The sequence below is a fragment of the Ewingella americana ATCC 33852 genome (assembly GCF_000735345.1).
Lineage (GTDB): Bacteria > Pseudomonadota > Gammaproteobacteria > Enterobacterales > Enterobacteriaceae > Ewingella > Ewingella americana.
The window spans coordinates 1-48,714 of record NZ_JMPJ01000057.1; the positions used below are offsets into that span (position 1 = coordinate 1).

General features: G+C 55.1%; 42 protein-coding genes. 8 read left to right on the forward strand and 34 right to left on the reverse strand.

The features are described from left to right. Nucleotides 1-331 precede the first annotated feature (331 nt). Together GEAM_RS11875 and GEAM_RS11880 are read right to left on the reverse strand one after the other, a co-directional pair. Complete coding sequence (locus GEAM_RS11875) at nucleotides 332-1,537, reverse strand: nicotinamide mononucleotide deamidase-related protein YfaY (RefSeq protein WP_034791727.1); 1,206 nt, start codon at nucleotides 1,535-1,537, stop codon at nucleotides 332-334. 244 nt (nucleotides 1,538-1,781) lie between these two features. Continuing rightward, nucleotides 1,782-2,327, reverse strand: a complete 546-nt coding sequence (locus tag GEAM_RS11880; protein WP_034791729.1) for a YfaZ family outer membrane protein — start codon at nucleotides 2,325-2,327, stop codon at nucleotides 1,782-1,784. Nucleotides 2,328-2,672: 345 nt separating this feature from the next. On the opposite strand from GEAM_RS11880, the gene GEAM_RS11885 reads away from it, so the two are divergent. Further along, nucleotides 2,673-4,106, forward strand: a complete 1,434-nt coding sequence (locus GEAM_RS11885; protein ID WP_034791731.1) for a catalase — start codon at nucleotides 2,673-2,675, stop codon at nucleotides 4,104-4,106. An 84-nt stretch (nucleotides 4,107-4,190) separates the two neighbouring features. Here GEAM_RS11885 and menE read toward each other — a convergent pair whose 3' ends face one another. The 22 genes from menE to lrhA all read right to left on the reverse strand — a co-directional run bounded on the left by menE (nucleotide 4,191) and on the right by lrhA (nucleotide 29,377). Then, nucleotides 4,191-5,561, reverse strand: coding sequence for an o-succinylbenzoate--CoA ligase (gene menE / locus GEAM_RS11890; protein ID WP_034791734.1), 1,371 nt, complete (start codon nucleotides 5,559-5,561; stop codon nucleotides 4,191-4,193). After that, the gene (gene menC / locus GEAM_RS11895; protein ID WP_034791736.1) at nucleotides 5,549-6,526 is read right to left on the reverse strand and encodes an o-succinylbenzoate synthase; all 978 of its coding nucleotides are present in this window, start codon (nucleotides 6,524-6,526) and stop codon (nucleotides 5,549-5,551) included. Before menC ends, menE begins: the two co-directional genes overlap by 13 nt. Continuing rightward, nucleotides 6,526-7,383 carry a 1,4-dihydroxy-2-naphthoyl-CoA synthase gene (gene menB, locus GEAM_RS11900; RefSeq protein WP_034791738.1) on the reverse strand — a complete coding sequence of 286 codons (858 nt, stop codon included), beginning with the start codon at nucleotides 7,381-7,383 and terminating at the stop codon, nucleotides 6,526-6,528. The genes menC and menB overlap by 1 nt, the downstream gene beginning before the upstream one ends. After that, nucleotides 7,370-8,164: a 2-succinyl-6-hydroxy-2,4-cyclohexadiene-1-carboxylate synthase gene (gene menH, locus GEAM_RS11905; RefSeq protein ID WP_150385433.1), complete on the reverse strand. Its 795-nt coding sequence runs from the start codon at nucleotides 8,162-8,164 to the stop codon at nucleotides 7,370-7,372. Before menH ends, menB begins: the two co-directional genes overlap by 14 nt. Continuing rightward, nucleotides 8,164-9,849 carry a 2-succinyl-5-enolpyruvyl-6-hydroxy-3-cyclohexene-1-carboxylic-acid synthase gene (menD, locus tag GEAM_RS11910; protein ID WP_034791742.1) on the reverse strand — a complete coding sequence of 562 codons (1,686 nt, stop codon included), beginning with the start codon at nucleotides 9,847-9,849 and terminating at the stop codon, nucleotides 8,164-8,166. The genes menH and menD overlap by 1 nt, the downstream gene beginning before the upstream one ends. Before the next feature lie 23 nt (nucleotides 9,850-9,872). Continuing rightward, entirely contained in the window at nucleotides 9,873-11,246 is a 1,374-nt protein-coding gene (gene menF / locus GEAM_RS11915) for an isochorismate synthase MenF (protein ID WP_051899495.1), read from the reverse strand. Nucleotides 11,247-11,487: 241 nt separating this feature from the next. Continuing rightward, on the reverse strand, nucleotides 11,488-11,796 hold the full coding sequence (gene elaB, locus GEAM_RS11920) for a stress response protein ElaB (protein WP_034791744.1): 309 nt from the start codon (nucleotides 11,794-11,796) through the stop codon (nucleotides 11,488-11,490). A 103-nt stretch (nucleotides 11,797-11,899) separates the two neighbouring features. Further along, nucleotides 11,900-12,427: a DUF1097 domain-containing protein gene (locus tag GEAM_RS11925; protein WP_051899493.1), complete on the reverse strand. Its 528-nt coding sequence runs from the start codon at nucleotides 12,425-12,427 to the stop codon at nucleotides 11,900-11,902. A gap of 217 nt (nucleotides 12,428-12,644) precedes the next feature. Beyond that, entirely contained in the window at nucleotides 12,645-14,105 is a 1,461-nt protein-coding gene (gene nuoN / locus GEAM_RS11930) for an NADH-quinone oxidoreductase subunit NuoN (protein ID WP_034791746.1), read from the reverse strand. A 6-nt stretch (nucleotides 14,106-14,111) separates the two neighbouring features. After that, nucleotides 14,112-15,641 carry an NADH-quinone oxidoreductase subunit M gene (gene nuoM, locus GEAM_RS11935; protein ID WP_034791748.1) on the reverse strand — a complete coding sequence of 510 codons (1,530 nt, stop codon included), beginning with the start codon at nucleotides 15,639-15,641 and terminating at the stop codon, nucleotides 14,112-14,114. A gap of 37 nt (nucleotides 15,642-15,678) precedes the next feature. Next, nucleotides 15,679-17,526, reverse strand: a complete 1,848-nt coding sequence (gene nuoL / locus GEAM_RS11940) for an NADH-quinone oxidoreductase subunit L (protein WP_034791750.1) — start codon at nucleotides 17,524-17,526, stop codon at nucleotides 15,679-15,681. Next, the gene (nuoK, locus tag GEAM_RS11945) at nucleotides 17,523-17,825 is read right to left on the reverse strand and encodes an NADH-quinone oxidoreductase subunit NuoK (protein ID WP_004936014.1); all 303 of its coding nucleotides are present in this window, start codon (nucleotides 17,823-17,825) and stop codon (nucleotides 17,523-17,525) included. Before nuoK ends, nuoL begins: the two co-directional genes overlap by 4 nt. Further along, the gene (nuoJ, locus tag GEAM_RS11950) at nucleotides 17,822-18,379 is read right to left on the reverse strand and encodes an NADH-quinone oxidoreductase subunit J (RefSeq protein ID WP_034791752.1); all 558 of its coding nucleotides are present in this window, start codon (nucleotides 18,377-18,379) and stop codon (nucleotides 17,822-17,824) included. The genes nuoK and nuoJ overlap by 4 nt, the downstream gene beginning before the upstream one ends. 12 nt (nucleotides 18,380-18,391) lie before the next feature. Next, nucleotides 18,392-18,934 (reverse strand): NADH-quinone oxidoreductase subunit NuoI, encoded by a 543-nt coding sequence (gene nuoI / locus GEAM_RS11955; protein WP_034791754.1) that lies wholly within the window; start codon nucleotides 18,932-18,934, stop codon nucleotides 18,392-18,394. Nucleotides 18,935-18,948: 14 nt separating this feature from the next. After that, complete coding sequence (gene nuoH, locus GEAM_RS11960; RefSeq protein WP_034791755.1) at nucleotides 18,949-19,926, reverse strand: NADH-quinone oxidoreductase subunit NuoH; 978 nt, start codon at nucleotides 19,924-19,926, stop codon at nucleotides 18,949-18,951. Then, a complete protein-coding gene (gene nuoG, locus GEAM_RS11965) occupies nucleotides 19,923-22,649 on the reverse strand; it encodes an NADH-quinone oxidoreductase subunit NuoG (RefSeq protein WP_034791794.1) in 2,727 nt (908 codons plus the stop codon). Before nuoG ends, nuoH begins: the two co-directional genes overlap by 4 nt. 143 nt (nucleotides 22,650-22,792) lie before the next feature. After that, the gene (gene nuoF, locus GEAM_RS11970; RefSeq protein WP_034791757.1) at nucleotides 22,793-24,163 is read right to left on the reverse strand and encodes an NADH-quinone oxidoreductase subunit NuoF; all 1,371 of its coding nucleotides are present in this window, start codon (nucleotides 24,161-24,163) and stop codon (nucleotides 22,793-22,795) included. Next, the gene (gene nuoE, locus GEAM_RS11975; RefSeq protein WP_051899494.1) at nucleotides 24,160-24,699 is read right to left on the reverse strand and encodes an NADH-quinone oxidoreductase subunit NuoE; all 540 of its coding nucleotides are present in this window, start codon (nucleotides 24,697-24,699) and stop codon (nucleotides 24,160-24,162) included. The genes nuoF and nuoE overlap by 4 nt, the downstream gene beginning before the upstream one ends. Nucleotides 24,700-24,701: 2 nt before the next feature. Beyond that, a complete protein-coding gene (nuoC, locus tag GEAM_RS11980) occupies nucleotides 24,702-26,501 on the reverse strand; it encodes an NADH-quinone oxidoreductase subunit C/D (protein ID WP_034791759.1) in 1,800 nt (599 codons plus the stop codon). 90 nt (nucleotides 26,502-26,591) lie between these two features. Further along, entirely contained in the window at nucleotides 26,592-27,266 is a 675-nt protein-coding gene (locus GEAM_RS11985) for a NuoB/complex I 20 kDa subunit family protein (RefSeq protein WP_034791761.1), read from the reverse strand. A 19-nt stretch (nucleotides 27,267-27,285) separates the two neighbouring features. Continuing rightward, nucleotides 27,286-27,723 carry an NADH-quinone oxidoreductase subunit A gene (locus tag GEAM_RS11990; RefSeq protein WP_034791762.1) on the reverse strand — a complete coding sequence of 146 codons (438 nt, stop codon included), beginning with the start codon at nucleotides 27,721-27,723 and terminating at the stop codon, nucleotides 27,286-27,288. A 709-nt stretch (nucleotides 27,724-28,432) separates the two neighbouring features. Next, on the reverse strand, nucleotides 28,433-29,377 hold the full coding sequence (lrhA, locus tag GEAM_RS11995; RefSeq protein ID WP_034791764.1) for a transcriptional regulator LrhA: 945 nt from the start codon (nucleotides 29,375-29,377) through the stop codon (nucleotides 28,433-28,435). A gap of 981 nt (nucleotides 29,378-30,358) precedes the next feature. Here lrhA and GEAM_RS12000 point away from each other — a divergent pair. Next, nucleotides 30,359-31,573, forward strand: a complete 1,215-nt coding sequence (locus tag GEAM_RS12000; RefSeq protein ID WP_034791766.1) for a pyridoxal phosphate-dependent aminotransferase — start codon at nucleotides 30,359-30,361, stop codon at nucleotides 31,571-31,573. A gap of 130 nt (nucleotides 31,574-31,703) precedes the next feature. Beyond that, entirely contained in the window at nucleotides 31,704-32,303 is a 600-nt protein-coding gene (yfbR, locus tag GEAM_RS12005; RefSeq protein ID WP_034791768.1) for a 5'-deoxynucleotidase, read from the forward strand. Nucleotides 32,304-32,308: 5 nt separating this feature from the next. On the opposite strand, the gene GEAM_RS12010 is transcribed toward yfbR, so the two are convergent. From GEAM_RS12010 to yfbV, 4 genes are all read right to left on the reverse strand, one after another. Next, the gene (locus GEAM_RS12010; RefSeq protein ID WP_034791770.1) at nucleotides 32,309-34,141 is read right to left on the reverse strand and encodes an SLC13 family permease; all 1,833 of its coding nucleotides are present in this window, start codon (nucleotides 34,139-34,141) and stop codon (nucleotides 32,309-32,311) included. 133 nt (nucleotides 34,142-34,274) lie between these two features. Next, on the reverse strand, nucleotides 34,275-34,928 hold the full coding sequence (locus GEAM_RS12015; RefSeq protein ID WP_034791772.1) for a sugar phosphatase: 654 nt from the start codon (nucleotides 34,926-34,928) through the stop codon (nucleotides 34,275-34,277). A 73-nt stretch (nucleotides 34,929-35,001) separates the two neighbouring features. Then, nucleotides 35,002-35,496, reverse strand: coding sequence for a YfbU family protein (locus GEAM_RS12020; protein ID WP_034791774.1), 495 nt, complete (start codon nucleotides 35,494-35,496; stop codon nucleotides 35,002-35,004). A 182-nt stretch (nucleotides 35,497-35,678) separates the two neighbouring features. Then, on the reverse strand, nucleotides 35,679-36,134 hold the full coding sequence (gene yfbV / locus GEAM_RS12025) for a terminus macrodomain insulation protein YfbV (protein WP_034791776.1): 456 nt from the start codon (nucleotides 36,132-36,134) through the stop codon (nucleotides 35,679-35,681). Nucleotides 36,135-36,605: 471 nt separating this feature from the next. Between yfbV and ackA the strand changes: the two genes are divergently transcribed. Together ackA and pta are read left to right on the forward strand one after the other, a co-directional pair. Then, nucleotides 36,606-37,808 carry an acetate kinase gene (gene ackA / locus GEAM_RS12030; RefSeq protein ID WP_034791778.1) on the forward strand — a complete coding sequence of 401 codons (1,203 nt, stop codon included), beginning with the start codon at nucleotides 36,606-36,608 and terminating at the stop codon, nucleotides 37,806-37,808. 157 nt (nucleotides 37,809-37,965) lie between these two features. Further along, nucleotides 37,966-40,107, forward strand: a complete 2,142-nt coding sequence (gene pta, locus GEAM_RS12035) for a phosphate acetyltransferase (RefSeq protein ID WP_154145630.1) — start codon at nucleotides 37,966-37,968, stop codon at nucleotides 40,105-40,107. Between the two features lie 66 nt (nucleotides 40,108-40,173). Here the strand turns inward: pta and GEAM_RS12040 are convergent, their stop codons facing one another. The 5 genes from GEAM_RS12040 to GEAM_RS12060 all read right to left on the reverse strand — a co-directional run bounded on the left by GEAM_RS12040 (nucleotide 40,174) and on the right by GEAM_RS12060 (nucleotide 44,295). Then, entirely contained in the window at nucleotides 40,174-41,127 is a 954-nt protein-coding gene (locus GEAM_RS12040; RefSeq protein WP_034791782.1) for a transketolase family protein, read from the reverse strand. After that, on the reverse strand, nucleotides 41,120-41,953 hold the full coding sequence (locus tag GEAM_RS12045; RefSeq protein WP_034791783.1) for a transketolase: 834 nt from the start codon (nucleotides 41,951-41,953) through the stop codon (nucleotides 41,120-41,122). The genes GEAM_RS12040 and GEAM_RS12045 overlap by 8 nt, the downstream gene beginning before the upstream one ends. A 101-nt stretch (nucleotides 41,954-42,054) precedes the next feature. Next, the gene (locus GEAM_RS12050; protein WP_034791785.1) at nucleotides 42,055-43,431 is read right to left on the reverse strand and encodes a PTS ascorbate transporter subunit IIC; all 1,377 of its coding nucleotides are present in this window, start codon (nucleotides 43,429-43,431) and stop codon (nucleotides 42,055-42,057) included. A gap of 33 nt (nucleotides 43,432-43,464) precedes the next feature. After that, nucleotides 43,465-43,743, reverse strand: coding sequence for a PTS sugar transporter subunit IIB (locus tag GEAM_RS12055; protein WP_034791787.1), 279 nt, complete (start codon nucleotides 43,741-43,743; stop codon nucleotides 43,465-43,467). A 108-nt stretch (nucleotides 43,744-43,851) separates the two neighbouring features. Next, entirely contained in the window at nucleotides 43,852-44,295 is a 444-nt protein-coding gene (locus tag GEAM_RS12060; RefSeq protein ID WP_034791788.1) for a PTS sugar transporter subunit IIA, read from the reverse strand. A gap of 395 nt (nucleotides 44,296-44,690) precedes the next feature. Here GEAM_RS12060 and GEAM_RS12065 point away from each other — a divergent pair, with 395 nt between their 5' ends. Then, on the forward strand, nucleotides 44,691-45,707 hold the full coding sequence (locus GEAM_RS12065) for a LacI family DNA-binding transcriptional regulator (protein WP_034791789.1): 1,017 nt from the start codon (nucleotides 44,691-44,693) through the stop codon (nucleotides 45,705-45,707). Between the two features lie 69 nt (nucleotides 45,708-45,776). Here GEAM_RS12065 and yfcD read toward each other — a convergent pair whose 3' ends face one another. Then, the gene (gene yfcD, locus GEAM_RS12070) at nucleotides 45,777-46,418 is read right to left on the reverse strand and encodes an NUDIX hydrolase YfcD (protein ID WP_084674117.1); all 642 of its coding nucleotides are present in this window, start codon (nucleotides 46,416-46,418) and stop codon (nucleotides 45,777-45,779) included. A 292-nt stretch (nucleotides 46,419-46,710) separates the two neighbouring features. Here yfcD and yfcG point away from each other — a divergent pair, with 292 nt between their 5' ends. Beyond that, nucleotides 46,711-47,340 (forward strand): GSH-dependent disulfide bond oxidoreductase, encoded by a 630-nt coding sequence (gene yfcG, locus GEAM_RS12075; protein WP_034791790.1) that lies wholly within the window; start codon nucleotides 46,711-46,713, stop codon nucleotides 47,338-47,340. Between the two features lie 185 nt (nucleotides 47,341-47,525). Beyond that, the gene (locus GEAM_RS12080) at nucleotides 47,526-48,425 is read left to right on the forward strand and encodes a TIGR01777 family oxidoreductase (RefSeq protein WP_034791791.1); all 900 of its coding nucleotides are present in this window, start codon (nucleotides 47,526-47,528) and stop codon (nucleotides 48,423-48,425) included. Nucleotides 48,426-48,714 lie beyond the last annotated feature (289 nt).

The following is a 48,714-nucleotide window of genomic DNA, read 5'->3' on the forward strand; positions in this document are numbered from 1 at the left end:
GGGGGAGGAGCAAAGCAAACCATTCCACTGAAACGGCTCGGTGTAAATGCCAGTAGGCCGCATTCAGAAGTGACGCCGAGGGAGTGGTTCGAGACCAAAGGCTCGAGACCCGAACTGAGGGGACCGCCTAAGCGGCGGCACTTCGCGGCGATCACCAAGGCTGCTGAAACACGTCCATTCCAACCCTGCGCAGCCTCGATCTTCCAGCGGCAAAAAGCCCGGGGGTCAAGGGGGCGGCGGCGACTGGCCGTCCCCTTGCCGGTGTGGGCCGGTGCCCACGGTTTTGAATTTAAAGATTTAAAAGCGGGCATTGGGCAGCCCGCCCAAAAAACTACGCCTTAGCAACGCGCTCCAACCACGGGTAGTCCGCCACCGGATCCCAGCCATTCAGGTAGCGCCGCAGCATATCCATCGCGACCATCGCGATAGTCTCTTGGCGTAGCGCCAGAGCATGGCGGCTGGCGGTATAGCGAATGGTTAGGCCACTGGTGCCCGCTGGCGTATGCAGGGCCAGACTGAGCTCTTCGCCGGACATCGCGCCGACGGCGAGAGCGAGCTGGACCTGATTCTTCTCGGCAAGCTGCTGGGCGCGGGCCAAAATGCTCTCCAGCGATTTCTCCGGGGATGGTTCGGCGTCGTCAGGGAGTAACTCCCCTGCCGCCAGTGGCACGTCGGCGCTTTGCAGACGCCAGTTGAGCAGGCCGCCGGTGAAGCTCTCGCTGACCGAAAGACGCAGGCCCTGCTCAAGCAGATGCTCGGCAAGGCGCGCTGGCAGGCAGCCGAAACCTTCGAAAATGGTACTTTCACCCGCCACTTCGCGCACGCGCTCGAAAGCCTTGTGCATCGCCACTTCTTGCGAACGCGGGCCGGTGACTTTCAACTCGATGATTGGTGAAGAAGAGCGATAACCCAAGGTGACGCCTGCTGGAAGTACCATCTGGTCTAGCTCATTGGCGAGGTCGCTCTCGCCACGGCCGAAAGTGGTCAAACGCAGGCACAGCGGAGCTTCCAGCGAGGGGTGCTTCTTGTGCAAACGCGGAACAATCTGCTGCTCGACCATCACTTTGAATTCTGACGGCACGCCGGGGGTGAAGAAAATCTGGCAGCGGTTGAGCGTCAGGCTGAACCCACAGGCGGTACCCACGGGGTTATCCAATACTTCGGCGTTGGCGGGAATTTGTGCCTGTTTGCGGTTGGACACCGCCATTGGGCGGCCGCGCTGCGCGAAGAAGGCTTCCATGGTCGCAATCCAGTCAGCGTCTTCCACCAGCTCGACGCCGCAGGCAATGGCTGCCGCCTGCGCGCTTAAATCGTCGCTGGTCGGCCCGAGGCCGCCGTTGACGATCAGCACGTCGGCGATGTGGCTGCGCTCTTTCAACACGCTCACCAGCTCGTCAAGGCTGTCACCCACGGTTTCACGGCTGGTCATCGGCAAACCCTGCTCGAACAGATAGTTCGCCAGCCACGCCGCGTTGGTATCCACTATTTGCCCATGCAGCACTTCTTCGCCCGTACTGAGCATCTCGACCCTAAGCATTCTTTTCTCCTCTTATTTGTCCTTCCACTGTAGAAAGCCTGAAGCCGAAAAACAATTGCCGGGGCACAAAGTGATATTCCAGACGAAAAAAAGCCTGCATAAGCAGGCTCTGAGCATATATATCCGGTAGATTTCGAGTATTAGCAAGGCGGCAACTGAGCAAATCCCCAGGAGCTTACTTTAGTAAGTGACTGGGGTGCGCGAAGGCGGCCAACGCAGTTACAGCGCGGAAGGTGACGGGATATTAGAAGTTAACAGCACCGCCGAGGTATGCCCCATCCGCAAGGATGTTATCACGCTTGCCGTCTTTATTATCCAGCGCCAGATAGCGGTAACCCACGCTGACTGTGACCAGAGGGATGGCGGTCAAACGAATACCGGCGTCGCCTTCTTTGTAGTTAGAAATGCCGCTAGACAGTGAATCTGGAGAGTAGTAGTAGCTGCCGTACAGGCTGAACAGGCCGCCTACTGGGAGCTGCAAGCCACCGCCGACTGCTGCTGCGTAACCTTCGTCGCCTGCTTTAGGATTGGTGTACAAACCTTTACCGCCAACGGTCGCCATGAACGGACCCAGTGGGATGTTGTAACCCAGACCCAGACCGGCTACGTCGCCGTCATCGTCGTTGTGGGTCCAGTCGCCGCTCAACGCGATGCCCGGAGTGGTGGTGCCGAAGCCTACACCCAAATTGGTGTAATGTTCGCCAATTTCACCGTTGACACTGATGGCGCTGGCAGAGGCCGCGACCATCATCAGACTGGCAGCGGCGCCAGCGAGTAAAAGTTTTTTCATTTTCATTCCTGAATTTTAATTAAACGGCAGATAAACCATCCCGCGAAGTCTAAAGCAATTCAGCGCCCTGCAACAACATTGATTGTTTTAAACCTCAGTTTTAACGCAAAAAAATGTAAGCAATATCCACAGAATCTATGTGACCAACTATCCTGATTGGATTAATAACCCCTGCCTATTTGCCCAGTATCAACATCAGGGCTAAAAGATGGGGGTAGAGTTTACTGACCTAAGGAAAGGCAAACTCGCGAAGGGAAGCCGTACCGCAATACCTTTTTGAGGGATGGGCGCAGCCCTTTTTAGCTTCAAACACCCAACGATTAATTGACTGGAAGGATCTAACCAATGAGTAAAAGAGGATTAACAACCGCCGCCGGAGCCCCGGTTGTTGATAATAACAACGTGATCACCGCAGGCCGCCGTGGACCATTATTACTGCAAGACGTATGGTTCCTCGAAAAATTGGCACATTTTGACCGCGAAGTTATCCCAGAACGCCGCATGCACGCCAAGGGTTCAGGCGCATACGGCACCTTTACTGTCACCCACGACATCACCAAATACACCCGCGCTAATATCTTTGCCGAAATCGGTAAGCAAACTCCGATGTTTATCCGTTTCTCCACTGTAGCGGGCGAGCGCGGCGCGGCAGACGCCGAACGCGATATTCGTGGCTTCTCAATGAAATTCTACACCGAGCAGGGCAACTGGGACTTAGTGGGCAACAACACCCCGGTCTTCTACCTGCGCGACCCGTTGAAATTCCCCGATTTGAATCACGTGGTAAAACGTGACCCGCGCACTAACCTGCGCAACCCGGCTTACAAATGGGACTTCTTCTCCCACCTGCCTGAAGCCCTTCACCAGTTAACCATTGATGCCAGCGACCGCGGCCTGCCGACCTCTTATCGCCACGTTCACGGTTTTGGTAGCCACACCTTCAGCTTTATCAATGACCAAAACGAGCGTTTCTGGGTGAAATTCCACTTCCGCTGCCAGCAGGGTATTGAAAACCTGATGGACGACGAAGCCGAAAAACTGGTGGGAACTGACCGCGAAAGCTCGCAGCGCGACCTGTTTGACGCCATCGAGCGCGGCGACTTCCCTCGTTGGAAACTCTTCGTGCAGGTGATGCCGGAGAAAGAGGCTTCCGAGCTGCCTTACAACCCGTTCGACCTGACCAAAGTTTGGTTGCACGGCGACTATCCGCTGATTGAAGTCGGCGAGTTTGAGCTGAACCGCAACCCAGAAAACTACTTTGCCGAAGTTGAACAAGTGGCGATGAGCCCGGCGAACGTGGTTCCGGGTATCGGCTTCTCCCCTGACCGCATGCTGCAAGGCCGCCTGTTCTCTTATGGCGACGCACACCGCTACCGTCTGGGCGTTAACCATCATCAAATCCCGGTTAACGCACCAAAATGCCCGTTCCACAACTACCATCGCGATGGCGCGATGCGCGTTGACGGCAACAGCGGCAACGGCGTGACCTATGAGCCAAACAGCGCGGGCCTGTTCCAAGAGCAGCCGGACTTCAGCGAACCGCCATTGACTGTCGAAGGCGCGGCCGATCACTGGAATCACCGCGAAGATGACGATTACTTCACTCAGCCACGCCTGTTGTTCAACCTGCTGTCTGCAGATGAGCATGAGCGTATGTTTGGCCGTATCGCCGGTGAGCTGAAACACGCTTCGCCAGACACGCAAAAACGCCAGCTCGACCTGTTCTACAAGGTTGATCCAGCCTATGGCGCGGGTGTGGAAAAAGCGCTGAAAGCGTAATTTTTGCCACGTCGCCGTAAGTAAAAAGCGCATAAAAAAGGGCCGCCATGTGATGCATGGCGGCCCTTATTCTTTGTGGCGAGTTTAGACAGTTTGCTCTTGAAGCCACTGCTTGAGGCGCTGGCGCGAAACCTTGATCCCGCCCTGCGCAATATCAGCAGGCAAATCGAAGTAGCGCACCGGCTGCTGGAAACGCGCCAGCTTGTCTTCCAGCCATTGCGAGAGCGTCTCGAACGGCATCTCTGCCGAACGGTCAATCAGCGCCACCGGCCGCTGGCCAAATTCGGCATCATCCATCGGCAACACGAAAGCGCGTTCGACACACGGATGCGCCGCCAACACGCGCTCAATGTCCTCGGGCTGGATCCCCTCCCCGCCGCTGAAAAATAGATTATCCAGCCGCCCGGCGACCTGCAACTCACCGCCACGCCACGCGCCACGGTCGCGGGTGTGCAACCAGCCGTCGGCGTCAGTAAATTCGGTCAGCTTGCCCTGCCGCCAGTAACCTGCCGCCAGACTTTCGCTGCGGATCAGGATTTCATCCTCGACGATCATTACCTCGCGCCCGGCCAGTGGCTCGCCGACACCCGCCGAGCCGTCGGCGCGTTTGGCCGTCACGGTCGAGGCGGTTTCCGTCATGCCGTAGCCACACCAGCAGCGGACTCCGGCGTTTTCGGCGCGCTGGGTGAGTTCAAGAGGAATTTCCGCCCCGCCGAGCAGAACGTCGGTTAACGAGGCGGGCAACTGCTGCTGATTGAGCAGTCGCCAAAGCTGAGTCGGCACCAGCGAGGCGTGGCTACAGCCCTGTAACGCCTGTTCGAGAGACTGGTTTTCAGCCACTACCAACTGTGCGCCGGCGGTCAGCCAGCGCCAGACAATACCCTGCCCCGAGACGTGAAACAGCGGCAGGGAGAGCAGCCAGCCGTTATTGGCGTTGAAAGGAATGAGGCCCAGCACCCCACGCGCGCTGGCGAGATGCGCCGCGACGCTGTGCGCGGCGGCTTTGGGTAGCCCGCTCGACCCCGAGGTTAACGTCAGGGTGGCAATGCGCTGCGGCTGATAGTCCGGCGTCTTAATGCTGTGGCCATAAGACAGGCTCAGCGCGGGGATCGCGGTGCCCAGCGGCTCATCGCTGAGGTCGAGAATAAAGTCGATATCCAACTGGGGCAGCAATGAGTCACACAAAGCGGCAGGCAACTGCGGGTTCAGCGGCAGAAGCCTTGCTCCAGCTTGAATCAGCGCCAGATAGCACAACAGCGCGTTAAGGCTGTTTTTACCTCGCAGCGCCACGCCATGGCCTTCGACCACGCCCTGCTGGCTGAAACCGGCACACAGCGAGTCAACGCGCTGCTGTAAGTCTCTCCAGCACCAGGCTTTTCCGGCTGACTTGATGGCAATGGCAAAAGGCGTTTCGCTGGCCCACGCCTGCCATGGCCACGTTGTTAACGCTGCCATACCACCTCCAGCGCGGAGACATCCAGCAAGGGGCGAGCAGCCTCAGGCCAAGGGCGGACCAGCTGCGACTGGATGAGATCCAGCGTGTCGAGTCCCGGCTGGGTGTCGGGCGTCAGCCACGCTGCCATGCGCGCCAGTTGGGTTAAGCCGAGGCTGGATTCAATACTAGAGCTGATCACCGCCTCCAGCCCGGCACGGTGCGCTTTAGCAATCAGTTCGCGGCAGCGCGTCAGGCTGCCAGTCAGGGTCGGCTTGATAATAATCGCCGCCAGCCCCTCTTCGGCACGGATTTCAAAACCCGCCTCGCGCACGCTTTCATCCCAAGCAATGGCTATTCCGCTGGCGCGGGCAAACTCGCGCGACTGTTCGCGGGTCTGGCAAGGCTCTTCAATAAAGGCGATGCGCGAACGCAGCGCGGGAGCCACGTAGCGCGCAAAAGCCTCGGCCTTGGCTGGTGTCCAACTGCGGTTGGCGTCCAGTCGCAAACGCAGGTGCGGCAAGGCTTCCAGCAGCATGCTGACATTCAAACCATCGCCCACCGCCTCGTACAATCCGACTTTTACCTTGGCAACGGGCTGGTTGGCAAGGCGCTGATAGAGCGCGTCCGGGTCGCCGTGACACAGCGGCGCACAGGCGTAATTCCCCGTCTGCGGCAGCGCGTCGCGCAGCTCGGCGTCGGCAATGCTCAGACCAAAAGCCACCGACGGCATGGCATTGAAGGCCGACGCCAGCGCGCTGAGCGAAGCCCCTTGCAGCCACTGCGCCAGCGCGTGCTGCACGCCCTGCTGCGCCTGCTCGACGCTTTCCAGACTAAAGCCCGGCAGTGGCGCAATTTCCCCCCAGCCACACTTTTCGTCCTGCCACAGCTGCACCAACAGCCCGTCGCGGGTTTTCAGGCGTTGATTTCTCAACACAATGCCCGCCTCCATCGGCAGGCTATAACGGTACAGCTTAGCGCGGCGCATTAAGGATTACGCTTGAATTTGCTGAAGTCCGGCTGGCGTTTTTCGTTAAACGCGTTGCGGCCTTCCTGACCTTCATCGGTCATGTAGAACAGCATGGTGGCGTTGCCCGCCAGCTCTTGCAAACCGGCCTGCCCGTCGCAGTCGGCATTAAGGGCGGCTTTCAGGCAGCGCAGCGCCATTGGGCTGTTTTGCAGGATTTCGCGACACCAGCGCACGGTCTCTTTTTCCAAATCGGCCAGTGGCACCACGGTGTTAACCAAGCCCATGTCCAGCGCGGCGGCGGCGTCATACTGACGGCAGAGGAACCAGATTTCGCGCGCCTTCTTTTGGCCGACAATGCGCGCCATATAAGAAGCGCCCCAGCCGCCGTCAAAGGAGCCGACCTTCGGCCCGGTCTGACCGAACACCGCGTTGTCGGCGGCAATGGTCAGGTCACACATCATGTGCAGCACGTGGCCGCCGCCGATGGAGAAACCGGCCACCATCGCCACGACGGGCTTCGGACAAGTGCGGATTTGGCGCTGGAAGTCGAGCACGTTCAGGTGGTGAACGCCGCTGGCGTCTTGATAGCCGCCGTAGTCACCGCGCACTTTCTGGTCGCCACCGGCGCAGAAGGCTTTGTCGCCTTCGCCAGTCAGCACAATCACGCCTATGTTGTCGTCATAGCGCGCATCTTCCATCGCGCGGATCATCTCTTTGACGGTCAGCGGGCGGAAGGCGTTGCGCACCTGCGGGCGGTTAATGGTGATTTTGGCGATGCCGTCCGCCGACTTGTGATAGCGAATATCTTCGAATTCGCCGCTGCAATCGAGCCACTCAATCGGGGCGTAGAGCTCTTTTTCATCAGGATAAATCATGTTCAACTTCCTTTAAGACAGGTGAAGTAATGAATGCCAGCGCCTGACGGGCAAACTCAGTCGGATTCGCGCGATGGGCGTTATGCCCGGCATTGGCGATGGTGCGCAGCGGGAAACCGGCCTGCTGCGCGAGAAGCGTAAATTTCTGGTCCTGTGCGCCGCACAGCCAAACCACCGGCAGCGCGAGGCGCGACAAGGGCTGGCGCAGGTCGGGCTGCACCGCCAGAGAGGTGGCCCCCAGCATGGTGGCAATCGCCGGAGCGTGGTTTCTAGCGCGTAAATCCACCAAGCGCTGGCGCTGGGCGTCGCTCAGGTCGCTAAAGACCGGCTGGCGATACCAGAGTTGCAGCACCTGCTCGATGGGCTGAAAGCGGAAACGGGTGATCCACAGCTGGTCGTGATGACGGCGCTGCTGGCGGTCACGCAGGGTTTTCAAGCCCGGATTGGCCCCTTCAACCAGCACGCCGTGCAGGCCTCGGGTATCGCCATAGCAGGCGTGGTAGAGGCTGATCCGCCCGCCGAGTGAATAACCGAGCAGCCAGTAATCGTCGATTCCCAGCTGCTGCAAGGTGGCGGTGAGTTGCTGGCTGACGTCGGCAAAACCGGCGGCGGTCATAGAGGCCGAGCGGCCGTGGCCGGGCAAATCCACCAGCAGACAGCGAAACTCGCCGAGATGCGGCAACAGGGATTGCCAATCCTCACCGCTGCCCAACAGGCCGTGAAGCAGCACCAACCAAGGACGTCCGCTGAGATGAGCATTAACTTGTTGGCAGTTGAGCATCAGAGCGCCCCCGCCTGAGCCACCAGCTCGCGCAGCATCGCCGCGCCGTCGCCGCTGGCCACTTTTAGCTCGACCAGCGTCGCGCCTTGGCGCTGCCAGCCACTTTGCACCGCGTCGGTTAGCTCATCCATGCTGGCCGGGCTGGCATAGTGCAGGCCGAACATCGCCGCCGCGTGGCTGAACTCCACGTCTTGCGGCATGCAGTAGAAACGCTGGCGCTGCTCTTCCGGCGTCGGCAACAGAGAGAAAATCTGCCCGCCGTTGTTGTTCACCACCACCATCACCGTCGGCGCGGAGCAGTGGCGCAGCAGGGCCAGCGCGTTTAGGTCATACAGCGCCGAGAGGTCACCAATCAGGATGAGCGTCGGTTTCTGCGTGGCGCGCTGTACCCCGGCTGCGGTGGAAATCAGCCCGTCGATGCCACTGGCTCCGCGATTGGCAAATACCGGATAACCTGCCGGAAGCTGGGCCAGCGAGTCCACCAGCCTGACCACCAGACTGTTGCCGACAAACAGCTGGCCGTCGGCAGGCAGCAAGTCCGGTAAATGACGCGCCAGAGAAGCTTCACCAAAATGGTTCGCCAGACGGCTGTCCGTTAGCGCCATCGCGCGTTGAGAAAGAGAATGTAACTCCGCCGCCCAAGGCTGCTGAGGCTCGGCGGGGTGCAGCTTCAGCCATTCGCTGACGGCAATTTGGATCCGCCTCCCCTGATGCTGGGCAGGGTCGAGGCGGCCGGGCATGGAGTCTATCAGCCAGTACTCCTGCGGCTGGCAGGCGGCCTGCCACTGCAGCAGGCGTTTGCCGGTAAGGCTGCCGCCAAACTGAATCAATAATTCCGCCTGCGCCAGCGTCTGTCGGGCCTGCGGATGCGCCAGCCAAAGGTCGGCGCAGGGCAGCGGGTTGCCGGTTTGCGACTGCACGTCGCTGATTAATGGCCAGCCGAGGGTGTTGGCCCACTGCGCCAGCCGTTGGCCCTCTTCGGCGGCGATGCGCCCGGCGATAATCACCCCGCGCTTTTGCCGCCACTGTGCCCAATCGGCCTCCACCGGCTGGCGCGGAGTCGGCGATGTGCGCAGCCAAGGCTGGCGGCCCTGCCACCACTCGCCCAGCGCCTGCGACCAGTCGAGATAGTCATCGCCCTCCTCACCGTACAGCGGCTCGGCAAACGGACAGTTGATGTGCATCGCCCCGTGCTCCAGTGCGCAGAGGCCATTGTCGATAGCCGACACCAGCCAGCGCGCACTGATGTCCGGCGTCGGTCGCGGCAAATTGAGACTTTGCTGTGGGTGGCTAGCGAAGAGTTCTGGCTGACGAATGGCCTGATTAGCGCCGCAGTCGATAAGCTCCGGCGGGCGGTCGGCGGTCAGCATGATCAGCCTTTCGCCAGTCAGCCCGGCTTCAATAATTGCCGGATAGAGGTTGGCCACCGCCGTGCCGGACGTGACAATCACCGCCACCGGCTGGCCGCTGGCTTTGGCTAAGCCGAGGGCGAGATGCCCCAAGCCGCGCTCATCAAAATGGGTGTGACAAATCAGCTTAGAGTTACTCGCCGCCGCCAGCGTCAATGGGGTTGAGCGCGAGCCGGGCGCGATGCAGACGTGCTGCACCTGATGGCGGGTTAAGGCTTCTAAAATCAGCGTGGCCCAGCGGCGATTAAACATGGCGGTAGCTTGCGTTGATGGCATGGATTGACTCCGGCGAACCCGATTTAGCCCGCCCGCACGGCAGGTAGCTCAGGATATTGCGGCTCGGCGGACTCGGCCGAGCTCGCCCCCTCGTCTAGCAGGGTGCGCAGCCCTGCGGCTTTATTTTCGATTTCCAGCCACTCTTGCGCGGCGTCTGAACCGGCAACAATTCCCGCCCCGGCGAACAGCTCCAACTGGCTGCCTTTTACCGCCGCCGAGCGCAGCGCCACGGTGAACTCGCTGCGCGTTAGGCTGAGATAGCCCGCCGAACCGGCGTACCACTGGCGGTCAAAGGGTTCGTGACGCGCAATGAATTCGCGCGCGGCCTGACGTGGCAAACCGGCCACGGCGGCGGTGGGTTGTAGGCGTTGCAGGCAGTCGGCATCGTCAGCTTTCGCCAGCACGGCCTGAATGCTGCGACGCAGATGCTGCACTTTGCGCAGGCGGAGGATCTCAGCGGGCATCACGTCCAAAGAGCGCGCCCCGCCCTGCAATCGCTGGCAGATGTCGTCGACCACCAGCATGTTTTCACGCTGGTTTTTAGGGTCGTTGAGCAGCCACTGGCCGAGGGCGCGGGCCTGCTGATGGTCATCGGCGGCGGCCACGGTTCCGGCCAGCGCTTCGGTAAAGAGTTGGCGTTTTTCGCGCAGGAATAGCCGCTCAGGGCTGGAGCCAAGGAATGCCTGCTGCGGCGCAAACGCCAGCATGAAGTGGTAACAGTGGTGATTCACCGCGCGGCTGGCGGCCAGAAATGAGGCAGGATTCAGCGGCTGGCTGAGGGCCAGCGTGGTTTTACGCGCCAGCACCACTTTGTCGAACTGGTGCTGTTTAATGCCGCTGAGCACGGCGTCTATCATCCGCGCCCACTGTGGCTGAGTCGGCAGATGCTGGTAGCGCACCACCTGAGATTTCAGCGCCGGTAAGGGGCGCGAGTTGACCAACGTGCGCAGAAAAGCGCGCATTTTGTCGGCTTCTTCACGCAGAGAAACCGGGCTGTAGAGCTGGCAACGCAAGTTGCACTGGCCGTCGCGGCGGGTGATTTCAATGCGTGGCAGAAACAGCACGTGGCTGGCCTGTGCACCGCCCATGCCGTCATTGAAGGCGTTCAGCCCCCAAACGCGCAGTTCCGGGAAGTCAGAGTATTGCTGCAAGAAGCGCTGGGCGGTAGGCATGTCGCTGAAGTTTGCCGCGTCGCCGCACAGCACCACTTCTTCGGCGTCATCGCGCTGCTGCCAATAGAATTTCGGGTAACAAGGCTGGGCGTCGAGCCATTCCAGCATGCCGCCGTGGGGTTGTTCAGGGAGTCGATAAGTGAACTGCCGTAGGCCCGCCGCGTCAGGGAAAGTGCCCAACAGCGCCGTGTCCAACTGGTCAAGAATTGCTGAAATCTGTTTCACCGCCACCTCAGCCGCATCCGAATGGTTTGATGTCGGGCAGAATGCCCTTCTGGATCAAAAAACGGGTTAGATCAAGTACGGGTGAATTATGCGGCGTTGCCGGGATTTAAAATATGCGGCAGATCAAGGCAGAGCCAGAGCCTGTAGATATGAAGGGGTAGTGAATCATTCAGAGGGGTTATAAGGCAGAAAACAGAGAGGCAGCCGAAGCTGCCTCTGGGACGATATTGCCGCGCTTAGCTTAGCGACGCAGCAGTAAACCAATCACCAAACCCACGGCGGCACCGGCACCTACGCCGTGCCATGGATTTTCACGCACGTAGCTGTCGGTCTGCTCAGCCACCTGACGCGCCTTGGCGCAGTAAGAGTTCGCGCCATTACTCAGGCGAGATTTCACCTCTTCCAGCGCCTGCTCTGCGCGGCTTTTAATTTCGATATATTTTTCATCTGCTTTGTCACCGGAGGATTTCAGTACCTCTTCCAGCGTTTCGGAAAGCATTCTTAAGTCATCATCCAGTGACGCTTGCTGCGGTTCAAATTGATTCGACATGGTTATCTCCTTATTTTGTGATTATCACGATACCCATTAACCCTAGCGCAGATTTGCCATAAACGCAGGGTCAAAAACGGAGAGAGCCGCTGTCGCCGGTCTTTTAAGAACCTTCTGACCGCGTAACGGGCGGGAATGGCGGTTTATCCATCGCCGATTGCTGGGCCGCCGCTCGCTGCTTTTCACGGCGCTCGGCCAGCCACAAGCCGCTATTTTTCATCGCGTAGCCAAACAGTAGGCCGACCAGCAGGGAGAGCACCACCTGACGCCAGTCGCCTTGGGCGGCGAACGTGGCACAGGCGCCGATGAAGGTGCCCGGCACGAAGGCCAGCCACTGCTGCCACGCTTGGATACACATCAGGAAGGCCACGATGCCGGTCAGCAGGTAGCCCAGAAGGGTCCACTCAGGGCGTAGCGAGCTGCCAGCGATAATCACTTCGGCCCAGAATACGCCACTCAGGCAGGTCAGCGTGCTGATAACCAATCCACGCAATCCGCCCTTCGGGCAGGCGAAATACGCCGTGCAGCCGAGGAAGCCAGCCCAGCTAATCAGCCCCAGACTAATAGCCACCCAGCCCCAGATGCCGGAGAGAATGCCGGTAGTAATGGCGATCATCACCAATACGTTCATGATGTGTAAACCCTGTACGATTCTGAACAAGCGCGCAGTTTACGCATCGGCAAAAATAATGGAATGGGTTAGATCACAATATCGATGTAATTTATTGTTGAACGTACATACAAACGTGATTTACATCACACTATTTCAACAAATTGTACAAATAGCGCCCATAAAAAAACCGCCCATCGAAATGAGCGGTTTTCAATTTCACTACTGTATCAGGCTATCAGAACAGCGGTTGTGCCATCTGAACCAGCGTGATCAGCGGCTGTGGATAGATACCCAAGATCAGCACCAGAATCGCGGAAATCAGCACGACAACACCACCCGCAGTCAACGCCCAGTTGTTCGGCGTATCGCGAACCAGCTTGTCAGGTGCGCTCAGGTACAAGCTCACGGTGACGCGCAGGTAGTAGTAAAGACCAATCGCAGAACCGACAACCACGGCACCGGTCAGCCACCACAGATGCGCGGTCACGCCGGTCGCAATCACGTAGAACTTACCGATAAAGCCTAAGGTCATTGGGATACCGGCCAGTGACAGCATCATCACGGTCATTACCGCAGACAGGATTGGCTTGTGCCAGAACAGACCACGGTAGGAGAACAGTGATTCTGCGTCCGGGCCTTTGTACGGGCTAGACATCAGGCTAACCACGCCGAAGGCACCCAAGCTGCTGAACAGGTAACCGGCCAGATAAACGCCGACGGTTTCCATCGACAGTTGGTGAGTCTGTACTGCAATCAGTGCCACCAGCAGGTAACCCAAGTGCGCGATTGAGGAGTAACCCAACAGGCGCTTGATGTTGCTCTGGCTGATAGCCATCAGGTTACCGACCAGAATCGAGCAGAAGGCGATGATGCCCAGCACGACGCGAATCGCTTCGCTGTCGGCCACCGGCGCGTACAGGAACAGACGCATGACTACGGCGAAGATAGCAATCTTGCTGGCAGTCGCCAGGAAGGTTGAAACCGGAGCCGGCGCGCCCTGATACACGTCTGGTGTCCACAGGTGGAAAGGAACCAGTGACAGTTTGAAGCCCAGACCCACAATCATCATGCCCAGACCTGCCAGCAGCAGCGGCTGGTGCAGCATCACGCCGTCGGCCAGGTTTTTACCCAGCGCGACGAAGCTCAGATCACCAGACTGTGCGTAGATAAGCGCCATGCCGAACAGCAGGAATGACGACGCAGCAGCGGAGAGCAGCATGTATTTGATGCTGGCTTCAAGCGAACGTTTTTGACGGTAGGCATAACCAATTAGGCCGAACAGTGGCAACGAAATCAGTTCGATTCCGAGGAACATTGACGCCAAGTGGTTAGAGCATGCCAGCAGAATGCCACCCAGTGCCGCAATCAGCACCAGCAGGTAGAACTCTTCCCGGTTGTCCGGGTAACCGGCCAGCCAAGGATAGGCAAAGGTGCTGGTAGCCAAGCTCGCCAGCAATACCAACCCAATGTAGAACATTGAGTAACCGTCAACACGAAGCAGTGGAGTGACGTCCTGCGGCCCGACCTGCCCTACATAGTAGAGGGAAAGCAGAGCCACGTTCAGACCGATAACTGTCAGTGTGGCATTAAGGAAATGGTCGCGTCGCCACGCAATGGACAGCATCACCACCACCACTGTCAATCCGACGATCATCAGCGGTAACAGTGCGATCAGATTTTGAAGTGTAAATGTCATGGCGAGTTACGGCCTTGTCGTTGAAATTGTTGAAACTGATGATCCGAACCAGTGCTGCACGTTAGCCATCGCCGCGCTAGAGGTATCGAGGATTGGCTGAGGATAAACACCCAGCGCCACCAGCAGTACCACCAACAGCAGAATGATAGACAGTTCACGTGCGGTCATGCCCTGCAACGGCTCTTCTGATTTTGCTTTGCCGTAGTAAGCGCGCTGCATCATCACCAAAGAGTAAACCGAAGCAAAGACCAGACCGAAGGTCGAGATGACAGTGATCACCGGAACAATCGGGAAGCTGCCAAACAGGATCATGAATTCACCGACGAAGTTACCGGTGCCCGGCATACCCAGTGTCGCCACTGCGAAGAACAGCGACAGCGCAGGCAGGTACTTAATCCGCCCCCACAGTCCGCCCATCTGACGCATGTCGCGGGTATGCAGACGCTCGTACAACTGGCCGCAGATGATGAACATACCTGCCGCAGACAGGCCGTGAGCAATCATCTGAATCACAGCGCCCTGGTAAGCCAGTTGGCTGCCGGTGAAGATAGCAATCAGTACAAAGCCCATGTGCGAAACGGAGGTGTAAGCAATCAGACGCTTGATATCGGTCTGAGAGAACGCCATCCACGCACCGTAGAAGATACCGATAACGCCCAGCCACATAGCGATTGGCGCGAACTCATGCGACGCATTCGGGAAGAATGGCAACATGAAGCGCAACATGCCGTAGGCTGCGGTTTTCAGCAAGATACCTGCCAAGTCAACAGAACCCGCCGTTGGTGCCTGACTGTGTGCATCTGGCAACCAGCCGTGCAATGGCACGACCGGCATTTTCACCGCGAAGGCGATGAAGAAGCCCAGCATCAGCAGGTATTCAACGTTGTGCGACATCGGAGTCTTCAGCAAGTCAGCGTAGTTGAAGGTCCAAGTGCCGGTCGCGTTGTAGTGCACGAAGACCAGACCGAGGATCGCAATCAACATCACCAGACCGCTGGACTGGGTATAGATAAAGAACTTGGTTGCTGCGCTGATACGTGTTTTACCGTCTGACGCTTTGTGTCCCCACAAGGCAATCAGGAAGTACATCGGCACCAACATCATTTCCCAGAAGAAGAAGAACAGGAACATGTCGATTGCCAAGAACACGCCGATCACGCCGCCGAGGATCCACAGCAAGTTCAGGTGGAAGAAACCCTGATACTTCTGGATTTCACGCCATGAACAGAGGATAGCCAAGACGCCGAGTAACCCGGTCAGCACCACCATCAGCAAGGACAGGCCGTCCAATGCCAAGTGGAAGCTGATACCAAAGCGCGGGATCCACGGCACAGAGAACTCTGACTGCCATTGTGGAATGCCGGTCGGGCTAGTTAATGAATAACCACCCTGCAACCACAGTTGCAGGGACAGTGCTAAGGTCAACCCCATCGAGATCAGCGCAATCCAGCGCGGTACTTTGCTGCCGAAACGCTCAGTCTGCCAACACAGCAGCCCGCCGATAAAGGGGATAAGAATTAGCCAAGGAAGTAGCATGGCGTTTTGTGTCCCTATTTGTTCGTACTATCTGTTCTTAAAGAATCAGCAACAGTGCCAAAACAACCACTGCTCCCAAACCCATGGACGCGACATACCAGCGTGTCTGACCGTTTTCACTTAGCGTCAAGCCACGGTTCCCCAAACGGGAGAACACAGCAGGCAGATTCATCAGTGAATTCAGTGGATCACGTTGCAGCAGCTTAGCGATGGCCAGATACGGCTTGACGAAAATCATGTCGTATAACCAGTCGAAGCCCCACGCGTGGAACCACCAGACCGTGAAGAAGCGGCCAATGGCGCTTTTCGCGATGCTGTTTACCAGTGAGCGTTTGCCAAGGTACAGCGCGGCTGCCAGCAAGATGCCAACAATCGCCACAACGCCCGAGGTGATTTCCAGGGTCAGTACACTGCCGTGCGCCAGCTCAGTCGTCTCAGGCAGTACGCCTTTCAACGGTGGCACGATCATCGCACCGATGAAGGTGGACAATACCAACAGCACCAGCAATGGCAGATGGTGAGTAATGCCTTTACCCGCATGCGCTTTGATCTTCTCTTCGCCGTGGAACACGATGAAGATCATGCGGAAGGTATATAGGGAAGTCATAAACGCCCCGACCAGACCTGCAATCATCAGATTGAGATGGCCGTTTGCCCATGCACCCGCCAGAATTTCATCCTTACTGAAGAAGCCCGCGGTGATAAGTGGCAAGGCAGACAAGGCTGCGCCACCGACCAGGAAGCAGACATATACCAGTGGAATCGATTTACGCAGGCCACCCATCTTGAAGATGTTCTGTTCGTGGTGGCAGGCCAAAATGACCGAACCAGACGAAAGGAACAGCAGCGCTTTGAAGAACGCGTGCGTCATCAGGTGGAAGATGGCGGCATCCCACGCCTGCACGCCCAGCGCCAAGAACATGTAGCCAATCTGGCTCATGGTGGAGTAAGCGAGAACGCGTTTGATGTCGGTCTGAACCAGTGCGGCAAAACCTGCCAGAACCAGCGTCACTGCGCCAACGATGCCAACCAAATGCAGCACTTCAGGCGCCATCAGGAACAGGCCGTGAGTACGTGCAATCAGGTAAACACCGGCGGTAACCATGGTCGCGGCGTGGATCAACGCAGATACCGGCGTTGGACCGGCCATGGCGTCAGCCAACCAAGTTTGCAGCGGAAGCTGTGCAGATTTACCCACTGCCCCACCGAGCAACATCAGCGTCGCCCAAGTGATAGCGGTGTCGCCAACGGCCAGTTTCTGCGGAGCCAGTACCATCAGTTCGCGGAAGTTCAGCGTACCCAGTTCGCGGTACAGGATGAACAGTGCGAAGGCCAAGAACACGTCACCAACGCGGGTCACGATGAAGGCTTTCATCGCAGCAGCGCCGTTGGCTGGGTGAGTGTAGTAGAAACCGATCAGCAAGTAGCTGCACAGGCCCACGCCTTCCCAACCGAGGTACATCAGCAACAGGTTGTCTGCCAGTACCAGAATCACCATGCTGGCGATAAACAGGTTGGTGTAAGCGAAGAAGCGCGAGTAGCCCTCTTCACCGCGCATGTACCAAGATGCGAACATGTGGATGAAGAAGCCCACGCCGGTAACCACGGACAACATGGTCATCGACAAGCCATCCAGCGTCAGGGTAGCGGCGATGTTGAAGTCGCCCACTTGCATCCAGTTCCACAGGTTCTGGTTGAAAACTTCATGGCCCGCAGCGCGCTGCGTCATGAAATCAATACCGACATACAGGGTCGTCAGCGCAGCCAGACCAATAGAGCCCACACCTACGGTGGCGGCAGTATTCTCAGACCAGCGACCGCGTGAGAAGGCCAGCAGAACGAAGCCAATCAGCGGGAACAAAATAGTTAAATATAATAGGTTCATCCGCGCATCTCACTGACAGTGTCGATATTCAGGGTGTGGCGACGGCGATAGAGTTGCAACAGCAACGCCAGACCGATACTGGCCTCAGCCGCTGCCAGACTGATTGCCAGGATGTACATCACCTGACCATCAGCTTGCCCCCAATAGCTCCCAGCCACGATGAACGCCAACGCCGCTGCGTTGATCATCACTTCCAGACTGATCAGCATAAACAGCAGGTTGCGACGGACAAGCAGCCCGGTCAGCCCCAAAACAAACAGAATTGCGGCCAAAATCAGGCCATGCTGTAGAGGGATCATGCTCTCTCCTCCGTTTTTCTTTTTGCCATCTCATTGGTCGCTGGCGCATCACCGAACACTTCGCCCGGCTTGCTTTCGCGGCCAATGTGGAAGGCAACAACCAAACCGGCGAGCAGCAACATAGATGCCAATTCAACCGCCAGAACGTAAGGACCAAACAGCGCGATACCGACTGCCTTCGCGTCTACCATGGTGCCTTCGATGCCGTGAGTGTGCAGACCAAGGATCGAGGTTACCATCACGCCCAGCAGGACCAGCGACAGGATGGAAGGCCCAATCCAGGTCGCCGGTTTCAGCCATGCGCGTTCTTGTTCTTCGACATTGCCCAAGTTCAGCATCATCACCACGAACACGAACAGCACCATAATGGCACCGGCATAAACGATGATTTCCAACGCACCGGCGAAGTACGCGCCCAGCGAGAAGAACACCGCGGCGATCGCCAGAAGCGAGACGATCAGATACAGCAATGCGTGAACCGGGTTGGTGTGCGTGATAACACGCAACGTTGCCAACACGGCCACCACGGCTGCAATGTAAAATGCAAATTCCATGCTTGCGGCTCCTTAAGGCAACAGACCTTTGACGTTGATCGGTTTGGCTTCGTTTTCAGCTTCGCCTTTCGACTTGCCGTCAACTGCCATACCGGCCATCCGGTAGAAGTTATATTCCGGATATTTACCCGGACCCGAGATCAACAGATCTTCTTTCTCATACACCAGATCCTGACGTTTGAACTCACCGAGCTCAAAGTCTGGCGTCAACTGAATGGCCGTAGTCGGGCAAGCTTCTTCACACAAACCGCAGAAAATGCAGCGCGAGAAGTTGATGCGGAAGAACTCCGGATACCAACGACCGTCTTTATGTTCAGCTTTTTGCAGCGAAATACAGCCTACTGGACAGGCTACCGCACACAGGTTACAAGCAACGCAACGCTCTTCGCCGTCCGGATCGCGCGTCAGCACGATACGTCCGCGATAGCGCGCCGGTACGTTAACTTTCTCTTCCGGGTACATCTGGGTTTCGCGCTTGGCGAAGGCGTGCATGCCTATCATCCACAAGCTGCGAACCTGGGTGCCGAACCCGACAACTATCTCTTTCAATGTCATGGCTAAATCACCCCTTATTGCGCGTTGTACAAGATGACCGCAGCGGTCGCCAACAGGTTAAGTAAGGTCAACGGCAGGCAAACTTTCCAGCCGAAAGACATCACCTGGTCGTAGCGGGGACGCGGCAAAGCAGCACGGATCAAAATGAACATCACCATGAAGAAAGCGGTTTTCAGCGCAAACCAGATAAACGGCGGCAGGAATGGACCCTGCCAGCCACCGAAGAACAGCGTCACAATCAGCGCTGACACGGTAACGATACCGATATATTCGCCCACGAAGAACAGACCGAATTTCATACCGGAATATTCAATGTGGTAACCGTCGGCCAGCTCTTGCTCAGCTTCCGGTTGGTCGAATGGGTGACGGTGACATACCGCAACGCCGGCAATCGCAAAGGTCACAAAGCCGAAGAACTGCGGAATGATGTTCCACATGTGGGCCTGTGAGTTAACGATGTCCTGCATATTGAAGGAACCCGCCTGTGCAACCACGCCCATCAGAGACAGGCCGAGGAACACTTCGTAGCTCAGGGTCTGAGCCGACGCACGCATTGCCCCCAACAGGGAGTATTTGTTGTTACTGGACCAGCCAGCGAACAGCACGGCGTAGACGGTCAAACCCGCCATCATCAGGAAGAACAGGATGCCGATGTTCAGGTCAGCGGCGAACCACGTTGAGCTCACTGGAACGATAGCGAAAGAGATCAGCATTGAGCTGAACGCAATCATTGGCGCCAAAGTGAAGATCGCGCGGTCGGTGAAACGCGGAACCCAGTCTTCTTTAAAGAACATTTTGATCATGTCAGCAACGAGCTGCAAAGAGCCGCCCCAGCCAACACGGTTCGGTCCGTAACGGTTCTGGAACAGACCGAGCAGACGACGTTCGCCGAAGCTCATGAATGCGCCACACACCACCACGACCAGCAAGATCACGACGGCTTTCAGAACCGCAATCAGCACCTCAATCACTTCAGGTGTAAACCAGCTCATCGTGTTGCCTCCCGCAGATTTTCAACCGTTGCGCCCACCAGAACCGGAGAAATACCCGGCAAGCCCAGTGGCAGACCAACCTGTCCCTGATGCAAGGTTTCGCTCAGTCGAACTGGCAGAGTCAGGGTCTGGCCGCCGCAGGTGAATTCCACCTGAGCACCGGCGTTAACGCCCAACTGCGCCGCATCGGCTGGGTTCACCATCACGTAAGGCTCTGGCATACGCTGCTGGATCACATGCGAACGCTGGCTCATCTCTTCGCTACCAAACAGGTGGTAGTAAGGAGCAACGCGCCATTGGTTGCTGTCCGCCGCGAAGGCCGCAGGAATGGTGGTGAAGTAGTCAAGGCTACCCTCGCCTGCTTCAATCATACGCACGCCCGGATCACCATGACGCAGACTACCACCGACTTCGCTCTGGAACTTGTTCCAAGCTTGAGGTGAGTTCCAGCCCGGCGCCCAAGCAAACGGCACCTGATTACGATCGGCTAACGGGTTGTTGTTCCCTTCCATAGAGAAGGCAAACATGGTGTCTTTGTCTTGCGGCTGACGTGGTTCATGCACGCTGATGTTGGCGCGCATCGCAGTACGGCCACTCGAACGGTGCGGAGAACGCGCCAGTTTCTGACCGCGAATGCGGAAGCTGGCGTTTGGTGCAGCTTCAACCATGCCTTTCAGCTGTGGCAGAGCGGCAACGCAGGCTTCGATCACGTGGTCTAACTGAGTCCAGTCAACGTGACGGCTGTTAACGGTTGAGTGCAGCGAGTGCATCCAACGCCAGCTTTCCAGCATCGCAACAGTAGTGTCGTAGTAAGCCGGGTCATAAACCTGGAAGAAGCGCTGGGCGCGGCCTTCTTGGTTAACCACGGTACCGTCACTTTCAGCGAAGCTGGCCGCAGGCAGGATAAGCGTCGCTTTGTCCATGATGCGGGTGCGCTGATGGTCAACAACCAGCAGGTTTTCAACTTTAGCTAATGCTGCATCAACTTTGGCTTCTGGCGCATGACGGTAAAGGTCATTTTCCATCACGATTGCGCTGTCTGCGCCACCGTTAGCCAGCAGTTCAAGTGCCGCGTCCAGAGTACCGCCGCCAATCATTGACAGGCCGATGCTGTTGGAAGAGGTCGCTACGAAGGTGATACCGACATCGCTGCCGCGCACTTTCAAGGCTTTAGCCACGTTGGCTGCCGCTTCGATGATGGCGTCGCTACCCGCATTGCTGCCGGTGATGATCAGCGGTTTACGTGCGCCAGCTAATGCTTGCACGATCACGTCGATCTTCTTGTCTAAACCTTCAGCCAAGTCGGTCACAGCCGGAGCAGACTCGTCCAACGCGTGGGCGATAGCGAAGCCGAAACGGGCTTGCTCATCTACCGGCGCGCGGTAGTTGTATGCCGCGATGTCATCGAGCTTGGTGTTATCAACGTTGGTGATGAACAGCGGGTGCTTAGAGTGCTGACCGATGTTCTGTACCGCCGCGATTTGCCAGTCGGCAACGCGCTGGGCCGCAGCCATTGCGCGAGCTTTGCCTTTTACTGCCTGACGAACAGACAGGGCAATGCGCGCGCCGGTTTGGGTCAAATCTTCACCCAGAACCAGAACGGCGTCGTACTCTTCGATTTCACGCAGGGCTGGCGTGTGAACGCCGCTGTTGCGCAGAACGTTGAGCATCAGCTCAAGGCGGCCTTGTTCGGCAGCGTTGATACCGGTGTAGAAGTTCTCAGCACCGACCAGCTCGCGCAGCGCGAAGTTGCTTTCGAGGCTTGCACGTGGAGAACCGATACCGATGGCTTTTTTCGACTGACGCAGAATATCTGCCGCGCCCTGCATCGCTTGTTCAGCGTTCAGTTCGATCCAGTCGTTGCCACGCAGCTGCTGTGGTTTCTTCGGACGGTCTTTGGCGTTGACATAGCCATAACCGAAACGACCACGGTCGCAGAGGAAGTAGTGGTTTACGGTACCGTTGTAACGGTTTTCGATACGACGCAGTTCGCCATAGCGCTCACCCGGGCTGGTGTTACAGCCGACAGAACATTGTTGGCAGATGCTTGGCGCAAACTGCATGTCCCATTTACGGTTATAACGCTCTGAGTGCGTTTTATCGGTGAACACGCCGGTCGGACAGACTTCTACCAGGTTACCGGAGAACTCGCTTTCCAGCGGGCCATCTTCCGGGCGACCGAAGTAGACGTTGTCGTGTGCGCCGTAAACGCCCAAGTCTTTACCATCCGCGTAGTCCTTGTAGTAACGGACACAACGGTAGCAAGCGATACAGCGGTTCATTTCGTGAGAGATGAACGGGCCGAGATCTTGGTTGTTATGAGTACGTTTGGTGAAGCGATAGCGACGCATGCTATGACCGGTCATGACCGTCATATCCTGCAAGTGGCAGTTGCCGCCCTCTTCACACACCGGACAGTCGTGTGGGTGGTTAGTCATCAACCACTCAACCACGCTCTCACGGAACTCTTTGGCTTCGCCGTCATTGATGGAGATAAACGTGCCATCGGATGCCGGTGTCATACAAGACATCACCAAACGACCGCGCGTATCTTCCGCGTTTTGGTATTGCTTAACCGCACATTGGCGGCAAGCGCCGACGCTTCCCAGCGCCGGATGCCAGCAAAAATAAGGAATATCGAGGCCAAGAGAGAGGCAAGCCTGCAACAGGTTGTCCGCTCCATTTACATCGTATTCTTTGCCGTCTACATGAATCGTAGCCATAGTCAGCATGCTTCCACGTGGCCCACCTTTCAGCGGGCGTTAATCAAAAATTCTTGCCGGGTTGGCGTATATCGTTCGACAGCGCGTCCCTTGTTCTGGGATTTCGCGCGCGGCGGGCTCACGTCCGCCGCTTGATGCCTTCACTACCAGCGCTGTTTCAGCAGGTTGTTTGGCTGAATACCGCCAATCGCCCGCGCATTGCTGTAATGCTGCTTGGCGATGCCCGCCTCAAACTCGTCCCGGAAATATTTAATCGCACTCTGCAATGGCTCCACGGCACCCGGCGCGTGTGCGCAGAAGGTTTTGCCCGGACCAAGCTGGCGGCAAAGCTGCTCGAGCGTTTCGATATCGCCCGGTTGGCCTTCGCCACGTTCCAGCGCGCGGAGGATCTTAACGCTCCACGGCAAACCGTCACGGCATGGCGTACACCAACCGCAAGATTCACGAGCGAAGAACTCTTCCAGGTTACGCACCAGGGAAACCATGCCAATTTCGTGGTCAACGGCCATTGCCAGCGCAGTACCCATACGGCTACCCGCTTTACCGATGCTTTCGAAATCCATTGGCAGGTCGAGGTGGTCGCCGGTCAGGAAGTCCGTCCCTGCCCCACCCGGTTGCCAAGCTTTGAATTTCAGACCATCGCGCATGCCACCGGCATAATCTTCGAGGATTTCACGTGCGGTGATACCAAACGGCAGCTCCCAAACGCCCGGATTTTTCACCCGGCCGGAGAAGCCCATCATCTTGGTACCGGCATCATTACTTTTGCCTGCGGAAATACCTTTGTACCAATCCACGCCGTGCTCAACGATAGCCGGCACGTTGCACAGGGTTTCAACGTTGTTTACACACGTTGGTTTGCCCCATACGCCAGACGATGCTGGGAAAGGTGGTTTGGAACGCGGGTTAGCACGGCGGCCTTCAAGGGAGTTAATCAGCGCGGTTTCTTCACCACAGATGTAACGCCCTGCGCCGGTGTGCACCACCAGTTCAAAGTCAAAACCGGTACCGAGGATGTTTTTCCCCAGGAACCCAGCGGCTTTGGCTTCTTCAATGGCTTTACGTAAGTTCACTGCTGCTTCGATGTACTCGCCGCGCAAGAAGATGTAACCACGGTAGGCTTTCAACGCGAATGCGGCGATCAGCATGCCTTCCACCAGCAGGTGTGGCATTTGCTCCATCAGCATACGGTCTTTATAAGTGCCCGGTTCCATCTCATCGGCGTTACACAGCAGATAGCGGATATTCATGCTTTCGTCTTTCGGCATCAGGCTCCACTTCAGACCAGTGGAGAAGCCTGCGCCGCCGCGACCTTTCAGGCCAGCGTCTTTGACCAGCGTGACCACGTCATCCTGAGCCATACCTTTCAGCGCTTTCTCAGCACCAACGTAGCCATTTTTGCTACGGTATTCGTCGAGGAAAACCGGCTGCTTATCATCGCGCATACGCCAGGTCAGCGGATGCATCTCTGGCGTGCGGTTAATCTGTTTTGGCGTAAATCCCTGGAATGTCATGAGTAACGCTCCAATAATTCACCAATGTTTTCCGGCTTCAGGTAGCTGTGAGTGTCCTCGTCGATCATCATCGTCGGGCCTTTGTCACAGTTACCCAAACAGCAGGTCGGCAGCAGGGTGAAGCGACCATCTTCAGTCGTTTGGCCCGGCTTGATATGCAACTGTTCTTCGATTGCCGCCTGAATGCCTTGATAACCGGTGATGTGGCACACCACGCTGTCACAATAGCGAATCACATGGCGACCCACCGGCTGGCGGAAGATTTGGCTATAAAACGTTGCCACGCCTTCGACGTCACTGGCAGGAATATCGAGGATTTCAGCGATGGCGTAAATCGCACCATCTGGCACCCAGCCACGGTGTTTTTGCACGATTTTCAACGCTTCGATCGACACCGCGCGGGCATCTTCGTAGTGATGTTTTTCGTGCTCAATCGCTTCACGCTCAGCGTCGTTAAGCTCGAACGCAGCAGGTTTTGCGCTCGGCTCGGAGACGTTGATGTACTGAACCTCTGAGTCTTTATTGATATCTGTCATCGTTAGCGGTCCACATCTGACATTACAAAATCGATACTGCCCAGGTAGACGATCAAATCGGATACCAGGCTGCCACGGATAACTGACGGGATCTGCTGCAAATGCGGGAAGCTAGGCGTACGAACGCGGGTACGGTAGCTCATGGTGCTGCCGTCGCTCGTCAGGTAGTAGCTGTTGATCCCTTTGGTCGCTTCAATCATCTGGAAAGATTCTTGCGCAGGCATGACAGGACCCCAAGACACTTGCAGGAAGTGCGTGATCAGCGTCTCGATATGCTGCAGCGTGCGTTCTTTCGGTGGCGGCGTGGTCAGCGGGTGATCGGCCTTGAACGGGCCTGCTGGCATATTGGCGTAGCACTGCTCCAGAATGCGCAGACTCTGACGCAGCTCTTCTACTTTCAGCATAACGCGTGAGTAGCAGTCGCTGACGCCGTCGCCCACTGGCACTTCAAACTCGAAGTTTTCGTAACCAGAATATGGACGCCATTTACGCACGTCGAAATCAATACCGGTCGCGCGCAGACCTGCACCCGTGGTACCCCATGCCAACGCGTCTTCCGCGTTGTAAGCCGCAACGCCTTTCGAACGACCAATCAGAATGGTGTTTTTCAGGGCAGCTTTAACATAAGAGTCCAGACGAGCAGGCATCCAGTCGAGGAATTCGCGCAGCAGGCGTTCCCAGCCTTTCGGCAGGTCGTGTGCAACACCGCCGATACGGAACCAGGCCGGGTGCATACGGAAGCCGGTGATGGCTTCGATCAGATCGTAGATTTTCTGACGGTCGGTGAACGCGAAGAACACTGGGGTCATCGCACCGACGTCCTGAATGAACGTACTGATGTATAACAGGTGGCTGTTGATACGGAACAGTTCAGACAGCATCACGCGGATGGTGTTAACGCGGTCGCCTACGGTAATCCCAGCCAGTTTTTCAACTGCCAGCACGTAAGGCATTTCGTTAACGCAGCCGCCGAGGTATTCGATACGGTCGGTGTACGGAATGTAGCTGTGCCAAGATTGGCGCTCGCCCATTTTTTCCGCACCACGGTGGTGGTAACCCACGTCCGGAACGCAGTCGACAATCTCTTCGCCATCAAGCTGCAAGATGATGCGGAACGCACCGTGCGCAGACGGGTGGTTTGGACCGAGGTTGAGGAACATGAAGTCCTCGTTTTCGGTGCCGCGCTTCATGCCCCAATCTTCAGGCTTGAAAGTCAGTGACTCCATCTCCAGATCTTCTTTCTGCTTAGTCAGCTCGAAAGGATCGAATTCGGTAGCACGGGCCGGATAGTCTTTACGCAGCGGGTGCCCTTCCCACGTCTGAGGCATCATGATGCGCGTCAGGTGCGGGTGGCCGTCGAAGGTAATGCCGAACATTTCCCACGTTTCGCGCTCATACCAGTTGGCGTTCGGGAACACCTTGGTGATGGTCGGAAGGTGCAGGTCGTTTTCTGACAACGCCACTTTGAGCATAATGTCGCGATTACGCTCAACGGAGATCAGGTGATAGAAAACGGAAAAATCCGCGGCCGGTAAACCGTCGCGGTGAGTACGTAAACGCTCATCTACGCCATGCAGGTCGAACAGCATGACATAAGGCTTTGGCTGTTTTCGTAAAAAGGTGATCGCTTCCAGTATCTGTTCGCGCTTGATCCACACCACGGGTATGCCGGTACGGGTCGGTTGAACAGTAAAGGCCTCAGGCCCAAAACGGTTACGCAATTCGCCGATGACCGGATCATCAAGATGATCTCGGGTTTGCCATGCTGGCTGAGCGGTGTCTTGCGTCGTCAAATCTGTCATTTTATTTTCACCACACTAAATGGTCATTTATGCCGTAAGGGGGTGTATTGCTACCAACCGCCCCTCAGGGTTGACTCTCAGACCGCAGTGTTAAATCTCGTCAGGAGACTTCAGATTCGTCACGGCGATACGCTCTGCGCGTTTACGCTCTTTCTCAGATTGCATATTCGCGCGGTAAACGCCCTGATCCCCAACAACCCACGACAGCGGGCGACGTTCTTTGCCGATAGATTCTTGCAGCAGTAACAGGGCCTGCATGTAAGCTTCCGGACGCGGCGGGCAACCTGGGATATACACGTCAACCGGTAAGAACTTATCTACACCCTGAACCACGGAGTAAATGTCGTACATACCGCCGGAGTTCGCGCATGCGCCCATCGAGATAACCCATTTCGGCTCAAGCATTTGGTCATACAAACGCTGAATAACCGGGGCCATCTTGGTAAAACAGGTTCCTGCAACTACCATGAAATCGGCCTGGCGCGGAGAAGCACGGAGAACTTCAGCACCAAAACGAGCAACGTCGTGTACCGCAGTAAACGACGTCACCATTTCAACGTAGCAGCACGAAAGGCCGAAGTTATACGGCCAAAGGGAGTTTTTGCGACCCCAGTTCACCATCCCATGCATCGCCTCTTCGAGGTTCCCCATGAAGACGCTGCGCTTTACCTGTTCTTGCAGAGGATCGCTGACGATCTCTTGCTTTTGCAGGGGGTAACGGTCGTTCTCACCGTCCGGGTCTATGCGGGTGAGCGTATAGTCCATCTTATTGCCTCGCTATTACTTACTGCGGATGACTGTTGGTGTTAATCGCTGGGCTCGGTTTAACAGGTCCTTTCGAACGTGTTGGTGTCCAGTCCAATGCGCCAATACGCACCAGATAAAACAGACCGGCTAACAGGACTAAAATGAAAATGGCGGCTTCGACGAACCCGACCCACCCGCTTTCACGGATAGAGGTTGACCATGCATAGAGATACAAGGCTTCCACGTCGAAAATGACGAAAAACATCGCGACTAGATAGAATTTGGCGGAAAGACGCATGCGGGCGGTACCCACGGATGCGATACCAGATTCGAAAGGCGTGTTTTTGTATCGCGCTCTGGCTCTCCCGCCAAGGAACGCTGCGCCCAGTAACATGAGGCAACAAAGACCTATTGCGACGATCAGAAATACCGCGAACGCCCAGTGTTGAGCGATAACTTCAGTGGCTGTTGACATACTCTTAGCTTACTCATCAAAAGCGGCGCAATCGCATCTGCTCTTTAACGGCAGCTTGCACACCACATCGATTCAAGGGAAGGATTAATAACCACACCGTTTCACGGCTTATAAACGGTTTAAGCCAGTGATTTACTGTGGGCTTTTTACTCCTTTCTATAACCTTTTGTCAACTTAGACAAAAGTATCTCCACATTAATTTACATGCTTATCATTTTATTAACATATCATGCGACGCCGATGTGCTAAATCGAGTCAGTAAAATAGTTTGATAGAACAAAGGCATGTTCTCGGGATTTAATGCGTCGATTGCAACAATAGCATTGTCGCAGGAATAAGCGATTCTTCCACTCACTAAACAAGGTTATTTTTTTGATCCAGGACACAGTTTGGGCAAGTTTGGTGGCAAAAAGCACAGCGATTTAACAACTTTTTTTGAAAAACTTAAATTTCAAAGCAGTTTCGTGCCTAGGATAAAGATCGAAAACAGGGGCGTTTTAGTCGGTTTTTAGGCTTTCTGGATCGAAGAAAACAGTGGCTTTCTGGCAGGTGCGGGAAGAGGTTTACTTAAGGAAATGGGCGTCAGGGGTAAAAATTTCAGCAAAGACTTTATTTTGATTAGTTTAACTACCTCTTTAGAAGCATAACACTTTACCCCCCATCCCCGAAAAGCTCAGGGGTGGGGGTAAAGTGGCAGCAGAAGATCTGCTTAGAGTTTAGGCTCGGCAATCACGCTGTGGTCATCGTCGGCCACTGAGCTTTGAGCATAGGCGCTCAAAGAGTAAGGATCATTCCCCTGCTCCACGGCATTGAAAATTGCCATTGCCAGCTCGTTTTCACTCTGCGCGTTCTTATACAGCACATATTGAGTGTCAGGCAGGCGCGGTAAGCCCTCCTGCTCGCCCAGAACGCGAAGTTCAGGACTCATCATCTCAATAGGTCGTGCAGTGACCCCTAAACCAGCTCTCACCGCTGCGCGAATGGCAGACAGCGTGGAAGCCACATAAGCAATGCGCCATGGGATGCCAGCTTGGTTCAGGTAATCGATTGCCATGGTACGGTAAGGGCTAGGCTCATCGAGTACAACTAAGGGTACGCTGTCGCCCGACGGGTAAGAGAAGTCAGCTGAGCAATACCAAAGCGTTGGCGAGGTGCGCAACACGATGTGTGGGTGATCGGTCGTGGTCACCGTGGTGATCGCTAAGTCAATTTCTTCATTTTCGAGCATAGACAGCATAAACGGACTACGCTGTACTCTGACGTCAATAGATAACTTAGGGTAAATCGACGTTACCCGGCTCAGCAAAAACGGCAAGATGGTGTCAGCAGTGTCATCTGATGCACCAATAGTGATGCCACCCTGCACATTGCTGTACATGAGGGAGGTACAGGCTTCATCGTTGAAGCGCAAAATTTTGCGAGCATAGCCAAGCAGTTGAATACCGTGTTCGGTCAATAACTTATTACGTCCGTGTCTGGCAAACAGCTCTTTACCTACCAGTTGTTCGAGACGCTGCATTTGTTGACTAACGGCTGATTGCGTACGACACACGGCCGCTGCGGCAGCAGCAAACGTATTTAAATCAGCAACTGCAACAAAAGTCCTCAGCAGATCAAGGTCAAGATTGAGGATTGGACGATTTGCATTTGTCATAGTTTTTCTTCACTTTTAAAATCTAATAACAAGCTACCCTGATTGATGCGGCAAAGTTCCCGCAAAATGCAGAATACCAGATATGACGCATACTCACTCATTAGATAAGCGGAAATGAGAAATATTTCTGCAATACGAATCAATTTTATAGGGAGTATTCCCTTTTTTATGCTCTAAATGACCAATTATCTGCTCAACCTAAATTAATAAAAATGATTAGAACTACTAAATTGAGATTTTTTAGTCATATTTATCTGAGAGTTTCTTTTGCGACACAGAGCCGCAGACAGCAAGCCCTGCGGGGACTAAACCGCATTAAACTCACACAGAAATATAAGCATTATTAATTAATGTATTTTACCCAAAGAAATATAATCCAATAAATTCATTGATTCACCTCGAAGACTTACTTTGAATAGGTCTAATGAGTTAAACCAACCTTAAGAATTTTCCCACAAATTTTAGAATGAAGTTTGTATCCCAAAAGAAATATATTCCTAGCTGAACTTACAAAGTGCTGACAAAAGCATTGGCATAAAATGCGAATCAGCTCTGTTAATTTGTCCAGTCTTTGCAAAGAATACATTGCAGCCTTTTAGGATATCTTTTATACACTAAAGAGACACCTAAGAACTCAACTCAGTTCAATTTTTTAAAATCCCCTTATTATCCGGTAACTTACGAGCATGATTTTGGGTGTTTTTCCCTCTTTCTGTACGCTCTGCATTACGCCGATCTATCGCACACTCACCCACCTCAGAACATCTATCTAGTAAAAACACAAATCGCAGTGCTTTCATCTAACTAAAAAATGCAACGCCTCCACTTACTTCACTAACCACAGGGTGAGTAATGTTTTGCACCAAAGCTGGGCATTGCCCTTCAAAACCGCCCTCAGTGGGAGTAAATTGGCAGCTTCGCTTTGTTCCAAGGCATTAGCGCCAAGGAAGAACAGGCTTTACATAAAAGGCTCATCATTACATGTCCCCGATTGAAAAATCCCGCAAACTGGACAACGTCTGCTACGACATTCGCGGCCCGGTACTCAAAGAAGCAAAACGTCTGGAAGAAGAAGGTAATAAGGTCCTCAAACTGAACATCGGCAACCCTGCCCCGTTTGGTTTTGATGCGCCTGATGAGATTCTGGTCGACGTTATCCGAAACTTACCGACCGCTCAGGGTTACTGTGACTCGAAAGGCCTTTTTTCCGCCCGTAAAGCCATCATGCAGCATTATCAGGCCCGCGATATGCGTGACATCACCGTTGAAGATATCTATATCGGCAACGGCGTGTCTGAACTGATTGTGCAATCGATGCAGGCACTGCTCAATACCGGCGACGAAATGCTGGTTCCGGCCCCCGATTACCCACTGTGGACCGCCGCCGTTTCGCTGTCTGGCGGTAACGCGGTGCATTATCTTTGCGACGAAGGAGCCGACTGGTTCCCGGACCTCGACGACATTCGCGCCAAAATCACCCCGCGCACTCGCGGCATTGTGATCATTAACCCGAACAACCCAACGGGCGCGGTCTATAGCAAAGAGCTGCTGCTGGAGATAGTCAAGATCGCTCGCGAGCACAACCTGATCATCTTCTCCGATGAAATATACGACAAGATTCTGTACGACGAAGCCGAGCACATTTCCATTGCCTCGCTGGCGCCGGACCTGCTGACCGTCACCTTTAACGGCCTGTCGAAGACCTACCGCGTGGCCGGTTTCCGCCAAGGCTGGATGGTGCTGAACGGGCCGAAGAAACACGCCAAAGGCTATATCGAAGGCTTGGAAATGCTGGCGTCGATGCGCCTGTGCGCCAACGTGCCGATGCAGCACGCGATCCAAACCGCGCTCGGTGGCTATCAGAGTATCAGCGAGTTTATTCAGCCGGGCGGCCGCCTGTACGAGCAGCGTGACAGAGCCTGGGAGCTGATCAACCAGATCCCCGGCGTCTCCTGCGTGAAGCCCAAAGGCGCGCTGTACATGTTCCCGAAAATTGACGCCAAGCGTTTCAATATTCACGACGACCAGAAGATGGTGCTGGATCTGCTGTTGCAGCAGAAAGTCCTGCTGGTGCAAGGCTCGGCGTTCAACTGGCCCTACCCTGACCACGTGCGTATCGTCACCCTGCCGCGCGTTGACGAGCTTGAAATGGCCGTCGGCAAACTCGGTCGCTTCCTCGAGACTTATCGTCAGTAAATGAGTCTTTCAGGGCGTCGCGCTGCCGACGCCCTGCTCCTTCTCAATGATTTTTGTTGTTCTCAGGGTGACACCGGCCCCGTTCCATGCTCACAATAGTGCTCATTCGCCGTAGATATTTGAGAGTGTTATGAGCCAAAGCCACTTCTTTGCCCACCTGTCTCGTTTGAAATTGATTGGCCGCTGGCCGCTGATGCGCAACGTGCGTACGGAAAACGTCTCTGAACACAGCCTGCAGGTGGCTTTCGTCGCCCACGCGCTGGCGGTGATCAAAAACCGCAAGTTCAACGGTAACCTCAATGCCGAACGCGTCGCGCTTCTGGCGATGTACCACGACGCCAGCGAAGTGCTGACCGGCGACATGCCGACGCCTATCAAGTATTACAATCCGCAGATTGCTCACGAATACAAAAAGATCGAGAAAATTGCCCAGCAGAAGCTGATCGAGATGCTGCCGCTGGAACTGCAAGATGATTTCCGTTCACTGATTGACGAGCACTATTACAGTGAAGAGGAGAAGCTGACGGTGAAACAGGCTGATGCCCTGTGCGCCTATTTGAAATGTCTGGAAGAGCTGTCGGCCGGTAATAACGAATTTAAGCTGGCGAAGGCGCGTCTGGAGAAGACGCTGGCGCTGCGTAAAAGCCCGGAAATGGACTACTTTATGGACGTCTTCATTCCGAGCTTTAGCCTGTCACTGGATGAAATCAGCCTCGACTCCCCGCTCTAATCGCTTCAAAACGGAAACAGCAGCGGCACCAGAAACACGCTGATGGCCATCACCATCAGCGTAAAAGGCACGCCAATGCGGATAAAGTCACTGAAGCTGTAATTGCCCGGCACCATCACCAGCGTGTTCACCGGTGAAGAGACCGGCGTCATAAAGGCTGCCGAGGCCGCAATCGCAATAATCATGGTAAAAGGATAAGGCGACAGCCCCATCTGCTGGGCCGTGGCAATGGCAATCGGCGCCATCAGCACCGCCGTGGCGGTATTCGAAATAAACAGCCCAATGGTCGCGCAGAGCACAAACAGGCTGAGCAGCATGATGTGCGGGCCGTGGCCGCCGCTGACATCCATCAGCCCTTTAACGATCAGCGCCACCCCGCCAGTTTTCTGCAAAGCCAGCGCAAAAGGCATCATCCCCACAATCAGCAGCAGACTCGGCCAGTGAATGGACTTATAAGCTCCCTCCATGGTGATACAGCGGAATTTGCCCATCAGCAGGCAGGCGACGATGGCGGCAATCACGTTCGGCACTTCGTCCGTCAGCATCAGCGCCACCATCAGTGCCAGGCAAAATAACGCGTGCGGAGCCTGACTGACGGCAGGCGCGACGTCGTCCACTTCGGCAGGAAGATTCAATACGATAAAATGGTGAGTTTGCTGTTGAAGCTGGCGGATAAGCTTCCAGTCGCCGATAACCAGCAAGGTATCGCCCAATTGCAGCTCTTCGTCGATTAGCTTGCCTTCGAGAGCCTCGCCGTTGCGGCGAATGCCAACAACGTTAAGGCCGTAGCGCGAGCGGAAACTCACCTGCTGCAAGCTCTTGCCCAGCAGCTCGGAATCGGGGATCAGCGACACTTCTGCCATGCCGACATCGCGGGACTGCTCGGAGAAGTAGTCGCCGCGCAGCACCATCGGCTCGAGCTTTTCATCAGTCAGAAATTGCCTGACGGAGATTTCACTGTCGGCCATATCCACCAGCAGCACGTCTCTGGCCCGCAGTTCGGTGCTGCCGGTGGCGCTGACCATGATGCGGCGGAATTTTCGCCAGCGCTCAATCCCCACCACGTTGGCGCTGTAGCGCGAGCGCAGATGCAGGTCATCCAGCGTTTTGCCCACCAGCGGAGAATCCGGACGGATGGCCATCCGCCTTGCCCGGCCGGTCAATCGGTAATCGCGGATCAGGTCGCGGAAGGTGCGGCGCTGCCAGTCCTCTTTTTTAACGCCGCTGTTTTCGCCAGAGAGCCAGCGGCGGGCAATCAGCATATAGCCAACGCCCATCATCAATACCACCAGACCAATCGGCGTCACGCCAAAAAAGCCAAAGCCGTCAAAGCCTTCACGCAGCAACTCACTGTTTACCACCATGTTTGGCGGCGTGGCGACCAGTGTCATCATGCCGCTAATAAGTCCGGCGAAACTCAGCGGCATCATCAGGCGGGCGGGAGAGGTTTTCATTTTGGCAGCGACGCTTAACACCACGGGGATGAAAATCGCCACCACGCCGGTCGAGCTCATAAAGGCCCCCAGCCCGGCGACGGTAAGCATCAGCAGCACCAGCATGCGCGTTTCGCTGTTGCCCGCGACCTTCATCAGCCATTCGCCAACCTGATAAGCCACGCCGGTTCGCACCAGCCCGTGCCCAATCACGAACAGCGCGGCGATAAGAATCACGTTCGGGTCACTGAACCCAGCCATCGCCTCGTGCAGCGTCAGAGTGCCGCTCATCACGAAAGCGACAATCACCAGCAAAGCCACCACGTCCATACGCAATTTATTGCTGGCGAACAGCACCATCGCCACAATTAATAGCAACAACACCCATATCAGTTCACTGGTCAAAACAAGGCTCCGTTTGTGATGAAAAGTAAAAGGCCGCAAGCTGAGACACCATGCCTGAAAGCATGCCATAAAAAAACCCCGCCGAAGCGGGGTTCATATCAACGAAATCGTCGTTTTAATCAGCAATGTGATATTAACGCAGGCCAACCATCACTTTCTGGCCATCAGCTTCCACCACGATGACTTCAAGGGTGCTAAGGTCCATGTCGACCTCTTCAATCCCCGGCGTGTCTGAAGGCGCGTTAACCGCGATCACTTTGCAGCCTGCCGCCAAGCCCGCCATTACACCGGCGGCGGCGTCTTCCACCACCACGCACTCTTCTGGCGCTAAACCGAGAAGCTCCGCGCCCAGCAGGTAAGCATCAGGCTGCGGCTTTCCGTGTTTAACTTGTTCCGCGGTGACAAACACTTCTGGCTTCGGCAAATTGGCCGCCGCGTGGCGGGCATGGGCCACGGCCACGGTGCCTGACGTGACAATCGCCCAAGGAATATTGTGGCGATTCAACTCACTAAGCAGCAAATGTGCCCCCGGCAGCGCGGTTACGCCTTCAGTGTCGGTGGCTTCAATCTGCTCGAGCTTTTGGAATTCGCGCTGGATGTTCTCTTCACTTTCGCCCGGCATAAAATGACGCAAAGAAGTGATTGCCTGCTTGCCATGAATAAACGCCAGCACCTCTTGCGGGCTGATACTGCGACTCAATGCCCAGTTAATCCAGGCGCGCTCTACCGCAGGTAGTGAATCGACTAACGTTCCATCAAGGTCGAACAAGAAACCTTTACACTCCACAATCAACTCCTTATCCCCTTTATGCTTGAAGCCGCAGCGTTGGTGGCTACGGCTTCATCACTCGGGTTGCAATTTAGGCATTAATAATCTGCGCGATCTCGACCGCGCTTAGATGATATTGGCGTGGACATGCCTGCCAGACGGCGAGCATACGCTGGTATTTTTCCCACATTTTGGTCTGTGAGTTGAACCCGTGGGTTCCTGAATCGAAGTCAGTATAGCGGCCTTCGGTGTTCACCATAAAGCGAACATAGCTCAGATAGCGGGATTCTGTTGCGGCGTCGAAGCCAAGGAAGTCCAGACGGCGGCGATCCAGCCCCTGAGTATCTTTAAGATTGGTCCATGAAACCTGCATCGCGTGGTGCATTTCCATAATGTTGATGACGGTACGGCAGGTCTCTTCCGACAGCTCGCCAAAGTCGCGATCCAGCTCGCGCATTTGCAGACCAAAGCCGCGCTCAATCACCGTTTGCAACCGGCGATAGCGATCGGCGTTTTCCGGGTCCAGCATGGTCATCATTTTATATTGATTGGATAAAATCAGGCGTTGGGCGTTGGTCATTTCCATCGTGAATTTCCTCAAGTATGCATAATGAACAAAGCATGACACAGGGCAAACTAGCGTGAAATCTCAAGCTCACCATTCTTTGATTTAGACACATAATCTGAGTAGAAATGAAGACGATTCACTGGTGATGGCCGCTACTGATGCAAGCAATAGCGCAAAGAAAAACGGATGCAGCGCATCCGTTAAATATCATCGAGGAAGGTTCTGTCCAGCTGCTTGAAGGCGCGCTTAAGCACATCGGCCAGCGACTGGTAGGTCGGCGTACCTTCTACCGGTGCCAGCGCCTGCCCTGCTTCGGCCAGCTTATTGCGTACATCGTGGAACCACGTCAGCAGCGTTGGCGGCAGCGGCGTTAACGAACGGCGACCTAACCACCACAGACCTTGCATCGGCAAGCTACAGGCAAAGATAGAGGTGGCAACCGCCGGGCCGAGCTGGCCGCCGAGGGCAATCTGCCAAGTTAACGTGAAAACGGCCAAAGGTGGCATAAAGCGCACAGCAAAACGCGTCGCCGTCGAAATACGGTTCTCGGGGAATACTGGCGCCAGACGCTTATCGGCTGGCCAAGTCTTCATATAATGTTGCCCGCGCTGGAATACCTGAAACCAACTGACAGAACCTGATGGCTTACTGGTCATGGGTGCACCTCAACTTCACATATAATAATTAAAAAATAGTTGTAAATAACAAACGGGATTTTAGCACGATTAAATATATTTTGTTTTTGCAGGCACCAGTCGGTATCCTGTCCCCGCAAATTCGGGGCGTTGCTTCATCTTGCCTCCGCTTGGTGCCTTTTGTAATTAATTATTGTCTTATTTGTTAGCGTTTTTACCGATTAAAGCCCTAATAAGTAACATTCTGAGGGGTCTGACGCACTCATTAAGAGATGTTTTGTCAGCATAAAAGGTGATTCATCACCGCCCGGTTTCGGCCGTTGGCAAAAGATTCCCCAGCTTTATCACTGTCATGCCGCTTTTCTTCGTTGGCATGATGTTAATCATAATTGTCACCGCCATTATGCGCTACGCTTGATGTCTGATTGACGATTTATTAACCACGTGTTTTGTTTTTATCTTAAACAGCACCAACAATAAATAGGTACTTCCATGTCGAGTAAGCTAGTTCTGGTTCTTAACTGTGGCAGCTCTTCCCTTAAGTTCGCCATCATTGATGCTGCGAATGGCGAAGAGTACATCTCAGGTTTAGCCGAATGTTTCCATCTGCCAGAAGCCCGCATCAAATGGAAAATGGACGGTGGTAAAGAAGAAGCCGCACTTGGCGCTGGCGCTGCGCACAGTGAAGCTCTGAAGTTCATTGTTGATAACATCCTGTCCAAAAAACCTGAACTCTCTGCTGAACTGGTGGCAATCGGTCACCGCATCGTTCACGGCGGCGAAAAACTGACCAAATCAATGCTTATTAATGATGCAGTCATTCAGGGTATCAAAGAATCTATCCCGTTTGCACCGCTGCATAACCCAGCACACCTGATCGGTATCGCTGAAGCGTTGAAATCCTTCCCGAAACTGGCTGACAAAAACGTGGCAGTGTTCGACACGGCGTTCCACCAAACTATGCCGGAAGAGTCTTACCTCTACGCGCTGCCGTACAGCCTGTACAAAGATCACCACGTTCGTCGCTACGGCGCACACGGCACCAGCCACTTCTACGTGACGCAAGAAGCCGCGAAAATGCTGAACAAGCCAGTGGAAGAAGTGAACCTGATCACTTGCCATCTGGGCAACGGCGGCTCTGTTAGCGCAATCCGTAACGGTAAATGCGTGGATACTTCCATGGGTCTGACCCCGCTGGAAGGTCTGGTGATGGGTACCCGCAGTGGTGACATCGACCCGGCAATCATCTTCCACCTGCACGACGCTCTGGGCATGAGTGTTGACCAGATCAACAAAATGCTGACCAAAGAATCCGGCCTGCTGGGCCTGACTGAAGTCACCAGCGACTGCCGCTATGTTGAAGATAACTACGCGACTAAAGCCGACGCTAAACGCGCAATGGACGTCTTCTGCCACCGTCTGGCTAAGTACATCGGTTCTTACGCAGCCCTGATGGAAGGCCGTCTGGACGCCGTAGTCTTCACCGGCGGTATCGGTGAAAACGCCGCGATGGTTCGTGAATTCGCACTCGACAAACTGGGCCTGCTGGGCTTTGAAATCGACCACGAACGTAACCTCGCAGCGCGCTTTGGCAAGTCTGGCGCTATCAATAAAGAAGGCACGCGTACCGCGCTGGTCATCCCGACCAACGAAGAGCTGGTTATCGCTCAAGATGCGGCTCGCCTGACCGCATAAGATGCATCCCACTGCCAGCGCCTGCTGGCAGTTTTCTTTAATTAGGCGAGCGTAGCCAGTCTGGAAGCAGCCGCGTTAAGCAGTCATCGCACCTTCCTTACTCAAGTTCTACGTCCGTCTGGCATTCCAGAGAGGTTTAGCCGTGTCCCGTACAATTATGTTGATCCCTACAGGCACCAGCGTCGGTCTGACCAGCGTCAGCCTTGGCGTGATCCGTGCCATGGAACAAAAAGGCGTTAGCCTAAGCATCTTCAAGCCTATCGCCCAGCCGCGCACCGGTGGCGATTCGCCAGACCAAACCACCACTATTATCCGCGCCAACTCCAGCGTTCCTGCTGCCGAGCCGCTGAAAATGAACCACGTGGAAAACCTGTTGAGCTCTAACCAGCAGGACGTGCTGATGGAAGAGATCATCGCTCGTTACCACGAAAACACCAAAGATGCAGAAGTCGTGCTGGTTGAAGGCTTAGTGCCAACCCGTAAACATCAGTTCGCTAACGCCCTGAACTACGAAATTGCCAAAACCCTGAATGCCGAAATCGTCTTCGTTATCGCGCTGGGCAATGACTCCCCGGCACAGCTGAAAGAGCGCATTGAGCTGGCACGTAGCAGCTTCGGCGGCAGCAAAAACAAAAACATTACCGGCGTTATCATTAACAAACTGAATGCCCCGGTTGATGATCAAGGCCGTACGCGCCCTGACCTGTCTGAAATCTTCGATGACTCAACCAAAGCAAGCGTGGCCAACGTTGACCCAAGCCAGCTGTTCGCTAACAGCCCGCTGCCGGTGCTGGGCTGCATTCCTTGGAGCTTCGAGCTGATCGCCACTCGCGCCATCGACATGGCGAAGCACCTGAATGCGCGAATCATCAATGAAGGTGACATACAGACTCGCCGCGTGAAATCCGTGACCTTCTGCGCGCGCAGCATCCCGCACATGCTAGAGCACTTCCGTCCGGGCTCGCTGCTGGTGACCTCCGCTGACCGTCCTGACGTGCTGGTTTCAGCCTGTCTGGCGGCGATGAACGGCGTGGAAATCGGCGCTATCTTGCTGACTGGCGGCTATGACATCGACGATCGCATCAACACCCTGTGCGAGCGCGCGTTCAAAACTGGCCTGCCTGTCTTCATGGTGGATACCAACACGTGGCAGACTTCCCTCAGCCTGCAAAGCTTCAACCTAGAAGTGCCAGCAGATGACCACCAGCGCGTTGAGAAGCTGCAACAGTACGTGGCTTCCCACATCAACAGCGACTGGATCAACTCACTGAGCGCCCACTCCGAGCGTTCACGCCGCCTGTCTCCACCGGCCTTCCGCTATCAGCTGACCGAACTGGCGCGTAACGCGAAAAAACGCATCGTGCTGCCAGAAGGCGATGAGCCGCGTACCGTAAAAGCCGCCTCTCTGTGTGCTGAACGTGGTATCGCAGAATGCGTGCTGCTGGGTAACCCAGAAGAGATCCAACGCGTAGCTTCCGCTCAGGGTATCGAGCTGGGCAAAGGCATCCAGATTGTGGACCCAGTGGTAGTGCGTGAAGAGTACGTGGCGCGTCTGGTTGAACTGCGTAAAAGCAAAGGCATGACCGAAGTGGTTGCCCGCGAGCAGTTGGAAGACAACGTGGTTCTCGGCACTCTGATGCTGGAAAAAGGCGAAGTTGACGGTCTGGTATCCGGCGCGGTTCACACCACGGCGAACACCATCCGCCCACCGTTGCAGCTGATCAAAACTGCACCGGGCAGCTCGCTGGTTTCTTCCGTGTTCTTCATGCTGCTGCCTGACCAAGTGCTGGTTTACGGCGACTGTGCGATCAACCCGGACCCAACGGCTGAGCAGCTGTCTGAAATCGCTATCCAGTCTGCGGATTCCGCTGCAGCCTTCGGTATCGAGCCACGCGTCGCCATGATCTCCTACTCCACCGGTAACTCTGGTGCAGGTAGCGACGTTGAGAAAGTGCGTGAAGCGACCCGTCTGGCACAGGAAAAACGCCCAGACCTGATCATCGACGGTCCGCTGCAATATGACGCCGCAATCATGGCTGACGTTGCACAGTCCAAAGCGCCAAACTCGCCGGTAGCAGGTAAAGCGACCGTGTTCATCTTCCCAGACCTGAACACCGGTAACACCACCTATAAAGCGGTTCAGCGTTCGGCTGATTTGGTCTCAATCGGGCCAATGCTGCAAGGCATGCGTAAGCCAGTTAACGACCTGTCTCGCGGCGCGCTGGTTGACGATATCGTCTACACCGTGGCACTGACTGCAATTCAATCTGCACAGGCTGAAGCGGCTGCTAAAGCTTAATTTCTCGCCTGCTCAGAATGCAAAACGCCGACATCGAGTCGGCGTTTTTTTTTGGACATAATTTCGTTACAGCAGCTGTTTCGCCGCCTCCAGAATGTGCTCGGCGGTCAGGCCGTACTCCTGCTGCAAGAAATCCTGCGTGCCGACTTGGCCGTAGCGCTCCTTCACGCCCACGCGGCGCATCGGCACCGGCGTATGTTCGACCAGCACTTCCGCCACGGCTGAACCCAGCCCGTTATGGATGCTGTGGTTCTCACAGGTGACGATTTTGCCGGTTTTGGCGGCGTATTGCTGAATGATCTCTTTATCGATAGGTTTCAGGGTGAACATGTCGATAACCGCCGCGCTGATGCCGTCACGCGCCAGAATCTCCGCCGCTTTTAGCGCTTCTGCCACCATAATGCCGTTAGCAATCAGCGTGATATCATCGCCGTCGCGCAGCAGGTTGGCTTTACCGATGGTGAAGGTGGAACCCTCTTTATACACCTGAGTCGCCTGTTTGCGGATGGTGCGCACCCAGTAGAAGCCTTTCAGATCCACCAGCTGCTGCAAGATATCGCGGAACATCACGGCGTCGGTGACTTCCAACACAATCGAGTTCGCCAAGCCGCGCACAATGCCCATGTCCTCGAAAGACATGTGCGTGCCGCCATTGTGGCAGGCAGTGACACCGGCGTCAGAGGCGATCACCTTGACGTTATTCTTCTGATAATCCAAAGACATAAACAGCTGGTCGAAGCAGCGACGGCTGGCAAAGGCGGTGAAAGTGTGGACAAACGGCACCCGCCCGGTCAGTGACAGGCCAGCGGCGACGCCAATCACGTTGGCTTCCATGATGCCGCAGTTAATCACGTGCTGCGGATGGTCGCGGTGTACGCCGTCCATCGCCATGGCGCTCATCAGGTCAGCTTCGAGAGCGATTATTGGCGTGTTCTCGACGATTTTTTCCCGCACCACGTTGCCGTAGACTTTACGCATTTCAATGTTGTCGGGTTTCAGTTCCAGCGTGACTTCAAACATGGGCGGCCTCCAGTTCAGCAATGGCGTTTTCGATTTCCAGTTTCACTTCCGGGGTTAATCGCAGATGGTGCGAGTTAGCCAGTGATTCCAGATACTTCACGCCCTGTCCTTTCACGCTGTCGAGCACGATAGCCAGCGGGCGCTGCTCGCCCTTACGCACTGGAGTTAGCGCATTCTGCAAGGCCACGATGTCATCACCCTTGATAGTCAACACGTCGAAGCCAAAGGCGCTGAACTTGCCGGCCAAATCAAACGGCTTGATCACTTCATCCAGCAAGCCGTCGAGCTGTTGCTTGTTGTAGTCGATAAACACCGTCAGGTTGTTGAGATTGTGGTGAGCAATAAACTGGAAAGCCTCCCAACATTGGCCCTCGTTCAACTCACCGTCGCCCACCACGCAGAACACACGGTTAGCGCGTTTCGCCAGTTTGTGCGACAGCGCCATGCCGGTGGCAATAGACACGCCCTGCCCCAGAGATCCGGTGGTTGCATCCACGCCGATGGTGCGCAGGCGATCTGGATGGCTCGGCAGCTTGGTTCCATTCTGGTTTAGCGTTTTCAAATCGGCCTGTGGGAAGTAGCCTTTTAACGCCAGCGTGGCATACAGCGCCGGACCAGCATGGCCTTTCGACAGAACAAAATAATCACGCTCTTGCCAGTCGGGCTTGGCCGGGTCGATACGCATCACGTCGCTATACAGCACCGCCAGCGTTTCGACCACCGACATGCTGCCGCCGTAGTGACCAAAGCCTAATCCGGTGAGCATTTTTAGGGTCTCAATACGGATTTGACGAGCAAACTCACGAACCTCTTGGACATCTTTCATGTTTATTGGTCCTTATTTTAGTTAGCACTTGGCTCGGCCTGTTAATGACTAACAGGCCTTACCTTGTGCTTTCCCGGATGGTTAGTGGTACTTAGGAAGAATTACTTTTCGCTTACTGCTTTTTCTGCGGCTGGCTTTTTCGCCAGATAGTTGTAGGCCACCAGCGCGGCGAAGATAGCCACGATCAGCGCCATAATGGCTTCTTTCGACATGAAGCGAGCCAGATTGCCGAGCAGGATACCAATGACGCCGAAGTCAGCATCAGAGAAGGTGGCGTTGGCGAAGCCCAGCGCACCCAGTACTGGCAGCAGCAGAACTGGCAGGAAGGTGATCAGCACGCCGTTGGCAAATGCGCCAACCATTGCGCCACGACGACCGCCAGTGGCGTTACCGAACACGCCAGCGGTAGCACCGGTGAAGAAGTGCGGCACCACGCCCGGCAGAATCAATACCAGATTGAACTGCCCCAGCAGGAACAGGCCAACCAGACCGCCGAGGAAGCTGAACAGGAAACCAATCAGCACGGCATTTGGCGCGTAAGGGTACACCACCGGGCAGTCCAGCGCCGGGCGAGCATTAGGCACCAGCTTCTCAGAGAATCCGACGAACGCCGGAACGATTTCCGCCAGAATCAGGCGCACGCCTTGCAGGATGATGAACACACCCGCCGCGAAGGTGATAGCCATGATGATGGAGTACACCAAATAGTTCTGGCCCGCGCTGTACGTCTGCTCAACGAATACTTGGCCCGCGAACACCGCGAGGATCAGGTAGATGATGATCATGGTCAGCGAGATAGAAATCGAGCTATCGCGCAGGAAGCTGAGGTTCTTCGGCAGGTTCATCTCTTCGGTAGAGCGAGAACCTTTACCGACCTTGCTACCAATCCAGCCTGACAGCACATAACCGATGGTGCCGAAATGGCCGAATGCCACGTCGTCATTGCCAGTGATGCGACGCATATAGCGCTGCGCCAGTGCCGGGAAGAACGCCATGATAAGGCCCAGCGTCAGGGAACCAGTGAACACCAGACCCACGCCTTCAAAGCCAGCGACGGTCAGGATAACGCTGATCATACAGGCCATGTAGAAGGTGTGGTGGCCGGTCAGGAACACGTATTTCAGGCGAGTGAAACGCGCCACAATCAGGTTAGCCACCATGCCGAACGCCATGATCAAGGCAGTAGGCGCACCGAATTTCTCCAAAGCGATAGACACAATCGCTTCGTTATTTGGAATGATCCCCTGAATACTGAAAGCATGTTCAAACATGCCGCCTAAAGGATTTAATGCCCCGACTAATACCGTGGCACCGCCCGCCAATACCAGAAAGCCTAATATCGTTTTTACCGTGCCTTTCACCACATCGGAAAAGTTTTTCTTTTGTGCGACCAGACCGATCAACGCAATAAGACCGACCAAAATAGAAGGCACTTTTAATATATCAACCACAAACTTGAGCGTTTCCTGGATAAACATATACACCTCTTTATTTTTAGAATAATCGTCTTATCACACAGGATATTTTTCGAAGTGGGCGACTAACTTGGTTTCCAGCTCATTAATATCCACAATGTTAGTAATGACCACCAACTGGTTCTCTGGAATGCTGGCGCTGGCGGCGATGTCTTTCGCCATCACGAAGAGATCTGCTTCGCCCGGAATGGCAGAGGAGAGATCTGAATGCTCAACCACGGCCTGAATATTCAACTTTTTCAGCACTTTCTTGATGTTCATTTCCACCATAAAGCTGCTGCCTAAACCTGAACCACAAATCGCCATAATTTTCATGTTATTTACCTGTGTTTTAAAGTTTGTAGGGTAACTCACCAGTATTAATCTGACGTGTACCGTATTACGCATCCATGATGAACTGACATTATTCCCTTGGTTCAGGAATTAGAATTTAGAGATAATTTCCTGAATAGTTTTTATATCTTTAGCTGCAAATATCTTCTGCATTTCATCTTCGCTGGAAAATAGCTCCGCCAGCTCAGAAATTAATTCGATATGGCTGTGCTTATCCGGCGCGGCTAACATCACCACGCTGTACACCGGGTCATTATCTTCTGAGTTGAATTTCACGCCGTGAGGCAGTGTCAGTAAAGATAATCCCAAGCCTTCGGCTCCCTCTTCAGGGCGGGCGTGTGGCATGGCAATGCCCGGCGCCAAAACGTAGTACGGACCTAACTTCTCATGCTGGGCAAAAATCGCCTCAACGTAGTCGGCAGTAATGGTGCCGTTCGCCAGTAAAGGTTCAGCACTGGCTTTCACGGCTTCGCGCCAGTCAGTGATGTCGTGTCTGATGTGGATCGTATCTGGTGTCAGCCAATCATTAAGCATTGCAACTCCTGACTCTTATTTTTGAAATTCTTAGTTTGTGGTGTCACTGGGCCTAAAGGTCGTCTGAATATAAATATTAACAACCTCCCCCGATCCCATTAACGATCCAGACTCTACTCAGCGATAGCGTTAACATCTGTGACGAAAATCACAAAGGTAGCGCTACCAAACTTCTATCATTTGATTCTGTGATAGCGCTATCAAAAATAATCAGCCCGAGGTATCAGACAACATTGGGGATGAGAAATAAGGATATACTTTGTCCACGATTTGCCGATAATTCATCACATCTGCCGCTGTTACCCCTGCCGTTCTTGCGGGAACCCTCTGGTTTGCGGCCCATTTTAGCTAGCTATGCCCTGTGCAAGATGCGCAGTTAAGAGTCAGGATAGTGAATGTCGATTAACAAAAAACGACGCAGTACCGGAAGAGTGACGCTGGCCGATGTCGCGCAACTCGCGGGTGTCGGGAGTATGACCGTGTCCCGCGCGCTAAGAACGCCGGAACAGGTTTCGGATAAACTGCGTGAGAAAATTGAAGAGGCCGTCAGCCAGCTCGGCTATTTGCCCAATCAGGCCGCCAGCTCGCTCGCTTCCGCCTCTTCCTACACCATTGCGATGATTGTCCCAAGCCTGTCAGAGCCGGGCTGTGCCGAGATGTTTGCCGGTTTGCAAAAGATCCTGCAACCCGCCGGGTATCAAATCATGCTGGCCGAGTCGCAGCATCGCCTCGAACGCGAAGAGAAGCTGCTCGAAACCCTGCTCTCCTACAACTTAGCCGCCGCCATTTTGCTCAGCGTCGAGCACTCGCCGAACGTGCGCAATTGGCTGGATAACACCTCAATTCCGGTGCTGGAAATTGGCGCGCTTACCGAATCGCCGATTGATATGAATATCGGTATCGATAACGTCGAAGCCATGTACCAACTGACCAAAACGGTGATCGACCGCGGCTATAAAAACATTGGCATGCTGTGCGCCAATCAGGAGCAGTGGATCTTCCAGCAGCACCTGCAAGGCTGGCACAAAGCCATGCTCAAGGCACATATGTCGGTGCATCGGGTGATCAACTCCGCCGAGCCAGCCAACTTCACCACCGGCGCGCGCCAGTTGCCTGAGTTCTTGCTGGCATGGCCTGAACTCGACGCGCTGGTCTGCGTTTCCGACGAACTGGCCTGCGGCGTACTGTACGAATGCCAGCGCCGAAGAGTGAAAGTGCCAGATGATTTAGCCGTGGTGGGTTTTGGTAATAGTGACGTGAGCAAGGTGTGTCAGCCGCCGTTGACCACCATCGCCATTCCGCACAAAGAGATTGGTATCCGCGCGGCGCAGGCCCTGCTGGCGCGCATTAATGATGAAGAGTGGGAAGAAGTCGCGATTGCCTCATCACTCTGCCGCCGCGATAGTTGTTAAGCCTGAATAATCCTTAGAAACGCAGAGGGCGGCCTAAGCCGCCCCTTGGTGCATTTTACTCAGAAGCCGTTAAGCTCCGTCGGCACTTTTACTTTCCTGAACATCACCCAGCGAGAAGGAAGAGGTTTCAACCGGCAGCGGATCGCCCGGTAAGATTTTCTCTTCACGAACCAATGGCTTACCGTGTTCTTTCTCATTGTTGCGGGTCATCCACAGTGAGAGCGCTTTCAACGAGTCTGGCGTGAATTCGTCACAACGGGCAGTGATCTCTTCTGGCGTCATCCAGCTCACTTCGTCGACTTCTTCTTCCTGCAAAGCAAAAGGACCGTGGGAAACGCAGCTGAACAGCGCGCCCCAAACCCGGCACTTGTTTGGCTCTTCGAAGTAGAACATACCGTGCTCGGCAAAAGGCACGCCAGCAATACCCAGCTCTTCTTCTGCTTCGCGACGGGCGGAATCCAACACATTCTCCCCACTCTGCACCACGCCGCCGGCAGTGGCATCTAACCAACCTGGGAAGAAATCTTTGGTCTCGGTGCGTCTTTGCACCAGGATTTTACCCATGCCGTCGTGAACTACGATGTAGCTGGCACGATGGCGCAGGCACTGAGCTCGCATCTGTTGACGGCTAGCCTGAGCTATTACTTCGTTCTCTTCGTTGACGATATCAACCCATTCGCCGGTGCCGGTGTTCTGCTCTTGTTCCGCCATCCTATGAAACCTTCTAAGGGTAAAATTGAGTATCCGCTGATTCTATCTGTCTCTGCGGGGGCGCTTCAATAGCCAGAGGTGCATTGTTCCACGCTTAAAGCTAAGACAGTCTTGGCCGGAAACCATCAGACTAGTCTCACAGTGGAAACCAAGCTTAACTGATATGTTAACCTAAAGTTGATAGTTTGCGGATGTTGCACCCGATACAGTAACAATTCAACGCTATTCTTCTATTTTCAGAATCCCGCTCTGCCGCATGTCGGCCACAAAATCTAATAACGCAGGAGGCATTATGATTGATTTATATTACGCGCCAACACCCAACGGACACAAAATCACCCTCTTTCTCGAAGAAGCCGAAATACCCTATCGAATCCAACGCATTAACATCAGTTCCGGCGATCAGTTCAAGCCCGAGTTTCTCGCCATCTCGCCCAATAATAAAATTCCTGCCATTGTAGATAATCATCCCGTGGACAACGGCGCGCCGATTAGCGTGTTTGAGTCTGGCGCCATCTTGCAGTATCTCGCCGACAAAACCGGCAAACTGCTCAGCCAAGAGCTACGCGAACGCACCCTGACACTCCAGTGGCTCTACTGGCAAGTCGGCGGATTCGGCCCGATGCTGGGGCAAAATCACCATTTCACCCACTTCGCCCCGCAGCCCGTCCCTTACGCCATCGAGCGTTATCTGCAAGAAACCCAACGCCTGTACAACGTGCTCAATACCCAGCTGGAGAAAAACGCCTATATTGCGGGCGAAAACTACAGCATTGCCGACATTGCGACCTACCCGTGGGCAGTGTCACACGAGCGGCAACGGATTGATCTGGCGGACTACCCTGCCGTGCGCAACTGGTTTGAACGCATCAAGAACCGCCCTGCGACGCAAAAAGCCTACGCCGTGGCCGATCAGAAGTAGCGAACAACGCCTCGTTGTTATCCCCAATGCCGTGATTTTTGCCGATACCCGCGCGGGTTATCGACGCATTGGGGATAAAAATATTTCACTCAGGATGTGCTCCATATCGCGTGTTTAGTGCGAGGAGTAACCTATGCTAAAAAGAAGCCTTCCAACGGGCATTCAATAAGTTAAGGAGCCAGCCTATGAAAATCTTGATAACCGGAGCCACCGGCCTTATCGGACGCCGACTCACAGAACGTCTGCTCGGCCAGTCGCACCATATCACAGCGCTGACTCGCTCCCCCTCCCGCGCCGCCAAAGTGCTTGGCCCGCAGGTGCTGCTGTGGGAGTCGCTGGAAGATAAAACCTCTTTAGACGGCTTCGACGCGGTGATCAATCTCGCCGGTGAGCCAATCGCCGATAAGCGCTGGACCAAAGATCAGAAGCAGAAGTTATGCGATAGCCGCTGGCAGGTCACCGAGCGCCTCGCCACCCTGATTAACGCCAGCCAGAAGCCGCCGTCAGTCTTCATTTCCGGCTCCGCCGTGGGCTATTACGGCGACCAAGGTCAGGCGTTGGTGCCCGAAGATGAGCCGCCAAATAAGCAGTTCACTTGGCAACTCTGCGCCCGTTGGGAAGCCTTAGCCTTAGCCGCAGAGAGCGACCGCACCCGAGTCTGCCTGCTGCGCACCGGCGTGGTGTTAGCCAGTAAAGGTGGCGCGCTGGCAAAAATGGTGCTGCCCTTCCGCGCCGGTCTCGGCGGCCCGTTTGGCGACGGCCAGCAATATATGCCGTGGATCCACATCGACGACATGGTAAACGGCATCATTTTCCTGTTGATGCACGAAACCCTGAATGGCCCATTCAATATGGTTTCCCCCTATCCCGCCCGCAACGAGCAGTTCAGCGCCCTGCTGGGTGAAGTCCTGCACCGCCCAGCCTTTATGCGAGTGCCTGCGGGCGCTGTACGCCTGTTGATGGGTGAATCAGCCGTTCTGGTGCTGGGCGGCCAACGAGCTGTGCCAAGGAGGTTGGAAGATGCAGGGTTTACGTTTGGGCATCAGGAGTTGAAGGAGGCGCTTGAGAGCATTCTGAAGGGGTGATTGGGATGGGCTTCCCAAGCGAGCCTTTTAAGGTCAAGGTCGTGCGCTGCCGCCACACCGGCCTTGAGGGGCGCCTATCGCCGCGCCCCTCAAGACTCCCCGGCTCTTTACTGCGCGCTCCGCTGGTTGGGCGGACGTGTTTCAGGTACTTCCGTTCTCCACCGCAAAATGTCGCCGCTTAGGCGGTTCCTTCGCTTCAGGCTTCGAGCCTTTAGTCTCGAACCATTCGCTCAGCGCCATTTTTGACTGCGGTTTTGAGGCATTTCAACCGAACCGTTTCAGTGATTTT

Bases quoted from the DNA above. Each gene is read 5' to 3' on its own strand.
- GEAM_RS11875 (WP_034791727.1), bottom strand. From the start codon at position 1,537: ATGCTTAGGGTCGAGATGCTCAGTACGGGCGAAGAAGTGCTGCATGGG.
- GEAM_RS11880 (WP_034791729.1), bottom strand. From the start codon at position 2,327: ATGAAAAAACTTTTACTCGCTGGCGCCGCTGCCAGTCTGATGATGGTC.
- GEAM_RS11885 (WP_034791731.1), top strand. From the start codon at position 2,673: ATGAGTAAAAGAGGATTAACAACCGCCGCCGGAGCCCCGGTTGTTGAT.
- menE (WP_034791734.1), bottom strand. From the start codon at position 5,561: ATGGCAGCGTTAACAACGTGGCCATGGCAGGCGTGGGCCAGCGAAACG.
- menC (WP_034791736.1), bottom strand. From the start codon at position 6,526: ATGCGCCGCGCTAAGCTGTACCGTTATAGCCTGCCGATGGAGGCGGGC.
- menB (WP_034791738.1), bottom strand. From the start codon at position 7,383: ATGATTTATCCTGATGAAAAAGAGCTCTACGCCCCGATTGAGTGGCTC.
- menH (WP_150385433.1), bottom strand. From the start codon at position 8,164: ATGCTCAACTGCCAACAAGTTAATGCTCATCTCAGCGGACGTCCTTGG.
- menD (WP_034791742.1), bottom strand. From the start codon at position 9,849: ATGCCATCAACGCAAGCTACCGCCATGTTTAATCGCCGCTGGGCCACG.
- elaB (WP_034791744.1), bottom strand. From the start codon at position 11,796: ATGTCGAATCAATTTGAACCGCAGCAAGCGTCACTGGATGATGACTTA.
- GEAM_RS11925 (WP_051899493.1), bottom strand. From the start codon at position 12,427: ATGAACGTATTGGTGATGATCGCCATTACTACCGGCATTCTCTCCGGC.
- nuoN (WP_034791746.1), bottom strand. From the start codon at position 14,105: ATGACATTTACACTTCAAAATCTGATCGCACTGTTACCGCTGATGATC.
- nuoM (WP_034791748.1), bottom strand. From the start codon at position 15,641: ATGCTACTTCCTTGGCTAATTCTTATCCCCTTTATCGGCGGGCTGCTG.
- nuoL (WP_034791750.1), bottom strand. From the start codon at position 17,526: ATGAACCTATTATATTTAACTATTTTGTTCCCGCTGATTGGCTTCGTT.
- nuoK (WP_004936014.1), bottom strand. From the start codon at position 17,825: ATGATCCCTCTACAGCATGGCCTGATTTTGGCCGCAATTCTGTTTGTT.
- nuoJ (WP_034791752.1), bottom strand. From the start codon at position 18,379: ATGGAATTTGCATTTTACATTGCAGCCGTGGTGGCCGTGTTGGCAACG.
- nuoI (WP_034791754.1), bottom strand. From the start codon at position 18,934: ATGACATTGAAAGAGATAGTTGTCGGGTTCGGCACCCAGGTTCGCAGC.
- nuoH (WP_034791755.1), bottom strand. From the start codon at position 19,926: ATGAGCTGGTTTACACCTGAAGTGATTGAGGTGCTGATTGCGGTTCTG.
- nuoG (WP_034791794.1), bottom strand. From the start codon at position 22,649: ATGGCTACGATTCATGTAGACGGCAAAGAATACGATGTAAATGGAGCG.
- nuoF (WP_034791757.1), bottom strand. From the start codon at position 24,163: ATGACATTCCAGGGATTTACGCCAAAACAGATTAACCGCACGCCAGAG.
- nuoE (WP_051899494.1), bottom strand. From the start codon at position 24,699: ATGACAGATATCAATAAAGACTCAGAGGTTCAGTACATCAACGTCTCC.
- nuoC (WP_034791759.1), bottom strand. From the start codon at position 26,501: ATGACAGATTTGACGACGCAAGACACCGCTCAGCCAGCATGGCAAACC.
- GEAM_RS11985 (WP_034791761.1), bottom strand. From the start codon at position 27,266: ATGGACTATACGCTCACCCGCATAGACCCGGACGGTGAGAACGACCGT.
- GEAM_RS11990 (WP_034791762.1), bottom strand. From the start codon at position 27,723: ATGTCAACAGCCACTGAAGTTATCGCTCAACACTGGGCGTTCGCGGTA.
- lrhA (WP_034791764.1), bottom strand. From the start codon at position 29,377: ATGACAAATGCAAATCGTCCAATCCTCAATCTTGACCTTGATCTGCTG.
- GEAM_RS12000 (WP_034791766.1), top strand. From the start codon at position 30,359: ATGTCCCCGATTGAAAAATCCCGCAAACTGGACAACGTCTGCTACGAC.
- yfbR (WP_034791768.1), top strand. From the start codon at position 31,704: ATGAGCCAAAGCCACTTCTTTGCCCACCTGTCTCGTTTGAAATTGATT.
- GEAM_RS12020 (WP_034791774.1), bottom strand. From the start codon at position 35,496: ATGGAAATGACCAACGCCCAACGCCTGATTTTATCCAATCAATATAAA.
- yfbV (WP_034791776.1), bottom strand. From the start codon at position 36,134: ATGACCAGTAAGCCATCAGGTTCTGTCAGTTGGTTTCAGGTATTCCAG.
- ackA (WP_034791778.1), top strand. From the start codon at position 36,606: ATGTCGAGTAAGCTAGTTCTGGTTCTTAACTGTGGCAGCTCTTCCCTT.
- pta (WP_154145630.1), top strand. From the start codon at position 37,966: ATGTTGATCCCTACAGGCACCAGCGTCGGTCTGACCAGCGTCAGCCTT.
- GEAM_RS12040 (WP_034791782.1), bottom strand. From the start codon at position 41,127: ATGTTTGAAGTCACGCTGGAACTGAAACCCGACAACATTGAAATGCGT.
- GEAM_RS12045 (WP_034791783.1), bottom strand. From the start codon at position 41,953: ATGAAAGATGTCCAAGAGGTTCGTGAGTTTGCTCGTCAAATCCGTATT.
- GEAM_RS12050 (WP_034791785.1), bottom strand. From the start codon at position 43,431: ATGTTTATCCAGGAAACGCTCAAGTTTGTGGTTGATATATTAAAAGTG.
- GEAM_RS12055 (WP_034791787.1), bottom strand. From the start codon at position 43,743: ATGAAAATTATGGCGATTTGTGGTTCAGGTTTAGGCAGCAGCTTTATG.
- GEAM_RS12060 (WP_034791788.1), bottom strand. From the start codon at position 44,295: ATGCTTAATGATTGGCTGACACCAGATACGATCCACATCAGACACGAC.
- GEAM_RS12065 (WP_034791789.1), top strand. From the start codon at position 44,691: ATGTCGATTAACAAAAAACGACGCAGTACCGGAAGAGTGACGCTGGCC.
- yfcD (WP_084674117.1), bottom strand. From the start codon at position 46,418: ATGGCGGAACAAGAGCAGAACACCGGCACCGGCGAATGGGTTGATATC.
- yfcG (WP_034791790.1), top strand. From the start codon at position 46,711: ATGATTGATTTATATTACGCGCCAACACCCAACGGACACAAAATCACC.
- GEAM_RS12080 (WP_034791791.1), top strand. From the start codon at position 47,526: ATGAAAATCTTGATAACCGGAGCCACCGGCCTTATCGGACGCCGACTC.